Here is a 56,921-nt window from a genome sequence, read left to right as displayed (position 1 = left end):
CGTGGTGCTGGGCTTGCTGGCGGTCATGGTGTCGGCGATTGGCTGGCGCATCATCGATCTGCAGGTGGTCGATCGTGACTTCCTTAAAGGGCAGGGCGATGCCCGCAGTGTTCGACATATCCCTATTCCCGCGCACCGCGGCCTGATCACCGATCGCAATGGCGAGCCGCTGGCGGTGAGCACGCCAGTGACTACCCTGTGGGCCAACGCCAAGGAAATGCAGGTGGCCAAGGATCGTTGGCCGGCGTTGGCCATGGCCCTCGGACAAGACCCCAAGGCGCTGGCCGAGCGTCTCGAAGCCCAGGCCAACAAAGAATTCATCTATCTGGTTCGGGGGCTCACTCCGGAGCAGGGGCAGGCGGTGCTCGACCTGAAGGTGCCAGGTGTCTATGGCATCGAGGAGTTCCGCCGTTTCTATCCCGCCGGCGAAGTGACTGCGCACATGGTGGGCTTCACCGACATTGACGATCGTGGACGTGAAGGCGTCGAACTGGCCTATGACGAATGGCTCGCTGGTGTGCCTGGCAAGCGTCAGGTGATCAAGGACCGGCGCGGCAGACTGATCAAGGATGTCCAGGTCACCAAGAACGCCAAGGCCGGCAAGCCCTTGGCGTTGTCGATTGACCTGCGCCTGCAGTATCTGGCCAACCGTGAGTTGCGCAATGCCATCGTCGAGAACGGTGCGAAGGCCGGCAGCCTAGTGATCATGGACGTGAAGACGGGCGAGATCCTCGCCATGGTCAACCAGCCGACCTATAACCCGAACAACCGTCGCAACCTGCAGCCGGCAATGATGCGCAATCGCGCGATGATCGACGTGTTCGAGCCCGGCTCGACCATGAAGGCGATCTCCATGAGCGCGGCCCTGGAAACCGGTCGCTGGAAGCCCAGCGATACCGTCGAGGTTTATCCGGGCACCCTGCAGTTGGGCAAGTACACCATTCGTGACGTATCCAAGACCGAAGGACCTGTACTCGACCTGACCGGGATTCTGATCAATTCCAGTAACGTGGGCATGAGCAAGATCGCCTTCGACATTGGCGGTGAGACGATTTTCCGCCTGGCGCAGAAAATCGGTCTGGGTCAGGACACTGGGCTGGGCTTCCCGGGTGAGCGCGTCGGCAACCTGCCCAATTACCGGGAGTGGCGCAAGGCCGAGACCGCGACTTTGTCCTACGGCTACGGTATTTCCGTGACGGCGATCCAGTTGGTCCATGCGTTCTCCGCATTGGCCAACAATGGGCGTATTGCTCCCTTGACTCTGATCAAATCCGACAAGGCGCCGCAAACCACCCAGGTGATTCCGGAAAACGTCGCCAAAACCATGCAGGGCATGCTGCAGCAGGTGATCGAGGCGCCGCGCGGCGTGTTCCGTGCCCAGGTCCCGGCTTACCACGTGGCTGGCAAGAGTGGTACTGCGCGCAAGACGTCGGTGGGCACCAAGGGCTACGCCGAGAACTCCTACCGTTCGCTGTTTGCCGGCTTTGGCCCGATGAGCGATCCGCGCTACGCCATCGTGGTGGTGATCGACGAACCGAGCAAGGCCGGCTACTTCGGTGGCCTGGTATCGGCACCGGTGTTCAGCAAAGTGATGTCCGGCACCCTGCGTTTGATGAACATCACTCCGGATAACCTGCCGACTACACAACAGGCCAACGCGGCTCCTGTCACCCCAGTACGAGCCAATGGAGGGCGTGGCTAATGTCTCTTAGCCTGAACAAGATTTTTGCCCACGCCGGTCGCGACCTGCTGATCCGTGAGCTGACCCTGGACAGCCGCAGCGTTCGCGCTGGCGATCTGTTCCTGGCCGTACCCGGCGCCAAGTTCGATGGCCGAGCGCACATTGCCGATGCGTTGCAGCGCGGCGCTGCTGCTGTGGCCTATGAGGTGGAAGGGGCAACCGTTTTGCCGCTGACCGATGTACCGCTGATTCCGGTCAAAGGCCTGGCAGCCCAATTGTCTGACATTGCCGGACGTTTCTACGGTGATCCGAGCCGCCAGTTGAACCTGGTGGGCGTGACCGGTACCAACGGCAAGACCAGTGTCACCCAGTTGGTGGCTCAGGCGCTGGACCTGCTGGGTCAGCGTTGCGGTCTGGTGGGCACCTTGGGTACAGGCTTCTATGGCGCGCTGGAAAGTGGTTTGCACACCACGCCCAATCCTATCGCCGTGCAGGCAACGCTGGCTGATCTGAAAAATGCCGGTGCCAAGGCCGTGGCGATGGAAGTCTCGTCCCATGGTCTGGACCAGGGGCGGGTGGCGGCCCTGGCATTCGATGTGGCGGTGCTGACCAATCTGTCCCGTGACCATCTGGACTATCACGGAACCATGGAGGCCTATGGCGCAGCCAAGGCCAAGCTGTTCAATTGGACCGACCTGCGTTGCCGGGTGATCAATCTCGACGACGAGTTCGGCCGGCAACTGGCAGCGGACAAGCATGACTCGCGGCTGATCACCTACAGCCTGGAAGATTCCTCGGCCTACCTGTATTGCCGCGAAGCCTTGTTCGACGACGACGGCGTGCGTGCCACCCTGGTAACCCCGCAGGGCGAACATCACTTGCGCAGCGCGCTGCTCGGGCGTTTCAACCTGAGCAACGTCCTGGCTGCAGTGGGCGCTTTGCTGGGCCTGGAGTATGCCCTGGATGAAATCCTCGCCGTACTGCCCAAGCTGGAAGGCCCCGCCGGACGCATGCAGCGCCTGGGCGGAGGCAACCAACCGCTGGTGGTGGTGGATTACGCCCATACCCCGGATGCCCTGGAAAAAGTACTCATGGCCCTGCGTCCGCACGCCAAGGGGCGCTTGCTGTGCCTGTTCGGCTGTGGGGGCGACCGCGACCGCGGCAAGCGTCCGTTGATGGCCGAAGTGGTCGAGCGCCTGGCCGACGGCGTCCTGGTGACCGATGACAATCCGCGCAGCGAAGACCCGGCGCAGATCTTCGATGACATCCGTGCCGGCTTCAGTGCGGTGGACAAGGTCGACTTTGTCCCCGGTCGCGGCCTGGCCATCGCCCGCCTGATCGCCGCCGCTGCTGCGGATGATGTGGTGGTGCTGGCGGGCAAGGGGCATGAGGATTATCAGGAGATCAAGGGGCAGCGCCATGATTTCTCCGATCTTGCCGAAGCCGACAAGGCCCTGACTGCATGGGAGGTGGCACATGCTTAAAGCCCTGCTGCTCAGTGAGGTCATGGCTCCGCTGGACGCCCGCCTGATCGCGGGCGATGCGCGTTTTAGCGGCGTTAGCATTGATAGCCGGGCCATTCAGGCCGGGCAGTTGTTCGTGGCCCTGACTGGTCCGCGTTTCGACGGCCACGACTACTTGAATGAAGTGGCGGCCAAGGGGGCGGTAGCTGCTTTGGTTGAGCGTGAAGTTCCCGACAGCACCCTGCCGCAGTTGCTGGTCAAGGACACGCGCCTGGCCCTGGGACAACTGGGCGCTCTGAATCGCGGTGCCTTTACCCGGCCGGTGGCAGCGGTGACCGGTTCCAGCGGCAAGACAACGGTCAAGGAAATGCTCGCCAGCATCCTGCGCACTCGCGGTCCGGTGTTGGCGACCCGAGGCAATCTCAATAATGACCTGGGGGCCCCTCTGACCCTGCTGGAGCTGGCTCCTGAGCACAGCGCCGCGGTGATCGAGCTTGGCGCGTCGCGTATTGGCGAGATCGCCTACACCGTGGCCATGACCCGTCCCCATGTGGCAATTATCAACAATGCCGGTACAGCCCACGTTGGTGAGTTCGGCGGGCCGGAGAAGATTGTCGAGGCCAAGGGCGAGATTCTCGAGGGACTTGATAGCGCCGGGATTGCTGTCCTCAATCTGGATGACAAGGCATTCCCGATCTGGAAGGCTCGCGCTGCCGGGCGACCAGTGCTGAGCTTTGCCCTAAACAATAGCGCTGCGGATTTTTATGCCTCTGATATAGGGCGCGATGCTCGAGGCTGCCCGTCCTTCAAGTTGCACAGCCCCAAGGGCGTGGAGACGGTGCAATTGAACCTGTTGGGCACCCACAACGTGGCCAACGCCCTGGCCGCCGCTGCGGCCGCCCATGCCATGGGTGTGTCGCTGTTCGGAATCGCCACCGGCTTGAATGCCGTGCAACCGGTCAAGGGCCGTACCGTCGCCCAGTTGGCCAAGAATGGCATGCGGGTGATCGATGACACTTACAACGCAAACCCCACCTCAATGTGTGCCGCCGTTGATATACTCGCCGGCTTTTCCGGCCGCACCGTCCTGGTGCTCGGAGACATCGGCGAGTTGGGCGAGTGGGCGGAGCAGGGGCACCGCGAAGTAGGTGCATATGCCGCTGGCAAGGTTTCGGCCCTCTACGCCGTAGGCCCGATGATGGCGCATGCCGTCGCTGCCTTTGGCGAGCATGCACGTCACTTCGCCAGCCAGGCTGATCTGATTGCCGCCCTGAACGTCGAGCAAGACCCTAATACCACCATTTTGATCAAGGGATCGCGCAGCGCGGTGATGGAAAACATCGTCGCGGCTTTGTGCGGCTCCAGTACGGAGAAACATTGATGCTGCTGCTGCTAGCGGAGTACCTGCAACAGTTCTACAAAGGCTTCGCGGTCTTTCAGTACCTGACCCTGCGCGGGATCCTCGGGGTACTGACTGCGCTGTCTTTGGCGCTGTGCCTGGGTCCGTGGATGATCCGTACGCTGCAGAACCGCCAGATTGGCCAGGCCGTGCGTAACGACGGCCCGCAGTCCCACCTGTCCAAGTCGGGTACACCGACCATGGGTGGCGCGCTGATCCTTTCCGCGATCGGTATCAGCACCCTGCTCTGGGCCGACCTGCGTAACCACTATGTGTGGGTAGTGCTGGTGGTCACCCTGGCGTTTGGCGCCATCGGTTGGGTGGATGACTACCGCAAGGTGATCGAGAAGAACTCCCGTGGCCTGCCGAGTCGCTGGAAGTATTTCTGGCAATCGGTGTTTGGTCTCGGTGCGGCGATCTTCCTTTATATGACTGCCCAAAGCCCGGTGGAAACCACCCTGCTGATCCCGATGCTCAAGGACGTGAGCATTCCTCTGGGTGTCGGCTTCGTGGTCCTGACCTACTTCGTCATCGTCGGTTCGAGTAACGCGGTCAACCTGACCGACGGCCTCGATGGCCTGGCGATCATGCCGACCGTGATGGTCGGTGGCGCGCTGGGGATCTTCTGTTACCTGTCCGGTAACGTGAAGTTCGCTGAATACCTGCTGATTCCCTATGTGCCGGGTGCGGGGGAGCTGATTGTCTTCTGCGGTGCGTTGATCGGTGCCGGCCTGGGCTTCCTCTGGTTCAACACCTATCCCGCACAAGTCTTCATGGGCGACGTCGGCGCACTGGCGCTGGGCGCGGCCCTGGGCACCATTGCGGTGATCGTCCGTCAGGAAATCGTCCTGTTCATCATGGGCGGCGTGTTCGTCATGGAAACCCTGTCGGTGGTGATCCAGGTCGCTTCCTTCAAATTGACCGGTCGCCGGGTATTTCGCATGGCGCCAATCCACCACCACTTTGAACTCAAGGGCTGGCCCGAGCCACGGGTGATCGTCCGTTTCTGGATCATCACCGTGATTCTCGTGTTGATCGGCCTTGCCACCCTGAAGCTGAGGTAGAACGAGTGTCTCTGATCGCTTCTGACCACTTCCGCATCGTTGTCGGCCTCGGCAAGAGCGGCATGTCCCTGGTTCGCTTCCTGGCGCACCGGGGCGTTGCTTTTGCGGTGGCCGATACGCGGGAAAATCCACCGGAGCTGGCCACGTTGCGTCGTGACTATCCCCAGGTGGAAGTGCGTTGTGGCGAGCTGGATGTCGATTTCCTGTGCCGCGCCGACGAGCTCTACGTGAGCCCCGGTCTGGCCCTGGCGACTCCGGCCCTGCAGGCCGCTGCTGCCCGTGGCGTGAAATTGTCCGGCGACATCGAGCTGTTCGCGCGTAACGCGAAGGCGCCGATCGTTGCCATCAGCGGTTCCAACGCGAAGAGCACCGTGACCACTCTGGTGGGCGAGATGGCCGCCGCCGCGGGCAAACGTGTCGCTGTGGGCGGCAACCTGGGCACCCCGGCCCTGGACCTGCTGAGCGACGACGTCGAGCTGTACGTGATGGAGCTCTCCAGCTTCCAGCTGGAAACCACCGATCAGCTGGGTGCCGAAGTGGCCACTGTGCTGAACATCAGCGAAGACCATATGGACCGCTACAGCGGCCTGCCGGCCTATCACCTGGCCAAGCACCGGATCTTCCGTGGTGCGCGGCAAGTGGTGGTCAATCGTCAGGACGCCCTGACCCGGCCGCTGCTGAGCGAGAATCTGCCGTGCTGGAGCTTCGGCCTGGGCAAGCCGGACTTCAAGGGCTTCGGCCTGCGGGAAGAGAATGGCGAGAAGTACCTGGCCTTCGAATTCCAGAATCTGCTGCCGGTGCGCGAACTGAAGATCCGCGGCGCCCACAACCAGTCCAACGCTCTCGCGGCCCTGGCCCTGGGGCATGCCGTGGGCTTGCCGTTCGACGCCATGCTTTCGGCCCTGCGCACTTTCGCCGGCCTTGAACACCGTTGCCAGTGGGTGCGGGATGTGGATGGCGTGGGTTATTACAACGACTCCAAGGCCACCAACGTCGGCGCCGCATTGGCCGCCATCGAAGGCCTGGGTGCCGACATCGACGGCAAGATCGTGCTGATCGCCGGCGGCGACGGCAAGGGCGCCGAGTTCAAGGACCTGCGTGATCCGGTGGCGGCCAACTGCCGCGCGGTGATCCTGATGGGCCGCGACTCCGACAAGATCGGTGCCGCGATCGGGGATGCCGTGCCGCTGATTCGTGCCGGCTCGCTGGTCGAGGCGGTCGCGCAATGCCGCGCTGTCGCACAGCCTGGCGACGTGGTGCTGTTGTCGCCTGCCTGCGCCAGTTTCGACATGTTCAAGAATTACGAAGACCGTGGTCACCAGTTCGTCCGTGTCGTGGAGGAGCTGGCATGAACTTGAGAAACATCATCAAGCCTTATCCGTCCCCGCTGATCACCGGGCGCGGCATCGACCTTGATTTCCCGATGCTCGCCGGCTGTCTGACCCTGCTGGGCCTGGGGCTGGTGATGATTGCCTCGGCCTCCACCGAAGTGGCGGCGGCGCAGTCGGGCAGTGCCCTGTACTACATGATTCGCCACCTGATCTACATCGTGCTGGGGCTGGGTGCCTGCATCGTCACCATGATGATTCCGATCGCCACCTGGCAGCGCTTGGGCTGGATGATGCTGATCGGGGCCTTCGGTCTGCTGGTGATGGTGATCATTCCGGGGATCGGCCGCGAAGTGAACGGTTCGATGCGCTGGATCGGCTTCAGCTTCTTCAACGTCCAGCCTTCGGAGATTGCCAAGGTATTTGTGGTGATCTACCTCGCCGGCTACCTGGTGCGACGGCAGAAGGAAGTACGGGAAAGCTGGATGGGTTTCTTCAAGCCGTTCATCGTGCTGCTGCCGATGGCCGGGCTGTTGCTGATGGAGCCGGACTTCGGCGCCACTGTGGTCATGATGGGCGCCGCTGCGGCCATGCTGTTCCTCGGCGGTGTCGGGCTGTTCCGCTTTTCCCTGATGGTGGTCCTGGCGGTGGCGGCGGTGGTCCTGCTGATTCAGATGCAGCCCTATCGGATGGCGCGTCTGACCAACTTTGCCGACCCCTGGGCCGACCAGTTCGGCGCCGGTTATCAGTTGTCCCAGGCGCTGATCGCCTTTGGTCGCGGTGAGTGGCTGGGCGTCGGCCTGGGCAACAGCGTGCAGAAACAGTTCTACCTGCCGGAAGCCCACACCGACTTCGTGTTCTCGGTCCTGGCCGAAGAGCTGGGTGCCGTGGGTTCCCTGTGCACGGTGGCGTTGTTCGTGTTCGTCTGTATCCGCGGCATGTACATCGGTCTGTGGGCCGAGAAAGCCAAGCAGTTTTTTGCCGCTTATGTGGCTTATGGCCTGTCGTTCCTGTGGATCGGCCAGTTCCTGATCAATATCGGCGTGAACGTCGGCCTGTTGCCGACCAAGGGTCTGACCCTGCCGTTCCTCAGCTATGGCGGCAGTTCGTTGGTGATCTGCTGCGCCTGTCTTGGCCTGCTGCTGCGCATCGAGTGGGAGAGCAGGACTCACCTGGGCAGCGAAGAGATGGAGTTCAGTGAAAGTGACTTTGCCGAGGAGCCGCTCCATGGGCGCTAACGTGCTGATCATGGCTGGCGGCACCGGTGGCCACGTGTTCCCGGCGCTGGCCTGTGCCCGCGAGTTCCAGGCCCGTGGCTACAGCGTGCACTGGCTGGGTACCCCCCGGGGAATCGAGAACGAGCTGGTTCCGGCTGCGGGCCTGCCGTTGCACCTGATCAACGTCACCGGTTTGCGTGGCAAGGGCAAGCTGTCCCTGCTCAAGGCGCCGTTCGTCCTGATCAAGGCGGTGCTTCAGGCCCGAAGGATTATTCGTCAGCTCAATCCGGTCTGTGTGCTGGGTTTTGGTGGTTATGTGACCGGTCCTGGCGGTGTTGCCGCCAAGTTGTCCGGAGTGCCGGTCATCGTTCACGAACAGAACGCGGTTGCCGGTACCGCCAATCGGCTGCTGGTGCCTTTGGCCGCGCGAGTCTGCGAAGCTTTCCCGGACACCTTCGGGGCGTCCGGCAGCCGCCGCACCACGGGCAATCCGGTTCGCACCGAACTGTTCCTCGAAACACCGCGCGAGGCGCTGGCCGGACGCAAGGCGCGTTTGCTGATTCTGGGCGGAAGCCTGGGGGCAGAGCCGTTGAACAAGTTACTGCCGGAAGCCCTGGCACAGCTCGCCCCCGAGCTGCGTCCGGAGGTCTTCCATCAGGCCGGAAAAAACCACGATGAAGTCACTGCAGAGCGCTATCGCGCCGCCGGCGTCGAAGCGCAGGTGCAGCCCTTTATCAAAGACATGGCCCAAGCCTATGGCTGGGCCGACCTGGTGGTCTGTCGCGCAGGCGCGCTGACCGTCAGCGAACTGGCCGCCGCCGGTCTGCCCTCGATGCTGGTGCCGCTGCCCCATGCGATCGACGATCACCAGACCCGCAACGCCGAATATTTGGCTCGTGAAGGCGCCGCTTTCCTGATGCCGCAAAGAACGACTGGTGCAGCGGACCTTGCCGCTCGCCTGACAGAGGTTTTGATGCAACCAGAACGACTCGACAAGATGGCCCAGGCCGCACGCCGCCTGGCCAAACCCGATGCCACCCTGGATGTGGTGAATATCTGCCTGGAGGTGGCTCATGGTTGAGAACCAGAAAGCCATGCCGCAGCCGGAAATGCGCCGCATCCGCCGTATCCACTTCGTCGGTATCGGCGGCGTGGGCATGTGCGGGATCGCCGAAGTGCTGCTCAACCTGGGTTACCAGGTCTCGGGTTCCGATCTCAAGGCGTCGCCGGTCACCGAGCGCCTGGAATCCTTTGGCGCGCAGATTTTCATCGGACACCGTGCCGAGAACGCCGCGAACGCCGATGTACTGGTGGTTTCCAGCGCTGTGAACACCTCCAACCCGGAAGTCGCCACTGCACTGGAACGACGTATTCCGGTGGTGCCGCGGGCGGAGATGCTTGCTGAACTGATGCGCTACCGTCACGGCGTTGCCGTGGCTGGTACGCACGGCAAGACCACCACCACCAGCCTGCTGGCTTCGGTGTTCGCCGCCGGCGGCCTGGACCCGACGTTCGTCATCGGTGGCCGGCTCAACGCCGCGGGCACCAATGCACAGCTGGGCACCAGCCGTTACCTGATTGCCGAAGCCGACGAAAGCGATGCCAGCTTCCTGCATCTGCAGCCGCTGGTGGCGGTGGTCACCAATATCGACGCCGACCATATGGCGACCTACGACGGTGACTTCAACAAACTGAAGAAAACCTTCGTCGACTTCCTGCACAACCTGCCGTTCTACGGCCTGGCGGTGATGTGCCTGGACGATCCGGTGGTGCGCGATATCCTGCCGCAGGTCAAGCGTCCGACCGTGACCTACGGCTTCAGCGAAGAAGCTGACGTGCGCGCGATCAATGTTCGCCAGCAAGGCATGCAGACCTTTTTCACCGTGCTGCGCCGCGATCGCGAGCCGCTGGATGTCTCGGTGAACATGCCGGGCAACCACAACGTGCTCAATTCCCTGGCGACCATCTGCATCGCCACCGATGAGGGCATCAGCGACGAAGCCATTGTCCAGGGCCTGTCGGGCTTCCAGGGCGTGGGCCGGCGCTTCCAGGTCTACGGCGAGCTGCCGGTGGACGGCGGCAACGTCATGTTGGTGGACGACTACGGTCACCACCCGACCGAGGTCGCCGCGGTGATCAAGGCCGTGCGTGGCGGTTGGCCGGAGCGCCGCCTGGTGATGGTCTACCAGCCGCACCGCTTCAGCCGTACCCGCGATCTGTATGACGATTTCGTGCAGGTGCTGGCCGATGCCAACGTCTTGCTGTTGATGGAGGTCTACCCGGCCGGTGAAGAGCCGATTCCCGGGGCGGACAGTCGCCAGCTGTGCCATAGCATCCGTCAGCGTGGCCAGTTGGATCCGATCTACATCGAGCGTGGCGTCGATCTGGCGCCGTTGGTCAAGCCGCTGCTGCGTGCCGGCGACATTCTGCTGTGTCAGGGCGCCGGTGATATCGGCGGTCTGGCGCCCAAACTGCTCAACAGCCCGTTGTTCGACGGCGCTGTGGCCGCGGGCAAGGGAGTGTCGAAATGACGGCTGCCTACGCCAAGCTGTTCTCCACCGTGGCCCCGGGCGACTTCGGCCGGGTTGCCGTGCTCTATGGCGGCAAGAGCGCCGAGCGCGAAGTTTCGCTGAAGTCCGGCAAGGCCGTGCTTGAAGCCCTGCAGAGCGGCGGCGTGAACGCTTTCGGCATCGACGTCGGCGACGATCTGCTGCAGCGTCTCTTGAGCGAGAAGATCGATCGCGCCTTCATCATTCTTCACGGCCGTGGCGGTGAAGACGGCAGCATGCAAGGTCTGCTGGAGTGCCTGGGCATTCCTTATACCGGCAGTGGCATCCTGGCGTCGGCCCTGGCCATGGACAAGCTGCGCACCAAGCAGGTGTGGCACAGCCTGGGCATTCCGACGCCGCGTCACGCGGTCCTGAGCTCGGAAGCCGACTGTATTTCCGCGGTGGCGGAACTGGGCCTGCCTTTGATCGTCAAACCGGCTCATGAAGGCTCCAGTATCGGTATGGCCAAGGTGACTTCCGCGCCCGAGTTGATCGACGCATGGAAGGCGGCCAGTACCTACGATTCGCAAGTGTTGGTCGAGCAATGGATCCAGGGTCCCGAGTTCACCATCGCGACCCTGCGTGGTCAGGTGCTGCCACCGATCGCCCTGGGCACTCCTCACACGTTTTACGACTACGACGCCAAGTACCTGGCTTCCGATACCCAGTACCGGATTCCATGCGGCCTCGATAGCACCAAGGAACAGGAACTGATGGACCTCACGGCGAAAGCCTGTGAGGCGCTCGGTATTGCCGGTTGGGCACGTGCCGATGTGATGCAGGACGCCCAGGGGCAGTTCTGGTTCCTGGAAGTCAACACCGCTCCCGGGATGACCGATCACAGTCTGGTGCCGATGGCCGCCCGTGCGGCCGGTCTGGATTTCCAGCAGTTGGTCCTGGCCATCCTGGCAGCCAGTCTTGAGGCGAGAGGTTAAGTCCATGCAAGGCGCGTCGCTTCGTCATCAGCAACCCGCACCCGGCCGCAAGCCGGTGCCGCGGGGTGCCAGCCGCATGGTGGCCAAAGAGCCGATGTCGGTGCGCCTGCCGAAAGCCAACTTCGGCTTTCTGAAAAGCCTGTTCTGGCCGGTACTGCTGGTGGCGCTGGGGTTTGGCACCTATGAAGGTGCCCAGCGCTTGCTGCCATACGCCGACCGGCCGATCACCAAGATCGCGGTGCAGGGGGACTTGAGCTACATCAGCCAGCAGGCGGTGCAGCAGCGGATCGCGCCCTATGTCGCGGCGAGCTTCTTCACCATCGACCTGGCGAGCATGCGCACCGAGCTGGAACAGATGCCCTGGATCGCCCACGCCGAAGTTCGTCGGGTGTGGCCGGACCAGGTTGTGATTCGCCTGGAAGAACAATTGCCGGTGGCCCGTTGGGGCGACGAGGCGCTGTTGAACAACCAGGGCCAGGCCTTCACCCCGCGTGAACTGGCGAACTACGAACACTTGCCGCAGTTGTTTGGGCCGCAGCGGGCCCAGCAGCAAGTGATGCAGCAGTATCAGGTGTTGAGCCAGATGCTGCGGCCGCTGGGCTTTTCGATCGCCCGTCTGGAGCTGCGCGAGCGCGGCAGTTGGTTCCTGACCACCGGTGCCGGCAGTGCCGGTCCCGGTATCGAGTTGCTCTTGGGCCGCGATCATCTGGTGGAGAAGATGCGCCGCTTCATTGCCATTTATGAAAAAACGCTGAAAGAACAGATCACGAACATCGCGCGCATCGATCTGCGCTATGCCAACGGCCTGGCCGTGGGCTGGCGCGATCCGGCGGCACCCACGACGGCGCAACCTGCCGTCGCGAAGAATTAAGAAGAGGCAGGACCATGGCAAATGTGCAAAGCGGCAAAATGATCGTCGGCCTGGATATCGGCACCTCCAAGGTGGTGGCGCTGGTGGGCGAAGTCGCGGCCGATGGCTCGCTGGAAATCGTCGGCATCGGCACCCATCCTTCCCGCGGCCTGAAGAAGGGCGTGGTGGTGAATATCGAGTCCACCGTGCAGTCGATCCAGCGCGCGGTGGAAGAGGCGCAACTGATGGCGGGCTGCCGCATCCACTCGGCGTTCGTCGGCGTGGCGGGCAATCACATCCGCAGCCTGAACTCCCACGGCATCGTGGCGATCCGCGACCGTGAAGTCAGCGCAGCGGACCTGGAGCGGGTACTGGATGCGGCACAGGCCGTGGCGATCCCGGCTGACCAGCGGGTCCTGCACACCCTGCCGCAGGATTACGTGATCGATAACCAGGAAGGCGTGCGCGAGCCTTTGGGCATGTCCGGCGTGCGCCTGGAAGCCAAGGTGCACGTGGTGACCTGCGCGGTGAATGCCGCGCAGAACATCGAGAAGTGCGTGCGTCGCTGCGGCCTGGAAATTGACGACATCATCCTCGAACAACTGGCTTCGGCCTATTCGGTACTCACCGACGACGAGAAAGAGCTGGGTGTATGCCTGGTGGACATCGGCGGCGGCACCACCGACATGGCGATCTTCACCGAAGGCGCGATCCGTCACACCGCGGTGATCCCGATTGCCGGCGATCAGGTGACCAACGACATCGCCATGGCCTTGCGCACGCCGACCCAGTACGCCGAAGAGATCAAGATCCGTTACGCCTGCGCCCTGGCCAAGCTGGCTGGCGCCGGCGAGACCATCAAGGTGCCGAGCGTCGGCGATCGTCCGCCGCGCGAGCTGTCGCGCCAGGCCCTGGCCGAAGTGGTCGAGCCGCGTTACGACGAGCTGTTCACCCTGATCCAGGCCGAGCTGCGTCGCAGCGGCTACGAAGACCTGATCCCGGCGGGCATCGTGCTCACCGGCGGCACTTCGAAGATGGAAGGTGCGGTGGAACTGGCCGAGGAAATTTTCCACATGCCGGTTCGCCTGGGCGTGCCCCACAGTGTCAAGGGCCTGTCCGACGTGGTGCGCAACCCGATCTATTCCACCGGTGTCGGCTTGCTGCTGTACGGACTGCAGAAACAGTCCGACGGCATCTCGTTCTCCGGCATCGGCAGCCGCGACAGCTACAGCAGCGACGAGCCCAAGGCCGCGTTGCTGGATCGCATCAAGAGCTGGGTCCAGGGCAACTTCTAAAGATTTACCGCAACACCGTTTCAAAGCAGTAGGCAGTAGGCGAAAAACTAGAGAAATGAAAGGAGAGGGAAAATGTTCGAACTCGTAGACAACATCCCGCAGAGTCCGGTAATCAAGGTTATCGGTGTTGGCGGTGGCGGCGGCAACGCGGTCAATCACATGGTCAAGAGCAACATCGAAGGCGTCGAGTTCATCTGCGCCAACACTGATGCTCAAGCGCTGAAAAACATCGGCGCGCGGACCATCCTGCAACTGGGTACCGGCGTGACCAAGGGCCTGGGTGCTGGCGCCAATCCGGAAGTCGGCCGTCAAGCCGCTCTGGAAGACCGCGAGCGTATCGCCGAAGTACTGGCGGGCACCAACATGGTGTTCATCACCACCGGCATGGGCGGCGGTACCGGTACCGGTGCAGCGCCAATCATTGCTGAAGTGGCCAAGGAAATGGGCATCCTCACCGTCGCGGTGGTGACCCGTCCGTTCCCGTTCGAAGGCCGCAAGCGCATGCAGATCGCCGATGAGGGCATCCGCGCGCTGAGCGAAAGCGTCGACTCGTTGATCACCATTCCCAACGAGAAGTTGCTGACCATCCTCGGCAAGGACGCCAGCCTGCTGTCGGCTTTCGCCAAGGCTGACGACGTGTTGGCCGGTGCCGTTCGCGGTATCTCCGACATCATCAAGCGTCCGGGCATGATCAACGTCGACTTCGCCGACGTACGCACCGTGATGAGCGAAATGGGCATGGCGATGATGGGCACTGGCTGCGCCAGCGGTCCTAACCGTGCACGTGAAGCCACTGAAGCGGCGATCCGCAACCCGCTGCTGGAAGACGTGAACCTGGAAGGTGCACGCGGCATCCTGGTGAACATCACCGCAGGTCCCGACCTGTCCCTGGGTGAGTACTCCGACGTGGGTAGCATCATCGAAGCCTTCGCTTCCGAACACGCCATGGTCAAGGTCGGTACCGTTATCGATCCGGACATGCGTGACGAGCTGCATGTAACCGTAGTGGCCACCGGCCTGGGCGCGAAAATCGAGAAGCCTGTGAAGGTCATCGACAACACCGTTCAGACTTCCATGTCCGCGCAGTCGCAACCGGCTCCTGCTCGTCAGGAACTGCCGTCGGTGAACTACCGTGACCTGGATCGTCCGACCGTCATGCGCAATCAGGCGCAGTCGAACGCGGCGACCGCGGCGAAGCTGAATCCGCAAGATGATCTGGATTACCTGGACATCCCGGCATTCCTGCGTCGTCAGGCCGATTGATGGAATGTATCAGGGGTATTAGGGTGATTGGTGTTCAGCAAAGGCATGGTCTGCTATTATCGCCAGCCTTTGTTGATACCAGTTCGCAATTTGCGCTGAAGCGGCCCAAGCCATGATTAAACAACGCACCCTGAAGAATATTATCCGTGCCACAGGTGTAGGCCTGCATTCCGGGGAGAAGGTTTACCTGACCCTCAAGCCTGCGCCTGTCGACACCGGCATTGTGTTTTGTCGTGCCGACCTGGACCCTGTGGTGCAGATTCCTGCTCGCGCGGAAAATGTTGGCGAAACCACGATGTCGACCACTCTGGTCAACGGTGACGTCAAAGTGGACACGGTGGAGCACTTGCTCTCGGCCATGGCTGGCCTGGGCATCGATAACGCCTACGTCGAGCTCTCCGCGTCCGAAGTCCCGATCATGGATGGCAGTGCCGGACCCTTCGTATTCCTGATTCAATCTGCTGGCCTCGAAGAACAGGACGCAGCTAAAAAGTTCATCCGCATCCTTCGTGAAGTGACCGTGGAAGACGGCGACAAGCGCGCCACTTTCGTGCCTTTCGATGGTTTTAAAGTGAGCTTCGAGATCGATTTCGATCACCCGGTTTTCCGTGACCGCACCCAGAGTGCAAGCGTGGACTTCTCCAGCACTTCGTTTGTAAAAGAAGTCAGCCGCGCCCGTACCTTTGGTTTCATGAGTGATATCGAGTACCTGCGCAAGCACAACCTCGCACTCGGCGGCAGCGTGGAAAACGCCATTGTGGTCGATTCGGATGGCGTACTGAATGAAGACGGCCTTCGTTACGAAGACGAATTCGTCAAGCACAAGATCCTGGATGCAATTGGTGACCTCTACCTGCTGGGCAATAGCCTGATAGGCGAGTTCAAAGGCTTCAAGTCGGGCCACGCACTGAACAACCAGCTACTGCGCAAGTTGATTGAGCAGAAAGATGCCTGGGAAGTCGTGACCTTCGAAGACGCCAGTACTGCACCGATCTCTTACATGCGTCCGGTCGCGGCCGTGTAAGTACTCTCTCTTTCCTTTTGTTTTTGAAGGCCATCCCCCCGGATGGCCTTTTTTTATGCCCAAGGTTTCAGGCGCTGCGCGGGTAGCCGCTGTAGGACATGTTGGAAACCACCCGATTGCGACCGCTGGATTTGGCCTGATACAGCGCCTTGTCGGCGTCGCTTACCCATTGTTCCAGAGCGATCTCGGCATGGCCTGACCAGGTATTGATGCCAATGCTCACGGTCAGTGGCGTGGCCTGCGCGCTGACGGCCGGCAAGGCGGCGATGCTGGCGCGGATCTTCTCCGCCAGGACGGCGGCACCAGCGCTGTCGGTCCCCGGCAGGACAACTGCAAATTCCTCGCCGCCATAGCGCGCCGCCAGGTCCGACGGCCGCCCGGCGCATGCGTCGATGCACTGCGCCACCGCACGCAGGGCCTGGTCCCCCAGCGGATGGCCGAAGCGGTCGTTGAAGGATTTGAAGTGATCGACGTCGATCATCAACAGCGACAACGGCAGATGGGTGCGTCGGGCCCGGGCCCATTCGTTGCTCAGCACCTGGTCCAGGGTCCGGCGATTGGCCACGCCGGTGAGGGCATCGACGGCTGCCAGGCGTGCCAGCTCCTGCTCGGCGTTCTGTCGGCGCCGCAGTTCGCGACACAGTTGCCAGGTCAACCAGAACAGAGCGATGCACAGCCCCCCAGTGGCACCGCTGATCAGCAGCGCGGTACGTTGCCAGGCCGCGAAGACCTCATCGATGGACAGCGCGACAATCACAATCAGCGGCAGATCGCCCACCTGGGAAAAGGTGTACAGCCGTTGCCTCTGATCAACACTGGAAACGCTTCTGAAGCTGCCATTGCCTTCGCGCAGGATGCGCAAGAAGTTGGGACGGTTGCTGAAGTTCTTGCCAATCAGGTCATCCGCCAGGGGCGGCTGTTGGGCCAGCAGCACCCCATCGCGGCTGATCAGGTTGATCGAGCCGTTGCGACCGATATCCAGATTCTTGAACAGCTCATTGAAGTAGCTCAGGCGCATGGCCGCCTCGGCTACCCCAATGAACTGGCCATGCTCATCGCTGAGCCGCCGGCTGAAGCTGATCCGCCAATCGTGATCGGTGGTGCGCGCGCGGAACGGCGGACTGATCATCATGCCCGGGTCCGGATTGTCGAGGTGCGATCGAAAGTACTCGCGATCGGCGTAGTTACCTGTGCGCGGCACGACCGAGGCCGAGTCGGCCAGCACGTTGCCGTGCCTGTCCAGCAGCAGGATGTCGCCCTTGTAGGGCGCGGCGGTGGCCCGGTCGAACAGTGCCAGATGACGGATGGACGCCGAAATGCCCTTGAGGTCGTCGCGTTGCGTGGCGTTGATCAGGCCCTTGAGGGACAGGTCGTAGAGCTCGACGTTGCGCAACACATCGGCATCGATCAGTTGCACGATGTTGTTCGCGGCACGGGTCGCTGCCTGCTCGGCAGCCGCGTGTTCGCGGATCAACAGGTAGGTGACGATGCTGAGAATGGCCACGACGATCAGCGAACTGGCCAGGACCACCAGGCGTTCCGTCTTTGACGCGATTTTCCCTGTGCGAGGGGGCGCACTGCTCACGCTCATGATTTTGATTTCTGCTACGTCGACAGGTGTCAGTCTAGTGTGGACGTGGGTTACAGAAATCGGTCACGCCGTCGCGCCTGTATAAATCCCGGATACAAAAAAGGCCAGCAAAACATGCCGGCCTTTTTGACTGAAGCGCCTTAGAAGACGTTGATCGGGTAGTCGACGATCACTCGGTATTCATCGGTGTCGTTATCCAGCGCGCCATAGCCGTTGCCGCCACGGTTGGTCGCCCATTGCAGGCGTACGGCGAGGTCCTTGGCGCTGCCGCCCTGGACCACGTACTTGAGGTCCAGATCGCGCTCCCAGTGCTTGGCGTTCTTGCCGTCGGCGCTGTACCAGGAGGCATAGCCACGGCTGTCCGGATCGACCTTGGTCAGGTCCAGTTCACCGCGGGAGTAGGACAGCGACGAAGTCAGGCCCGGCAGGCCGAGGCCGGCAAAGTCGTACGCATACTTGAGCTTCCACGACCGCTCGTTGGGACCGTTGAAGTCCGAATACTGCTGGGAGTTGTCCAGGTAGATGCTGTCACCCTGGGCGATGTAGTCGAACGGGGTGTTGCCGTTGACCCGCTGGTAGGCGGCCGTGACGCTGTGACTGCCCACGCCGACGGTGAAGTGCAGGCTGTAGGTGTTGTTGTCGATGTGGCCCAGCAGGGCCTGGCCGGTGTCCTGGGTGTGATAGACGTGCAGGCCAGGGTTGAGGCTGACCAGGTCGTTGACCGCGTAGGTGTAGTCCAGGTCGTAGTAGTACTGGTTCCAGATGTCCTTGAGTTCGGAGGCGTAGAGGCTGCTGGTCAGCCCCGGCACGCCGCTCCAGGCCACCCCGGCCCAGTTCAGGTGCCGGCTCTCGTCACCATCGCGCAGGCTGCCGTAGGAGCTGCCGATGCGTTTGTGTCCGCTCTGGTTGTAGGGTTTGGTGAAGCTGGCCTGGCCACCCTCGATCATCCAGCCGTCGAAGCTACGGTTGGTCAGGCTGATGCCGCGGAAGGTCTGCGGCAGCATGCGGCTCATGCCCCCGGCGATCACCGGGTTGTTGAGGAACAGGTCGCCGGCCTTGAGCTCGGTGTCGAAGGCACGCATCTTCAAGGTGGCCCCGGCGCTGGAGAACGACCCCGGCGCCTTGTGCTGGCCACCGTCGCTGACGGGCAGGATGCTCGAGTTGCTGGTGCCGCCACCGCCGTCCAGCTTGAGACCGAGCATGGCATTGGCATCCAGGCCGAAGCCCAGGGTGCCCTGGGTATAGCCGGACTCGAAGACACCGAGCAAACCCTGGCCCCATTCGATGTTGTCATCCGCCTGCTGCTGCCGGTTGCGGTTCATGTAGTAGTTGCGCGCGTTGAGCTTGAGGCTCGATCCGGCGACAAAGCCTTCGCTCTTGCTCTCTTCGCCGGCCTGGGCCGAGGCGGGGATCGTTGCAGCGATTGCAATGAATAGTGGACTGGCTTTCAGTGAGATCCTGAACAACGTGTAGCTCCTTTGGTGGATGAACTGGGTTTCTTATTGTGAAATCGCGAGTTGCTTGCCCCAGGCTCGACGCCTGTGGCGCGGGTTCTTGCGTGGCAAAAAAAAGCCGCTGAAGTCAGCGGCTTTAAGACAACTTGCTCCGGGGTTGAAAGCAGAGAAGTTGTCGAGGGAATCGAGTCGGTATCGCGGCTCAGCTGTCTTTTCGAGCGTCGCTCTGTTTTTGCTCAGCTGTGACTTTCTGGGCTTGCTGACTGTTTTGCTGCTGGGCGGCCTGGGCGATCTGGGCTTGTTCGAATGCGGCGGCGCGTGCGGCATTTCTGGCCACGAATCCCTGGGATTCCTCGGCCATGGCCATTGGCGCCACGAACAGAGAGGACAAAACAAAGGCGCTGGCGATACCCATACTGTTGGACATTTCTGAAGACCTTCTTGCAGAGCAAGTTCAATTCGGTGCGACAAAAATATAACCAGTGGGCGGCAGGAAAAAGAGCCGAACAGGATAAGGACTGTTACCAAAAAAACAACAGTGGACGCGAACTTGTCGGCCCTGGCTGGCCAGCCAGGGCGTCATTGCGATGGGCGTGCGCTTCGTCGACGCCTGCGCCGGCAAGCCGGCTCCCACAGAACCCGAGAGCCCGAGAACCCGCGAGTCAGAGAGGCAGATACAGGCCAAAGGTATTGATGCCCCGGTCGCTGCGCACGAACACGTCGCCGCCGTGCATCAGGGCGATGGCCTTGACGATGGCCAGCCCCAGGCCATGATTGGCGCCGCTGTTGCTGCGCGAGGCGTCGACCCGGTAGAAGCGCTCGAACAACCTGGGCAGGTGTTCACTGGCAATGCTCTGCCCCGGATTGCTCACGGCGATCGTCACCTGATGTTCCTGCACCTCGATCCGCACCCGGATCACTTCGCCCGCCGCCGTGTGCTGCACGGCATTGCTCAGCAGGTTGATCAGGGCCCGGCGCAGGTGGGCAATTTCGATGTGCACCTGGGCATCGCCCTGGACCTCGACCCGGACCTGGGCGTCTTCGAGGATGAAATCCAGGTAGTCCAGGGTGGTGGCCACTTCCGCCGCCAGGGAGGTACTGGTGAGCTTGGTGGCCTTGCTGCCCTGGTCGGCGCTGGCCAGGAACAGCATATCGTTGACGATGGAGCGCAGCCGTTCCAGTTCTTCAAGGTTGGATTGCAGCACCTCGAAGTAATGCTCCGCCGAGCGGCCACGGGTCAGGGCCACCTGGGTCTGACCGATCAGGTTGGTCAGTGGCGAGCGCAGTTCATGGGCCACGTCGGCGTTGAACGACTCCAGGCGCGAGTAGGCCTGCTCGACCCGTTCCAGGGTGGAGTTGAAGGAGTTGACGAACTGGCTCAGCTCCGGTGGCAGGGGCGAGAGTTGCAGGCGCCCGGACAGCCGTGGCGGTGCCAGCCGCTGGGCCTCCTGGGACAGCTTGATCAGCGGCTTGAGGCCGATCCGCGCCACCCAGTAACCCAGGGCCGAGGCCAGCACGACGCCGACGATGGCCAGGCCGATCAGCGCCATCAGCAACTGGTGCTGGGTCTGGTGAACGGTGTCGGTCTCGATGGCGATCAGAAAGCGCAGGGGCGGGCGTTGTTCCTTGGCCGGCAACTGGCTGACCAGCACCTTCAACGGATAGGGATGGTCGCTCAGGTTCAGGTCGCGCATCCCCAACGGGCCTTCGGCGAATGCACGGATCTGCGGGTCCGGGTTGCCGTATTCATAACCGGGGTCGGCGCTCACCGCCCAGAAGCGGATGCGCCTGTCTTCCTCGCTGAGCAGCTTGAGCTTGGCGTTGATCTTGGCCCAGTGTTCCGGATTGCCGTAGCGGTTCAGGGCCGACTCCAGCACGCTGTAGCGCGCGTCCAGCTCGGCCTCCGGCAGCAGGCCCAGGCCCTTGTCCACCTGTTGATAAAGGGCGCCGCCAATCAGCAGGAAGATCAGCAGGGCCACCAGGGTGAACAGCCCGCTCAGGCGCAGGGCGATTGAGTTACTCGCCACTGCGGTTCTCCAGCACATAACCCATGCCGCGGATGGTGTGTAGCAGCTTGTGCTCGAAAGGTCCGTCGAGCTTGGCCCGCAGGCGCTTGATCGCCACTTCGACGACATTGGCGTCGCTGTCGAAATTGATGTCCCAGACCATCTCGGCAATCGAGGTCTTGGACAGGATCTCGCCCTGGCGCCGGGCCAGCACGCTGAGCAGGGAGAACTCCTTGGCGGTCAGGTCCAGACGGCTGCCGCCGCGGCTGGCCTTGCGGCTGATGAGATCGATCCACAGGTCGGCGATGCTGATCTGTACCGGCTCGTGACCACCGCTGCGGCGGGTCAGGGCCTGCAGGCGGGCCACCAGTTCAAGGAAGGAAAAGGGCTTGCCCAGGTAATCGTCGGCGCCATCGCGCAAGCCGCGGATCCGGTCCTCGACGCGCTCGCGGGCGGTGAGCATGATCACCGGGGTCTGCTTGCGCGCGCGCAGGGCCCGCAGCACGCCAAAACCGTCCAGGCCGGGGAGCATGACATCCAGCACGATCACGGCGTAGTCGCTTTCCAGCGCCAGGTGCAGCCCCTCGATGCCATCCCGGGCCAGGTCAACGGTGTAACCCTGCTCGGTCAGCCCGCGATGCAGATAGTCCGCGGTTTTTTCTTCGTCTTCGATAATCAGAACGCGCATGACCCGCCTCAGGTGTTGGTGGCTGGCGAAAGAGCCGGCTGGGGCCGGTGGAACAGCCGCTCGAGCCACAAGTATATGACCGGCGTGGTGAACAGCGTCAGCGCCTGGCTCACCAGCAGGCCGCCGACCACGGCGATACCCAGGGGCTGGCGCAGCTCGGCGCCGGTGCCGTAGCCGAGCATCAGGGGCAGGGCGCCGAGCAAGGCGGCCAGGGTGGTCATGATGATCGGCCGGAACCGGGTGATGCAGGCCTGGTAGATCGCCTCCTCAGGAGGCAGGCCGCCGTTGCGCTGGGCTTCCAGGGCGAAGTCGATCATCAGGATGCCGTTCTTCTTGACGATGCCGATCAGCAGCACCAGGCCGATCAGCGCCATGATGGAAAAGTCCTGGCCACAGAGCCAGAGCATCAGCAAGGCGCCGAGCCCCGCCGAGGGCAGGGTGGAAATGATCGTCAGCGGATGCACGAAGCTTTCGTACAGCACCCCGAGAATGATGTACACGGCCACCAGCGCGGCGAGGATCAGGTACGGCTGGCTGGCCAGGGAGCTCTGGAAGGCCTGGGCCGCGCCCTGGAAGTTGCCGCTGATGGCCGCCGGCATGCCGATCTCGTTCTTGGCCTGTTCCAGCAGGATCACCGCGTCCCCCAGGGCGACGCCGGGGGCCAGGTTGAACGACAGGTTGGCGGCCGGGAACATGCCGTCGTGAGCGATCGACAGCGGGCCGATGCTGGGCGCATCGAAACGCGCCAGGGCCGACAGCGGTACCATCTCCCCGGTCAACGGCGAGCGCAGGTAGAAGTAATTGAGACTCTCGGCCTTGCCCCGTTGCTGGGTGTCGAGTTCGAGGATCACGTTGTACTGGTTGATCTCGGTCTGGAACTCGTTGATCTGACGTTGGCCGAAGGCGTCGTACAGCGCCTGGTCGACATCGCTGGCGGTCAGGCCGAAGCGCGCGGCGGCGGTCCTGTCGATGTTGATATGGGTGATGCTGCCGCCCAGTTGCAGGTCGTTGGAGATGTCGCGGAACGCCGGGTTGCTGCGCAGTTTCTCGGTCAGGCGCTGGGTCCAGGTGGTCAGGGTCGGGCCGTCGTTGCTTTTCAGCACGTACTGGTACTGGGCGCGGCTGGGGCCCGAACTGAGGTTGATGTCCTGACCGGCTCGCAGGTAAAGGACGATACCGGGCACCTTCATCAGTTGCGGACGGATGCGGTCGATAAAGGCGCTGGCCGAGACATCCCGCTCGCTGCGCTTTTTCAGCGAGATCCAGAAGCGGCCGTTGGCGATGGTCTGGTTGCTGCCAGAGACGCCCACCGAATGGGAGAAGGCTTGCACCGCCGGGTCGGCGGCGACGATCTCGGCCAGCGCCTGGTGTTTCTTCACCATGTCCGGGTAGGAAATGTCCGCGGCGGCCTCGGTGGTTCCGAGCACGAAGCCGGTGTCCTGCACCGGGAAGAAGCCCTTGGGAATCAGGATGTAGCCGGCAATGGCCATGCTCAGGGTCAGGGCGAAAATCCCCAGCATCAGTTTCTGCCGGGCCAGGGCCCGGCGCAGGGCGCGCTCGTAGAGGGCCAGCAGACGCTCGCCGAAGCCCGGCTTGGCGTGGGCCGGGTGCACCGGGGCCCGCATGAACAGGGCGGCCAGGGTGGGCGCCAGGGTCAGCGACACCAGCACCGAAATCATGATGGTGGACGTCGCGGTCAGGGCGAACTCCTTGAACAGCCGGCCGACTACGCCGCCCATGAACAGCAGGGGAATGAACGCCGCCACCAGGGAGAAGCTGATGGACACCACGGTGAAGCCGATCTCGCCGCCCCCCTTGATCGCCGCCTCGCGCATGCCGTCGCCGGCTTCCAGATGGCGGTGGATGTTCTCCACCACCACGATGGCGTCGTCGACCACGAAGCCCACGGCGATGACGATGGCCACCAGGGTCAGGTTGTTCAGGCTGAAGCCCAGCACATACATCAGGGCGAAGCTGGCAGTCAGCGATACCCCCAGCACCGCGGAGACGATCAGGGTCGCCGACCACTGGCGCAGGAACAGCGCCATCACCGCCACCACCAGCAACACCGCGATCAGCAGGGTGATCTCCACCTCGTGCAGCGAGGCGCGGATGGTCTGGGTGCGGTCCACCAGCACCTTGACCTGCACCGAGGCCGGCAGCATCGCCTCCAGGCCCGGCAGGGCGGCCTGGATGCGATCCACGGTATCGACGATATTGGCCCCCGGCTGGCGCGAGATCACCAGGTTGACCCCCGGCTGATCGCCGGACCAGGCCTGGACGTAGGCGTCTTCCGGGCCGCTGACCACCCGGGCCACGTCCTGCAGTTGCACCGGTGCGCCGTTCTTGTAGGAAACGATCAACTGACCGTACTCCTGGGGATCGAACAGCTGGTCGTTGGTGGACAGGGTGGAGATGCTCGACTCGCCGTACAACGCGCCCTTGGCCAGGTTGAGGCTGGTCTGCTGGATCGCCAGACGGATGTCGGCCAGGGTCAGGCCGATGGCCGCCAGCTTGTCCGCCGCGGCCTGGATGCGGATCGCCGGACGTTGCTGGCCGGTGATGTTGATCTGGCCGACGCCGTCGATCTGGCTGATTTGCCGCGCCAGCAGGGTTTCCGCGTAGTCGCTGAGCTCGGTGCCGGGCATCTGCGTCGAGCTGATGCTGAGGATCAGCACCGGGCTGTCGGCCGGGTTGACCTTCCTCCAGGTGGGCAGGGTGGGCATGTCCTTGGGCAGCTTGCCAGCGGCGGTGTTGATCGCCGCCTGCACTTCCTGGGCGGCGGTGTCGATGCTCTTGTTCAGGGTGAACTGCAGGGTCAGCAGAGACGAGCCCAGGGCACTGCTGGAGGTCATCTGGGTCATGCCGGGGATGGCACTGAACTGCACTTCCAGGGGCGTGGCCACCGAGGACGCCATGGTGTCCGGGCTGGCCCCGGGCAGGGCCGCGGAAACCTGGATGGTGGGGAACTCGGCTTCCGGCAGCGGCGCCACGGGCAGGCGCGGAAAGGCAACCGCCCCCAGCAGCACCAGGGCAAAGGTCAGCAGCACGGTGGCAACCGGATGGTCGACGCACCAGGCGGACAGGGAACCGTGCCCCTTCATGGCTTGGGCTCCCGGGCCGGCGCCGGCGGCGGGGCATTCAGCACCTGGACCTGGGAGCCGGGCTTGAGTCGCGACTGGCCGTCACTGACCAGCACATCCCCGGCCTGGACCCCGGAAATGATGTTCAGCTCGCTGTCCTGGTACAGCACCTGTACCGGCACGCTTTCCACCTGCTGGCCCTTGATCCGGAACACGAAGTGCTGGTCCAGGCCGCGCTGGACCACGGTGGGCGGCACGGTCAGCGCACCCCGGTCCAGCGCGGTCTGGATCTTCACGGTCACCAGTTGACCGGGCCAGAGCTTTTGCTGGGCGTTGTCGAATTCCGCCTTGGCGCGGATGGTGCCGGTGCCGGTGTTGATCTGGTTGTCGATCAGGCTCAGATGGCCATTGCCCAGCAGGGTGCCGGCGTTGTTGCTGTCGGTGCCCAGGTAAGCCTGGACCGCCGCCGGGTCCTGGGCGCGAACCAGTTGCTGCAGGGTCGGCAGCATCTGCTGGGGCAGGGAGAACTCTACGGCGATGGGGTCGATCTGGGTCACCGAGAACAGGCCTTGCGCGTCGCTCACCCGCAGGAAGTTGCCTTCGTCCACGGTGCGAATGCCCACCCGGCCCGTGACGGGCGAGCGGATCTGGGTGTAGGACAGTTGGACCTGCGCGGCATCGATGGCGGCCTGATTGCCCTGGGCCGTGGCGTTGAGCTGATTGACCAGGGCCGCTTGCTGGTCGTAGGTCTGTTTCGAGACGCCGTCATCCACCGACAGCAGCTTGTAGCGCTTGAGGTTGACCTGCGCCACCTGCAACTGGGCCTGGTTCTGTGCCAGCTGGGCCTTGGCCTGATCCAGGCTGGCGCGGATCGAGCGGTCATCGAGGGTGGCCAGCAGGTCCCCGGCCTTGACCTGTTGTCCCTCCCTGACCAGCAATCGGGTGAGGATGCCATCCACCTGGGGACGGATGATCACGCTGTGCAGCGACAACACCGTACCGATGCCGCTGACGTAGCGCGGCACATCCTGCTGGAGCACCTGCACCGCTCGCACCGGAATGGCCGTGGGCGCAGCCAGCCTGGCGGTCGCCGGCTTGTTGAAAAACCAGGCCGCGCCAGCGATGAGGCCCACCAGCAGCGCTGCGGTCACGACGGTTTTCTTGGCAATGGGCATAGAGGTAGAACGCCGGGGGCAATGGTGTCGAAAGGCTGGCCATGATCTGTTGACAGTTATAGTCCGGCAACCCGGTCAGCACCGTGACCGCCAGCTGTCAGCGCTGTCAGAAAAGTACAGCCCGACCGCCGTGCCCCAGGTCAAAGATCGCGGGCGCGCAGGTATACTGCCGGCCACTGCGGCCCGTTCCCTGGCGCGGATTATCTTTCTCCCCTGGAGCTTCCATGACTTGCCCTGCACAACCTGCTGCGGATGACGGCCTGAACGTCGATCCCGCGGCCGCCCCGGCCACTCCTGAAACCGAGGCCAAGGCGGCGATTCCGGCGTTCAAGTTTCCTTTCAAGCCGTCCGAGTTCGCGCCGGCCAAGAATGCCCAGCAGCCCTGGTACAAGAACGGTGCCAGCAACGGCCACACCAAGACCCCCGGCGCAGCGCCGCCCGGCACCCGTCGCTCCATGGGCAAACGTTGAGATCGCCGACAATCGCAGACATTGCCCTTATTTGCGCTTTTTAATCGCAGTGATGGCTAATTGCTTTAAACCTGAGCTGGATCAGTATTTGTGGCATCAGTGCGCTTAGAGTCAGCAGCCCTGCCGACTCCACCTAACAAATACGAGCGCGCTTCCCATGAAGATCAACCTGCCGGTTACTGGGCGAAACGTGGACTTTGCCCCTGATGCGAACATCCTTTCGACCACCGATCTGACCAGCGCGATCACCTACGCCAATCCTGATTTCATCAAGATCAGCGGCTACACCCGTGAGGAACTGCTGGGGTCGCCGCATAACCTGCTGCGTCACCCGGACATGCCCCCGGCGGCCTTCGGCCATATGTGGCGCACGCTCAAGCGCGGCCGCTCGTGGATGGGCATGGTCAAGAACCGTTGCAAGAACGGTGACCACTACTGGGTCAGCGCCTACGTCACCCCGGTGACGCGTGACGGTCAGGCGGTGGAATACCAATCGGTGCGCACCAAGCCCAGCCCGCAACAGATCGCCGCCGCGGAGCGGGCCTATGCCCGACTCAGGGAGGGCGGGCCTTCATGGTGGAGCCTGCTGCCGGTCATGAGCCTGCGCTTGCGCCTGTGGGCCGCCATCAGCGCCGGTTTTATCGGCAGCTTCGGGGTTTCAGCGTGGCTGCTGCCCGAGTCCTGGATGCTCCAGGGCACGGTGATGGCCATGGGCTGGTGCCTGAGTCTGCTGGCGGTCGGTGTGCAAATGCGCCCGCTGGACCGCCTGGCCGAGCGCGCCCGGCAGATCGGCGACAACCCACTGAGCCAGGGTATCTACACCGGTCGTGCGGACGAATTCGGACGTATCGAGTTCGCCCTGCAGATGCTCGAAGCCCAGGTAGGAGCCGTGGTGGGGCGGATTGGCGATGCCTCCCAGCGCCTGGCCGGGCATGCCGCGGAGCTGGTGGAGCATCTGCACAGCAGCCATAACAGCACCCTGGAACAGCAGGCGGAAACCGATCAGGTGGCCGCGGCCATTCACCAGATGGCCGCCAGCGTGGCCGAGGTCGCCACCCATGCCCAGCAGGCCTCGGTGGCGGCGGATCAGGCGGAAAGCGAAACCCGCGAGGGGCATCAACTGGTGGGCGAAAGCCGCAGCGCGGTGTTGCGCCTGGCCAGCGAGCTGGAGCGGGCCACCGAGGTCATCCATCAACTGGAAGGCCACAGCTCGGATATTTCCGGGGTGCTGGAGGTGATTCGCAGCATTGCCGAACAGACCAACCTGCTGGCCCTGAATGCGGCCATCGAGGCGGCGCGGGCCGGCGAGCAGGGACGCGGCTTTGCCGTGGTGGCCGATGAGGTGCGTGGGCTGGCCCAGCGGACCCAGGACTCCACCAACGAGATCCAGCGCATGATCAGCACCCTGCAAAATGCGGCGCGCCATGCGGTGGAGGCCATGCAGCACAGCAGTGCCCATGTGGAAAGCAGCGTCGATCAGGCCCAGCGCGCGGCGGTGGCCCTGGACGGCATCAGCCAGCGGGTCAACCAGATTACCGAGATGAGCCTGCAGATTGCAGCGGCAGTGGAAGAGCAGAGCGCGGTCAGCGAGGACATCAACCGCAACATCATGGGCATTCGCAATGCCTGCGAGGTCACGGTCAGCGCCGGCCAGCTCAGCCACGTCAATTCAGGTGATGTGGCCGGGCTGGCGGGGGACCTGCGCCAGCTGGCCCAGGAGTTCTGGCATAAGCGTGGATAGGCTGCCGCGCTGGGCGGCGGCCAGCCGGCGCCGGTGGCTCAGGCGGCGCGCAGGGAGATGAAGGCGTAGTCCACGCCGGCAGTGCTGACCACCTGGGCCCCGGCGGCCAGGACCTGGCTGGCGATGTCGTCGCCGGACAGGTGAAAGCGCCACGGCTGGCTCGCGGTCCGCGGGGGAGCGGCGCGGACCTGGTCGATGGCGGCGGCCAGGGCGTTCATGTCGGGCAGATAGGCAGTGAAACCGTCGCCCTTGAGGGCCGTGGTGCGAATGCCCAGCAGGGCGCAGATGGCTTCCTTGGTGTGGATATCGTCGCGGTCGGCCTGGCGCGAGCGCGCGATCAGTTCCGCCAGCTCCTGGTCCACCAGTTCACCCCCGAGGATCAGTTGCGGGCCCTGTTCCCATGAATGCGGCGGGCAGTCCTTGGCCAGCGGATTGAGCGGAATGTGTGGATTGATTTCCATCGGATAGATGCGACACACCAGCGGTCGCCGCTCATAGATGCGACAGCGCGACTCTTCGTCAAGATTCCGGCAGGGGCCGACATTGTAGGCGGCAAAGGTGATCGCCACGTAGGCTTCGGTACTGCCACTGGTGATCCGGCAGGAACGGCGTTGGGCGTGTTCGCGCTGTTGCGCCGGCAGCCCCAGGCCATTGCCGAGAAAGGCCTCCACCAGAACGATCACCTGACCGCCGTCAGCCGCCCAGGCCCGGGCTTCCGTGAGGGTCAGGGGCACGTGGTGATCGGTGCAGCACTTGCCGCAACCAACGCAGGAAAACTGGGTGTTCATGGATCGGGGAACCCTTCTGGGGCGATGGGGATCGCGTCGAAAAAAAACACGTCGACGCGGCTGGAGCAGGGGCCAAGCAAGTTGCACGCCACCCGCCGCGGCTGGCGGGGTGGGGCGGTCGCTGCTCAGGAGCCCCGGGGCACCCGTTCGCGACGCAGGATCTGCATGCCGGCGCTTTCATACAAACGACGGGCTCGCCGGTTGTCTTCCAGAACCCGGAGATCGACAAAGCCTTCCCGGCGTTCGGCGAACATCACGAAGGCCTGCTCCAGGAGGGCCCTTCCCACCCCCTGGCCACGGGCGCGGGGATGCACCACCAGATCCTTGATGTAGGCGCTGGTCCAGCATTGGGCGACGCCGATCAGGCCGTCGGCATCACGGGCCAGCAGACAGAGTTGCGGATCGTATTCGGCATCGCTTTCGAAGCACTGGCGCCAGCGGTCCAGCGTCGGCACGCTGCCGCCGCCATCCTGGTAGCCCAGGTGCATCAGCTGATGCACCTGGGCGGCCAGCTCGGGCTGGTAGTGCAGCAGGGTGACGCCGGGCGGCCACTGCGGGGCGGCCTGCGCACGGGTGAGATCGCGGCGCAGCAGCAGGCAGTGGATTTCGCTCATGGTTCAGGCCGCCTGGCTGGCGATGGTTTTGGCGGCGTCGATCAGGCAGCGGGTCAGTTCCGGCGAAGAGAACTTGGTGAGTACCGCATTGGCCCCGGCCTGACGCGCTTTTTCACTGTTCATGGCGCTGTCCAGGGAGGTGTGCAGCAGCACGTAGAGGTGAGCGAAGTCCGGGGTTTCCCGCAGGGTCCGGGTCAGGGCGTAGCCGTCCATTTCCGACATCTCGATGTCCGAGACGATCAGGTTGATCTCGTTGGCCGTGCCCTGCAGTTCCAGCAGGCAGTCGATGGCTTCCTTGGCACTGCGGGCGGTGTGGCATTGCAGGCCGAGGTTGCGCAGGGTGTGCACCGATTGCTGCAGCGCCACCTGACTGTCGTCCACCACCAGAATCCGCGCGTTGCCCAGGGCTTCGGCGTCTTCCATGCTCAGTTCGGTGGGCGCCATCTCGATCTGCGCCGGGGCAATGCCGTGGATCACCTTCTCGATGTCCAGCACCTGCACCAGGGTGCCGTCCACCTGGGTCACGCCGGTGATGTAGGACTTGATACCGCCGGAGCCAAAGGGTGGCGGGCGGATATCAGTGGTCAGGCAATGCACGATCTTGCTCACGGCCTGCACGTGCAGACCCTGCTTGGAGCGGCTGACGTCGGTGACGATCAGGCAGCCGCTGTCCGGGTCGGCCAGGGGGCGTTCGCCAATGGCCCGGCTGAGGTCGATCACCGACAGCGAGTTGCCGCGCAGGGTGGCGATGCCTTTCACATGGGGGTGGGACTCTGGCAGCTTGGTCAGCGGCGGGCAGGGAATGATTTCACTGACTTTAAGCAGGTTGATTGCCATCAGCTTGCCGCTGCGCAAGGTAAACAGCAGAAGCGAAAGCGAATCTGCGCGGGCTTTGTTGGAGGACATAAAAACCTTCTCTGAAAAAGTTGGCGTGTGGCTCGACCCACGGAGCACCATTGATAACGGGTTATCGACGTGTTCAGGGCAGGCTTTAGCGGTGTTCCTGCTTTCCGTCGGCGCTGCTGCCTTCGCCGGTCAGCCGGCGAAGGCAGCGGGGCGTGGCGTTCTGCAGATGCTGGCGTTTAGCGCAGGCCCAGGCGTTTGGCCAGACGGCTGAGGTTGGCTCTGTCCAAGCCTAGCTCACGGGCGGCACTGGCCCAGTTGTGCTGGTGCCGTTCCAGGCAGGCGTTGATCAGTTGGCGTTGATAGTGCTCGGTGGCCTGGCGCAGGTCGCCTTCGAGGGGCGCTGGCGCCAGGCTTTCCAGGGCCGGGGCGAGGACGCCGGGCGCCTTTTCGCCGAGCCCGGGCAGGTCGAGGTCGGCAGCATCCAGGCTGAGAATCTTCGGGCGTTCGCGGCAGTTGCCCAGGGCCTTGAGGGCGCTGCGGCCGATCAGGTGCTCCAGCTCGCGAACGTTGCCCGGCCAGTTGTAGCCCAGCAGCGCCTGCTGCGCGTCGGCACTGAGCCGCAGGCTGCCCAGGCCCATGCGCGAACGGTTCTGCTCCAGGAAGTAGCCGCTGAGCAGCAGCACATCGCGACCCCGGTCGCGCAGGGCTGGCACTCGCAGCGGGTAGACGCTGAGGCGGTGGTAGAAGTCGGCACGGTAGCGCCCGCTGCGCACTTCTTCGGCCAGGTCGCGGTTGGTGGCGGCGATCAGGCGCACGTCCACCTGATGCTCCTTGTCCGAACCCAGGCGCTGCAACTGTCCGCTTTGCAAGACCCGCAGCAGTTTGGCCTGGACCGAGAGCGACAGTTCGCCCACCTCATCGAGAAACAGCGTGCCGCCATTGGCCAGCTCGAATTTGCCCCGCCGATCCTGGGTGGCTCCGGTGAAGGCGCCGCGCACATGGCCGAACAGTTCGCTTTCCACCAGGGTGTCGGGCAGGGCCGCGCAGTTGAGGCTGATGATCGGCTGTTCGGCCCGGGGCGAGGCGGCGTGAATGGCCTGGGCCACCAACTCCTTGCCGACGCCGGTTTCACCAGTGATCAGCACCGTCAGGTCGCTGCCACCCACCAGGCTGATTTCTTCCAGCAGGCGCTTGTGGGCCTTGCTCTGGCCGATCATCTCGCGGTGCTGTCCGCTGGCCTGGCGATAGACTTCGGCCCGTTGATGCTCGTTTTCGGCCCGCAGAGCCAGGCGTTCGATGCGCTCGGCGGCACTGACCGTGGCCGCGGCGAGGCTGGCGAAGGCTTGCAGGGCGTCCAGTTCGATGGGCTCGAAGCGCTGCGGGTCCAGGGCATCGAGGGTCAGCAGGCCCCAGGGGCGCTCATCGACGAACAGCGGGCAGCCCATGCAGTCATGGACTTCCAGGTGGTCGTCAAGACCTTCCACCAGGCCGTCATAGGGATCGGGCAGCTCACTGTCGCTGGCAAAGCGGGTCGGGCCCGGGCTGGCGAGCAGGGCGGCAAAGCGTGGGTGCTCGCTGACCTTGAAGCGGCGGCCCAGGGTATCGGTGCTCAAGCCGTCCACCGCCAGCGGCACCAGCCATTCGCCATCCAGGCGCAGCAGCGCCGCGGCATCGCAGGGCAGCAGGGCGCGCAAGGCTTCCAGCAGGCGGCGGTAGCGTTCGCCCTCGGGCAGTTCCCGGGACAGGTCGGTCACCAGGGGGAGCAGGGTCGTGAGCAGGGATTTTGCGGTCATAATGACTCCGTCTAGTCTTAATGACTATAAATGTATCAGTGTCTTTATGACTAACTTAATTTTAAATCATTGATTTATAACGATTTTAATCTTGGCATGAAAACTGACTGGATAAGGGAAACCTGCAAGCAGTCATAAAGTCCAGGAGTTGTCCTTATGCTAAGCGTCCAAGATCGCACCCTCATCAAAGCCACCGTGCCCCTGCTGGAGAGCGGTGGTGAAGCGCTGATCACCCACTTCTACCGGATGATGCTGTCCGAGTACCCCCAGGTACGTCCGCTGTTCAACCAGGCGCACCAGGCCAGCGGCGACCAGCCCCGTGCCCTGGCCAACGGGGTACTGATGTATGCCCGGCATATCGACCAGTTGGATCAACTGGGGGATCTGGTGGCCAAGATCATCAACAAGCATGTGGCCCTGCAGATCCTGCCGGAGCACTACCCCATCGTGGGGGCCTGTCTGTTGCGGGCCATTTCCGAGGTGCTGGGCAGCGAGATTGCCACCCCTGAAGTGATCGATGCCTGGGGCGCGGCCTACAACCAGTTGGCGGATATCCTGATCGGTGCCGAGGCGGCGATCTACGACCAGAAGGCCCAGGCTCCGGGTGGCTGGCGTGGCGCGCGGGCATTCGAGCTGGTGCAGAAGGTGCAGGAGAGCGCGGAAATCACCTCGTTGTATTTCGCGCCGCTGGATCAGGGGCCGATCCTCGCCGCCGAGCCGGGTCAGTACATCGGCTTGCAGCTGTTCATCGACGGTCAGGAGGTGCGGCGCAACTACTCGCTGTCGGCACTTTCCAACCAGGGGCAGTACCGCATCAGCGTCAAGCGCGAACCCGGGGGAGTGGCCTCCAACTACCTGCATGACCAATGCCCGGTGGGCACCCGCATCATGCTGTTCCCGCCTGCCGGCGAGTTCACCCTGGCGGCAAGCACCAAGCCGCTGGTCCTGATCAGTGGCGGCGTGGGCATCACCCCGACCCTGCCGATGCTGGAGGCGGCGCTGGCCACGGAGCGTCCGGTGCATTTCATCCACTGCGCGCGCAACGGCCAGGTGCATGCGTTCCGTCACTGGGTCGACGAACTGGCCCAGCGTTATCCACAGCTCAAGCGCTTCTACTGCTATGCCGAGGACGACGGTGTCAGCCCGGCGGCAGACCAACTGGGGCTGCTGACCCGGGAGCAGTTGGCCGACTGGTTGCCGCAGGAGCGAGATCTGGATGCCTACTTCCTCGGGCCCAAGGGATTCATGGCGGCCATCAAGCGCCACCTCAAGGCCCTGGGCATTCCCGAGCAACAGAGCCGGTATGAGTTCTTCGGCCCGGCGGCGGCCCTGGAATAACCCGGCCGGCTCCTGCGCAACCCGGCCCCGCAACGGGGCCGGGTTGTTAATCCTTGCTTAACCTGCCTGTCGTTAATTCCCCTCGATGGCGGGATGGCGCTGCCATCCCGGCCTTTTCGTTCGTGTGTCCCCCTGGCCCGTAAACCTTGGGTGTTGCCTTCGATGCAGTGCATTCAAAGGTCATGATCAGCGTGTAGACTTCCGGGCACCCGATGGCAATCAGATCAACTTCGCAATTCAACCCGCGGGCTGGCGTGACAAGCACGGCTACGCCGGTTGAGCAGACAACAGAAAAAGGAATAGGGATGAGTGACGACAGACTGCGTTTAGGGCGTGAACGGCGCTTCCTGGTGCTGCTGGGGATTATCTGCCTGGCGCTGATCGGCGGGGCCCTGTACATGCAGGTGGTGCTGGGCGAGGCGCCTTGCCCGCTGTGTATCCTGCAGCGCTATGCCTTGCTGCTGATCGCTCTGTTCGCCTTCATCGGGGCGGCCCTGAGCTCGCGACGTGGGGTGACCGTGATGGAGACCCTGGTGGTCATCAGTGCCATCGCCGGTGCCGGGGTGGCCGGGCACCATGTGTACACCCAGTTCTACCCGGCGGTGAGCTGCGGCATCGATGTGCTGCAGCCCTTTGTCGACAGCCTGCCGCTGGCGAGCATCTTTCCCCTGGTCTTCCAGGTCGACGGTTTCTGCTCCACGCCGTATCCGCCGATCCTTGGCCTGTCCCTGGCGCAATGGGCGCTGCTGGCGTTCGTGCTGACGGTGATCCTGGTGCCCCTGGGCGTCGTTCGCAATCGCAAGAAAACCTACTGATTCACCCGGAAAAGCCCCGGTCCCTCAACAGGGGCCGGGGCTTTTTCATGTCGTTCATCCGGCTGTTGAAAAGTCCGTGATTTGCGGCAAGTGAGGGGGCGGTAAAAGTGCGACATGTTGTCACACTGTAGCGGTCGCACAGGGGCGGAGGGAGGCTGGCAACAGACTGCATATCGGGTAATCGGTTCCCCTGAAGTCTGTCACTTTGTGTAAATCCCCAGGCTGGGTTAAATCCATAGCCTGCTATCTATACATCTCTTCACAAAGCCCGTTTTACAAGGGTTGAAGCCCTATCCAAGGCGGCTTTCAGCCGCTCGTTCGGCCTGTTGAAAGGGGGCGCTGGAAGTCCCTTTTGGGGCTTTTTGTTGAGAATAAAAATCGATATCATTCTGATCCTCCGCAATAATCGTGAGGGATTGTTGCGCCGGGGGATAAAAATTATTTCGGGATAAGACATGGTTTATAAAACGCGACATATCTACAATCGCCCGCACTGAATTTCCGACGCTGCTCATCCCTGAGCACACGAGGACGGTCGAGGGGCGGATTGAGCGCTCCGTGCGACTGCGGGTGTCGGCGCCTTCCAAACTTCCGCACCAAATGGAATTGGTCTGTAACAAGGCCTTTGACCACGAGATCGAATAAGAACCACTGCTAGCCCGGGATGTGTCGTTGAGCGTTTAACGCAACGGGCAGGCCCTTATTCAATTGAAGAAAAATGCCAACCCTTGGCAGGGTGAAGTGTTGGCGATCAAAACCCAACTGCATTGCGCAAGCTGCTTTAGAGGTCGTGAGATGAGTAAAAACAGGTACCCCAGATTACTAGGCTTATTGCCGCTGCTCGGCATGTTAATGCTGGGAGGCTGCAAATGGACCTTGCTTGATCCCAAAGGTCAGGTTGGTCTGGATGAACGAAACCTGATCATCACGGCCACCATCCTGATGCTGCTGGTGGTTGTGCCGGTCATCATCATGACCTTCGCCTTCGCCTGGAAATACCGCGCCTCGAACAAGGACGCGACCTACGCGCCCAAGTGGTCCCACTCCACCAAGATCGAGATCGCGGTGTGGCTGGTTCCGGTGCTGATCATCATTGCCCTGGGTTATGTCACCTACAAGTCGACCCACGCCCTGGACCCGTACCGTCCGCTGGAGTCCGACGCCAAGCCTGTGACCATCGAAGTGGTCGCCATGGACTGGAAGTGGCTGTTCATCTACCCCGACCAGGGCATCGCCACCGTCAACAAGATCGTGTTCCCGGCCCATACCCCGGTGAACTTCCGCGTCACCTCCGACACCGTGATGAACTCGTTCTTCATCCCGGGCCTGGGCGGCCAGATCTACGCAATGGCGGGCATGACCACCAAGCTGCACCTGATTGCCAACCAGAACACCGAACTTGAAGGGATCTCCGCCAACTACAGCGGCGCGGGTTTCACCGGCATGAAGTTCAAAGCGATCGCTACCAGTCAGGAAGATTTCGACGCCTGGGTAAACGAAGTCAAAAAGGCACCTAAACAGCTGGACACCGCTGAATACGAAGCCCTTTCCAAGCCGAGCCAGAACAATCCTGTCGAGCTCTACTCCGCCTACGCGCCGAACCTGTTCCAGACCGTCATCGACAAGTATGAAGGCATGAAACCGGGCAAGCCGCTCAAGCACGAGAAGAAAGAAAAGGAAGTGGCCGCAACCGAAGGGATGGACGTGAGTTCGCATTCAGCTGCCGGGGCAGAGGAGTAAACGATGTTTGGTAAATTAAGTCTGGAAGCGATACCGTTCCACGAGCCGATCGTCATGGTGACCGTTGCCATGATCCTGCTCGGTGGTGTGGCGCTGTTCGCGGCAATCACCTACTTCAAGAAGTGGACCTACCTGTGGACCGAGTGGCTGACGTCCGTCGACCACAAGAAAATCGGTGTGATGTACATCATCGTCGCCATGGTCATGCTCCTGCGTGGCTTCGCCGACGCCATCATGATGCGTACCCAGCTGGCCATGGCCACCGAGGGTTCGCCTGGCTACCTGCCACCTGAACACTATGACCAGATCTTCACCGCCCACGGTGTGATCATGATCATCTTCATGGCGATGCCATTCTTCACCGGCCTGATGAACCTTGTCGTGCCGCTGCAGATCGGCGCGCGTGACGTGGCCTATCCGTTCCTCAACTCCCTGAGCTTCTGGCTGCTGGTATCGGGCGTGGTGCTGATCAACCTGTCCCTGGGCGTCGGCGAATTCGCCAAGACCGGCTGGGTTGCCTATCCGCCGCTGTCGGGCCTGCAATACAGCCCGGGCGTGGGTGTGGACTACTACATCTGGGCGCTGCAGCTATCGGGTCTGGGGACAACGCTGACGGGGGTCAACTTCCTGGCCACCGTGCTGAAAATGCGTACCCCTGGCATGAAGATGATGGACATGCCGATCTTCACCTGGACCTGCACCTGGGCCAACGTGCTGATCGTGGCTTCGTTCCCGATCCTCACCGCCACCCTGGCACTGCTGACGCTTGACCGTTACATGGATTTCCACATTTTCACCAATGAACTTGGTGGCAATCCAATGATGTACGTGAACCTGTTCTGGGCCTGGGGTCACCCCGAGGTGTACATCCTGATCCTGCCGGCGTTCGGTATCTTCTCCGAAGTGATCTCGACCTTCTCGGGCAAGCGCCTGTTCGGTCACCACTCGATGATCTACGCTTCCGGCGCGATCTCGATCCTGGGCTTCATGGTTTGGCTGCACCACTTCTTCACCATGGGTTCGGGTGCCAGCGTCAACGCCTTCTTCGGCCTGGCCACCATGCTGATCTCGATCCCGACCGGGGTGAAGCTGTTCAACTGGCTGTTCACCATCTACCACGGCCGTCTGCGTATCACCAGCCAGGTTCTGTGGACCCTGGGCTTCATGGTGACCTTCGCCATTGGCGGCATGACCGGCGTACTGCTGGCCATCCCGGGTGCGGACTTCGTCCTGCACAACAGCCTGTTCGTGATCGCTCACTTCCACAACGTGATCATCGGCGGCGCGGTGTTCGGCTACATCGCCGGCTTCAGCTTCTACTTCCCGAAAGCCTTCGGCTTCAAGCTGCATGAAGGTTGGGGCAAGGCTGCCTTCTGGTTCTGGATCTCGGGCTTCTTCGTCGCCTTCATGCCGCTCTACGCACTGGGCTTCATGGGCATGACCCGTCGTCTGAACGCCACCACCAACCCTGAGTGGGTGCCATACCTGTACGTGGCCATGGTGGGTGCACTGATGATCGCCGTGGGCATCGCCTGCCAGCTGATCCAGCTGTACGTCAGCGTGCGTGACCGCAAGCAGAACATGTGCGTTTCCGGCGACCCATGGAACGCCCACACCCTGGAATGGTCGACCTCGTCGCCACCTCCGTTCTACAACTTCGCGGTACTGCCCAAAGCCGAAGGCATCGACCCGTTCACCGAAGCCAAGGAAGACGGCACTGCCTACGCGCAGCCAAGCCGCTACCAGCCGATCCACATGCCCAACAACACCGCTACCGGTGTGGTCATGGGGGCCCTGCTGACCGTGTTCGGTTTCGCCATGATCTGGCACATCTGGTGGCTGGCCATCGCAAGCCTGGCCGGCACCGTGATCTATTTCGCGATCCACGCTGCCCGTGATGATCAAGGCTACATGGTGCCGGTCGAGACGATCGAGCGCATCGAAGCCGAACAGCACAAGCGTCTGGTATCGGAGAACAAGATCCCGGCTACCCGTGTTGAAACCTCGTTGGAACAGGCTTAATCCATGTCGAACTTAGTGACCAATGCTGGACACGCCCATGTCGATGACCATGGGCACGATGACCATCACCACGACTCGGGCGAGATGACCGTATTCGGTTTCTGGCTCTACCTGATGACCGACTGCATTCTGTTTGCGTCGATCTTCGCGGTATACGCGGTACTGGTTAACAACGTAGCGGGTGGCCCGTCGGGCCACGACATCTTCGAACTGCCTTACGTACTGGGCGAAACCGCTCTGCTGCTGTTCAGTTCGATCACCTACGGCTTCGCCATGCTGGCGTTCTTCCGGGGCAACAAGAAGCAGGTGCTGGGCTGGCTGGCCATGACCTTCCTGTTCGGCCTGGGCTTCATCGGCATGGAGATCAACGAGTTCCACCTGCTGATCTCCGAAGGCTACGGCCCTAGCCGTTCCGGCTTCCTGTCCGGGTTCTTCACCCTGGTCGGCACCCACGGTCTGCACGTGACCAGCGGTCTGATCTGGATGGCGATCATGATGTACCAGGTGCAGAAAAACGGCCTGACGGCGACCAACAAGACCCGTCTGAGCTGCCTGAGCCTGTTCTGGCACTTCCTGGACGTGGTGTGGATCTGCGTATTCACCGTTGTTTACCTGATGGGGACTATGTAAATGGCCAACGCACACTCCCACGACGAAGCCGGTCACGGCAGCGTCAAGTCCTACGCCATCGGCTTCATCCTGTCGGTCATCCTGACACTGATCCCGTTCGGCCTGGTGATGTACCCGTCGCTGCCTAAAGACGTGACCCTGTGGATCGTCCTGGCATTCGCCGTGATCCAGGTGCTGGTGCACCTGGTGTACTTCCTGCACCTGGACCGTTCCGCGGCACAGCGCAACAACGTGGTGGCGTTCATCTTCGCCGCGCTGGTCATTGTTCTGCTGGTTGGTCTGTCGTTGTGGATCATGTTCAGCATCCACACCGTCATGATGGCCAAGTGAGGTAAACCCGATGTCGCTCAAGCACTTTATCCAAATCACCAAACCGGGGATCATTTTCGGTAACGTGCTTTCTGTGGCAGGCGGGTTTTTCCTGGCCTCGAAAGGGCATGTCGATCTGGCCATTTTCCTGGCCGCCATGATCGGCACCTCGCTGGTGGTAGCGTCCGGTTGCGTGTTCAACAACTGCATCGACCGAGACATCGACCTGAAGATGGAGCGCACCAAGAACCGCGTGCTGGTCCAGGGCCTGATCTCCCTGGAAGTGGCCCTGGTCTATGCCTCCCTCCTCGGGATCGCCGGCGTCGCCCTGCTGTACTACGTGGCCAACCCGTTGGCCGCGTTGTTCGCGGTAATCGGCTTTGTCATCTACGTCGGCCTCTACAGCCTGTACCTCAAGCGCAAGTCGGTTCACGGCACGCTGGTGGGCAGTCTGTCCGGGGCCATGCCGCCGGTGATCGGTTATGTGGCCGTGAGCAACAGCTTCGACATGGCCGCGCTGACCCTGCTGGTGATGTTCAGCCTGTGGCAGATGCCGCATTCCTACGCCATCGCGATCTTCCGCTTCAACGATTACCTGGCCGCATCGATTCCGGTGCTGCCGGTGAAGCGCGGCATTCGCGTGGCCAAGAAGCACATCCTGCTCTACATCCTGGCGTTCCTGGTGGCGACCCTGATGCTGACCTTCAGCGGTTACGCCGGCATGAGCTACCTGGCGGTAGCGGCGGCGATGGGCATGTACTGGCTGTACATGGCCTGGACCGGCTACAAGGCGGTGGATGACACCGTGTGGGCGCGCAAGCTGTTCGTGTTCTCGATCTTCACCATCACCGCGCTGAGCGTGATGATGTCGGTGGATTTCAAGGCCCCGACCGAGCTGTTGCTGACCTACGCGCACTAAGCTGTCCAGGCCACAGAAAAGCCCCGCCTTCGTAAGAAGTGCGGGGCTTTTTTTATCCGCTGGCGCGACGGTCACATCATTTAAAGCTTTTCGGTCCGAAGGCTCCGCCTGGCCGGGTAAAATGCGCCGCTCGTGGATGAACCTGAGTGGATGCAATGCAAAGCCGTATTGAAATGAACGACAGCCAGGAGCGTTACGGCGCGGTCAGTCGTGGGTTGCACTGGGCCATGGCGCTGGCCTTTGCCTGGATCTATTGCTCGACCGCCGCCCATTACCTGCTGGAGGATTCGGCACTGGACAAGTTCCTCTGGCCGACCCACAAGCAAGTCGGGCTGCTATTGATGGGGCTGTTGCTGGTGCGGCTGTTCTGGAGCCTGCTGAACCGGCATCGTCGGCCGCCGAGCCTGAACCTGGCCGCGCGCCTGGGGCATGGGCTGCTGTATGCCGGGATGTTCGCCATTCCGTTTCTCGGGCTGCTGCGCCAGTACGGCTCCGGGCGAGCGTTTTCCGCCTTCGGGCTGCCGGTGATGAGCGGCTTCGAAGGGCCGAAGATCCAGTGGATGACCGACCTGGGCAACAGCTTCCATAGCCTCCTGGGCTGGACCTTGCTGGTACTGATCGTCGGTCATGTGGCCGCGGTGATCCTGCACTGCGTCAAAGGCCAGGGGCATATCCTGCGGCGCATGGCCGGTAGCACGACCTCGGCTTGAGGTATCGTCGGAGCAGAGAAAACCCCGTCTTCGAGAGAAGGGCGGGGTTTTTTATTTAGAACCTATTGATGGGACATCTGGATGATATTCAGTGCCAGATCATTTTGTCTGGTTGCTGCTCATGTATCTCTTGAACAGTGATCTTGCGCCGTAAGCGGGCAAGATATTGAAGAGTGCAAAAAACACTTTTATCGCAATCTGAAAAAAGATCATGTTGAGAATGTCGCTGTTTTTCATCAATCCATAGAAGGCGATATAGCAAAACAGGAAGCTGTCGATAATGACCGCGAAGAAGGTGCTGAGGAATATTCGCAAGAACAAAAATCTGGAATTTGTCAGCTCTTTTATCTTGCACAGCAAGTATGAGTTTATGTTTTCAGAAACAAGGAATGAAACAGAGGAGGCTACCAGTACGGATGACACCTGAATGATCACGTCATTGTAGGGCGTTTCAAGCTTCCAGCCTGGCATACCTGGCAGGAAGGTCGAGCCGTAGAGCAGGATGAAAACCGTGGATGTGCTAGCGAATGCAAAGAAAATGGCTCTTCTGGCTAACCGGAGTCCAAAGTTTTCGTTTAACAAGTCGACGATCAAAAAAGTAATGGAGTAAAGGAAGGTACCAGGAGTAATGATGATGTCCAGCGACTCCAGATAAATGGGTTTTGTCGCTGCAATACTGGTGAATATATAAAATGTGACGAGCAACAAGTTCAGGATTATATAAATCATCCATGAGTTCTCATGGCGATCGTTCAGGTCGTATGCGGTCAGCGTGTCTCCCTGGGAATAGAGCTTTCGATACAGATTCTTGATTTCCGTTTTGTTCAGGTTATCCATTATTTCACTGTTCAGTACCTCTCTTAGCTTGATTCTGATGACCTTGCCTGTAGCAATGATCATGATTACGGCAAGTTTTTTATTGTTCTCGAAACCCAGAAGTTTGTATTTGCTGTTTTCGATTTCGCTTTCATGGACAGTCATTGAACCGCTCCTCAATGATATCGCCCACTACAATCATGCGATCTGAGTCGGGACAAACATCATTCAAGATGAGCAGCCTGCCTGTCAGTTTGTCGTAAGCCAGTTTTTCTTTGTCGTCGGTCGAGGAGCCCTTTTGTACGATCAACAGATCGCCGGGTTCATTCATTCCGTTGATTTCGTTCTCCAGCAGCACCGCTATCAGGTTGTAGGAAGTGCCGAAGTAGTAAGTCAATGGATAGAGCGTCGCCAGTTCCCCAATGCGTTTGTCCATGTTGGCCATCAGCAGGCTCTCCTTGATGATCGGAACGGCCGCCGGGTTCATGTTTCCTTGAGGGGAGATGCTGCTCTCGATGATCTCCTTTTCTTCAAAGTCGACAGTCTCTATTTCTTCGTAGGAGACGCCAAAAAAGTCAGAGATTTTTCGAATGGTGGACTGCTGTACGTTGGTGACCTTGCCTTCCAGAATGTTGTAAATGGTCGTTCTGGTCAGCCCGCTGGCGTTGCACAAAGACAGTTGTGTCTCACCACGGCTTTTTATCAAGTACTTGATGTTGCTTTTTAAATGCTCGGTTCTTTCTCTTTTATGCATCAGATACTCACCACTTCCTTTTGGCCGTAACCCATTGAATCTTTGCAAGTTATAGAGCCGTATCAGGCATTCAGTCGCCCGACGCCGAGACGAGATCGGCCAGATCAATGCGGTAGATGTATGTCGGATTTTTCGAAGTCTGTACCAACCTATGCTCCTTTAGCCGGACTGCCTCCATCCTGGGGGCTTTCGCAGTCGGTTTCTTGAGTGATCCTGCCTTCGGCAGGAGTTGGATCAGCGTCACCGAGGAAAAATTGTCGCATGCGCCGGCCATGACAATACAGTCCCGCAGGCTTGGCGTCATGGCTCTCGACCATGAAGGTACTCGCTAGCGCAAGGCTGAGGCTGCCCTTCCTCGATAAGAAAAGCATCATTTAATTTGGAAAATGTTTAATTCTTTGATTAATTTTGTTGCGGCTTATAGAGTCTGACGCCGAGGCTTGGATAAGCCCGATGCAGACAAACGAACGTGATACCCAGGAAGCGTGCTGTCGTTCGTGGCGCGCAACACACAAGGAAGGGACACAGAAGAATGGCAGCTGACACTGAACCACTCAGGACCCAGGCCGACCTGCTGCGACGCGGTCTGGCCGATCTGCGCGCTGAAGACACGGAGCTGGCAAGCATCCTGGACGCGGAAGTCACGCGCCAACACCGCACACTGTCTTTGGTTTCATCTTCCTGCGCGGCCGGCCCCCGGAGCTTGGCGGCATCAGCCTCGGCGCTGGTCAACGTCACGGTCGAGGGCGCTCCCGGCCGGCGTCATTATAGTGGGTGTGAAAACGTTGATCGGGTTGAGGCTCTGGCGATCCGACGCGCTCGGGAGCTGTTCTCTGCCCAATACGCGTGCGTGCAATCACACTCGGCCTCGAATGCCATTTACCAGGTGCTGACGGCGCTGGCCGAGCCTGGGGATACGATCCTGGGCATGGCCCTCGAACAGGGTGGGCACCTTGCACATGGCCGAGTGGAAGCCTTCACGGAGGCCAACTACAAGGCTGTTCGCTACGGCACCACATCCCAGGGGGAGATCGATTACGCAGAAGTGCGCCAACTGGCGATGGCCCATCGTCCGCGGATCATCATTTGCGGGGCGACGGCCCATTCTCGGGTCGTGGACTTCCAGCGCTTTCGTGCCATTGCCGATGAGGCCGGGGCCATCGTGCTTGCCGATATTTCCCATATCGCCGGGCTGGTGGCCACAGGGCGCCATCCGAGCCCGATCGATGCCGCGCACGTCACAATCACCTGCACCCACAAGCAGCTCGCCGGCCCGCGTGGAGGTCTGATTCTCTCCGGTCGTGATGCAGACACCAAAGTGCCTGGACTGAGGTCGAGTTTTCGCCGGGTTCTCGAACAAGCGGTTTCCCCCGGTATGCAAGGCGCGCCTGCCGTCAACGTGATTGCCGCCAAGGCTGCCGCGTTGGGCTATGCGATGTCCCCGCTGTTTGATGCCTACATGGGGCGGATTCGCGCCACGGCAGATGAAATGGCTTGCGCGTTCATGGAGCGGGACTACGAGGTCGTGGGGGGAGGAACGGAAAATCACACGATCTTGCTGCGCTTGCGTGGCGGCATCAGCGGCTCCATCGCCGAATCGGCGCTGGAGAAGTGTGGAATCATCGTCAGCAAAAAACGCGGTCCGAGGGAAAACCGATCATCATTTGCAGCCAATGGCTTGTGTATCGGCACAGGCTCCATCGCCCAGCGCCACGTGGACGCCCAAGGGTGTCGCCAGATCGTCGACCTGGTGTGCCGGATACTCGATCAGGTGCAGCCCCACGGCGAGCAGAAATACACCCTGGAGCCCGGATTGCAGGAGCAGTTCCGACAACAGACCGAAGCGTTGTGCGCGATGTACCCGATCCGTGAGTACGGGGATCGCTGAAAACAAAAAGCCCCGACTTCACACGCAAGTACGGGGCTTTTTCTCGGCGCTCAGGTCGGGCTGACGCCTTCGCGAGCAAGCTCGCTCCTACAGGGTCGGGTTACAGCTGCTGTTGCGCGCTGTAGCCTTCGAATGCGGTCTGCTGCTGGATCGCGGTGATGATGTTCTTGCGGGTCGCTTGCTGCTCGTTGCCGTCCTTGTCGAGGAACATCTCGCTTTCCAGTTCGGCCTCGTCGCCTTCGCCGACAAAGCTGAAGCCGAGGAACTCGAAGGCTTCACGGTCGACGTTGGCCTTGGAGCGCGGGCGCATCGGCAGGGTGACGCTGATGCCGTCCTTGCTGATGGCGAACACTTCCATTTCCTTCTTCGGCCGCGCCTTGCTCTTGCCGCCGCTGGGGTTGCTGATGGCCTGGTGCGTCTGGTTCAGCACTTTCAGGGCCAGGCCGTAGACCAGTTCCTGGAAGTCCGGGTCGTCCTTGTAGCTGGAGAGAATCCGGCTGATGGGGAATTTCTTGCTCAGGTCTTCCAGGGCAGCCAGGTCGGCGGCCTCGGCGTCTTTGAGTTGCTTGAGCTGGCCCATGAGTTCATAGGCGGTGTCGTCGTCAAAGCGGTCGTGGGCCTGGCGAATCGCAGCACGCAGTTCGCGAATCTGGTCACTTTCTTTCGAGGTGTGGAAGGCGTCGAGCACCATCTCGCTGATGGTCTTGGCCTGGGACACGTGTTGTGAAAGATGAATGGCGTTTTCGTACTCGGCCTTGTTGGACAGGGCGATTACGGATTCTTCGGTGTTGGAATCAGGCATTGAACATCCACTACTTGGTTTAACAGGTTTGAGGCGCGAAAGGCCCAGGGGGATTTTCGGGGGCGCCTAATCTATTGGACCCGGACCCTAATGTCACGGACCAAGCGACCCGCTCAACAGGACCGTCCCTACAGACCGGTTTGCACGGCGAAGATTCCCCAGTGCTCCAAGGGCATGGCCGCACCGCTTTCAGGCGTTGAGCCGCAGTTGCCGGAAGTTGCGGAACAGCTTGAGTGCTCGCCCGCAGAACAGACCAACGGTAAAGCCTGCAGCGGCGCCACTGATAGCGAGCATCTGCACGCTGGCGGCCTGTTCGGGGTGCACGGCGGTTTGATAGCCGATCCAATACTTCACCGCGAAGAACAGCAGCGAGATGGCGAGGATCTTCACGGTGCCAGGCACCAGGATCGCCTCGCCGCCGGACTCCAGTAGCACGCCGGCGCTGGAGAACAACAGCATCGCCAGCAGGCTGCCGAGTGCGGCACCACCGGCCCAGGCGCCCAGCGCCAGCAATGGGTGATCGCCAAGGTTCACCGACCACAGCGACCAGACCAGCAGGATCACCGGTGTCAACAGCAGCGAACGACGGCTCTCGCGAGTGATGGCGAGGGCACGCAGACCGTAGTAGCAGACCAGGGCGAAGACCGCGTACACCCACAGGGGCGTGCCTTGGAGGATATCGAGCATCTGTAGCGTCCTTGCTTCAGCGGAAAATGAGCGATCCATGGTGCGCTTTGTACCCGCCGACGTGAAGCCTTCGCCCTTGGCACAGCTCACCGCAGCCGCTTGCGGCTGAAAACGTGCCGCTTGAAGCTCAGTGCACCTGCGTATCGCTGACCCCAGCCTCCAGTTCCTGGCGCAGATCGCTGCCCCGACGGGCGATGAACACCAGTTGCGCGGCATGCTCGGTGGGCTGCCCTGTGGCCAGGGTGAACTGGCTGCGGTTGCCCACATGCTGCAACCAATAGGGTTGTTCATTGCCTTCCAGGCGCACCAGGCCCTTGAGGCGCAGCAGGTCGGCGGGCAGGCGCGCCAGCCAGTCGCGCAGGGCCTTGGGCTGCAGCGGCCGCGAGCTTTTCCACACCCAGCTTTCGAACAGTTCGTCGTGGGCCTGGGGCAGGGCCTTGAACAGCACTTCGGTGGAACGCACCGGCGGCGCCAGCAGCAGCTCGGGTGGCAGTTCGGCCTGCACCGTTTCGAATACCGGGGCGCGGCCGCCGAGGCTGGCGCGGATGCTTTGCAACTGCTCGGGGCTCACCAGGTCGGCCTTGTTCAGCAGCACCCAGTCGGCACAGGCCACCTGGGCCCGGGACAGCCGGGCCATTTCCCCCTCCAGGTCCTGGTAGCCGCTGGCGTCCACCAGGGTGATCACCGCGTCCAGGTGCAGGCGGTTGCGCAGTTGCGGGTAGCCGATGGTCTGCACGATACGCTGCGGGTCGGAGACGCCACTGCACTCGATGACGATCCGTTCCAGGGCCGGGCGCAGCTTGGACAGGCTCACCAGTTGCGCCAGCAGGTCCTCCTGCACGGTGCAGCAGATGCAGCCGTTCTGCAGGCTGTACACCGCGTCGGTGACCTCGGCAATGATCGCCGCATCGATGTTCAGCTCGCCGAAGTCGTTGACGATCACCGCCAATCGGCCGCTGTCGGCGCGCTGCACCATGCGGTTGAGCAGGGTGGTCTTGCCGGCGCCGAGAAAGCCTGCAACCACGGTCACCGGAATGCTCGGGGTGCTGTTCATTGTTCCTTGCCCTCGATCACCGGTGGCAGGCCTTCCCACACCGCCTGCAACGGCGTGTCGCTGAAGATGCCCTGGCGGTCGTAGACCAGTTGCCCTTCGACGAAGGTCAGTTGCACCTGGGTGTGGTGGATGTAGTTGCGCGCGTCCTGGGCGAACAGGTTGCGGTCAAGGACGATCAGGTCCGCCGACTTGCCCACCTGCAGGCTGCCGGTCAGGTGTTCCAGGCCCATGGCGTGGGCGCCGTTGAGGGTCGCCACTTGCAGCGCCTGCTCCAGGCTGATGGGGTCGCCGAAGGTGTCGGGTTCCTGGTTCCACGGGTTCTGCCGGGTGACCATGGTTTCCAGGGCCAGCCACGGGTCGATCGAGGCCACCGGCCAGTCGGTGCCGAACACCGCGATACCGCCGGCCGCCAGCACGCCCTTGAAGTCATAGATGCGCTTGAGACGCTCCTGGCCGTAGCCGGAGCGGGCACCGCTGGCGAACGGCGTCGGGTACCAGGCCGCCGGGGAGAACTCGGCGATCACGTCCAGGCTCTGGAAGCGCTTGAGGTTGCCCGGGTGCAGCAAGGTGCTGTGGGCGCATTGGTGGCGGATGCCGCTGTTGCCGTTGCGCCGCCGGGCTTCGGCCACGGCGTCGAGGAACACGTCGGAGGCGCCGTCGCCGGTGCAGTGGGCGATCACCCGCAGGCCGCGCTTGTCCATGTCCACCACCATGTCGGTGATGTGTTCCGGGGTCAGGTTGAGCTTGCCGCGCCAGCTCGATTCTTCCGGCCAGGGGGTCAGCAGGTAGGACGACTTGGGCTCCACGGTGCCGTCGAAGTGGAACTTCACCGCGTTGGCGCTCAGGCGGGCGCTGCGATAGAAGTGCCGCTCGCCACTGAGCAGCTCCCAGCGCCGGCGCACCGGGAAGATATCGTCCTGCCAACTGATGGCGGCTTCCACCCGTAGGGTCAGCTCGCCGGCGTCGTCCAGTTCCTTGAGGGCCTGCAGACGGTTCTCGCAGACGTGCACGTACTTGGTGGCGGTGACCCCGCGCGAGGTCTGGAAGTGCACGCCATCGCGGTAGGCGCGGCGCAGTACCGGGACGGGCGTCGGCGGCATGGCGGCGTGGATCAGGGCGTAGGCGCCGTCGATCAGCAGGCCGTTGGGCTCGCCGCTCAGCTCGTCGCGCTCCAGGTAGCCGTTGCGCGGGTCGCTGGTGTGGCGGTCGATACCGGCCAGTTCCAGGGCCTTGGAGTTGACCATCATGGTGCCCCACATGCGGTCCAGCAGGGCCACCGGGCGATCCGGCATGACGCTGTCGAGCCACTCGCGGCCCGGGGTCAGGCCGGCTTCGCGGAAGGTGTAGCGGACCCAGTACTGGCCGTAGATCCAGCCGTCGCCAGGGTGGCTGTCGGCGTAGGCGTGGATCGCCGCCGCCAGTTGCTCGGGAGTCGGATCTTCGATGCCCACGTCCAGGTCGTCGGCGTAGCGCGGCGCCAGGGCCAGGTCCGGGTGGGTGTGCATGTCGTGCAGGCCGGGCATGCAGAAGGCCCCGTCCAGGTCGTGCTGTCGGGTGTTGGGCCCGATCAGCGAAGCCAGGGAGGCGAGGCTGCCCACCGCGATCAGCTTGCCCTGGCGGATGGCCACGGCATCGGCCCAGGGTTGGGCCGGGTCGAGGGTGTACATCCGGCCGTTGTGCAGCACCAGTTCGGCGTATTGATCGACGGCGCTATGGGTGGAGTTGAATTGGTCGGAAGCGGTCACGGGGTCAACCTCTCAAGCAGGGGGCCCTTCAAAGGTGGGCGGAAAAATGGGCGACAAGCTCAAATGCATTCTTGTTGTGCGGGCTACTGTGGCGAGGGCGCTTGCTCCCGCTGGGTGGCGTAGCCACCCCACTGGCCGTGACCGCGATGGCCAGGCCTTTACGACTGCTTCGCAGCCGAACGGGAGCAAGCTCCCTCACCACTATCGGGTTGTTGTCTAGCGTTGTGCGCCCAGGGTTTCGACAAAGCCGGCGATGCGCTGGCAGGCGTCCTTGAGCACCTCGTCGGCGACGGTGAAGGAGATCCGCACGAAGCCCTCGGCGCTGGCGCCAAAGGCCTGGGCGTCGAGCACCGAGACCCCGGTGGCGCGGAACAGCTGCCAGGCGAAATCCATGCTCGACAGCCCGGTGCGGCGCACATCCACCAGCATGAACATCCCGGCCTCGGGCTCGCGGCAATCGAGCAGGTGCACCGACTTGAGCCCGGCCACCACCAGGTCGCGGCGCCGGCGATAGACCTCGCGGGCGCTGCCGATCACTTCTTCATCCAGCTCCAGGGCCTTGAGCGCGGCTTCCTGGATAAACCCGGGCAGGCCGTAGAGCATGCACAGCAGCAGGTTGTCCAGGTGCCCGACCAGGGCCGGCGGGGCGATCACCCAGCCCACGCGCCAGCCGGTCATGGCGTGGGTTTTCGACAGGCTGTTGAGGATCACCGTGCGCTCGGCCATGCCTGGCATCGAAGCGATGCTCAGGTGGTCGCGGTCGTAGGTCAGTTGCCCGTAGACCTCGTCGGAGATCACCCACAGGTCGTGCTTGCGTGCCACTTCGGCCACGGCTTCCAGCTCTTCGCGGCTGTAGACGTTGCCGGTGGGGTTGCACGGGGTGGCCAGGGCGATGCCCCGGGTCTTGTCGGTCAGCGCCGCTTCCAGGGCCGCGGCGGTCAGGCGGAAGCCGTTGGCCGCCGGCTGCTGCACACAGGCGATCTTGGCCCCCGAGGCGTGGATGCAGGCCTCGTAGGTCAGGTACATGGGTTCCGGCACCAGCACTTCGTCGCCACTGCTGAACAGGCACAGCGAGGTGGCGAACAGGCCGTTCTGCGCCCCGGCCACCAGGGCCACGTTGTCGGCGCTGACCTCGATCCCCAGCAGGCGTCGCTGCTTGGCGGCAATCGCTTCGCGCAGGGCCGGGCGACCCAGGACGTGGGTGTAATGGGTGTCGCCTTGTTCCAGGGCGGCGCTGGCGGCGGCGCTGATACGTGCATCGGTGGCGAAGTCCGGATCACCGACGCTGAGGACGATCACGTCCTCGCCGCGGCCCCGGGCCTCGATGGCCGCGTAGTGGATGTCCCAGGCGCTGACGGATTCGCCGCTGATGCGCTGAACGAAAGGTGAATAACGCATGTTGTGCTCCTCACGGGCTCGGTTGCCCGCGCAATGAATGGGTTCAGGCCTGACGCTGTGGCCGCTGAGTCTGCGAGGCGTTGCCCAGGCGTGCGCACAGGTGTTCGATGACAAAGGCCAGGACGATGTAGATCAGCGCCACCGCCAGCAGCGGTTCGTAGACCTTCAGGGTCTGGGCCCGCACCAGGTTGGCGGCGCCGAGCAGGTCGGTGACCGCCACGGTGGAGGCCAATGCGGTGGCCTTGAGCAGCAGCACGCATTCCCCCACCAGGGTCGGGCGTACCAGCTCCAGGGCCCGGGGCAGCCACACCCGGCGCAGGGTCAGCCAGTAGCCCATGCCATAGGCGCGGGCGGCTTCCAGCTCGCCCCGGGGCACGGCCCGCAGGCCACCGCGCAGCACTTCGCCGACATAGGCGCCGACACTCAGGGTCAGGGCCAGGGCCACGTACCAGAAGCCTTCGCGCAGGTAGGGCCAGAGAAAGCTGCCGCGGATCGGCGGGTAGGCGGCGAACAGGCTGCCGACCCCGTAGTAGAGGATGTAGATCTGCACCAGCAGCGGCGTGCCGCGGAACACACTGATGTAGAACTGCATGGGCGCACGCAGCAACGGATTGCGCGACACCCGGCCCAGGCCCACCACCACCGCCAGGGCAAAGCCGCAGACCCCGCTCAGCAGCAGGAGCTTGAGGGTGATGCCCAGGCCGCGCAGCAGTTCGGCGGAAAAACCGTTGATCCAGGAAAAGTCCATCCGAGTCTCCTAGTGCTGGGGCAGCCAGCGATTGGTGCGACGCTCGAGCACCCGGAACAGGCTGCCGGACACCAGGGTGATGACGAAATAGAAAGCCGCGACCGCCAGGTAGAACACCAGGTAGTGCTTGGTGGAACCGGCCGCCTGTTTGCCGACTGAAAGCAGTTCGCTGTAGCCGACGATGCTGATCAGCGCGCTGTCCTTGACCAGTACCAGCCACAGGTTCGACAGCCCGGCCATGGCGTAGGGCAGCATGCTCGGCAGCAAGATGCGCCGCACCAGCAGCCAGCGCTCGATGCCGTAGGCCCGCGCCGCTTCGATCTGGCCGTGGGGAATGGCCTGGATCGCGCCGCGGATGATCTCCGCCGAATAGGCGCCCTGGACAATCCCCAGCACCAGTACCGCGGCAATGAAGCCGTTGACCGTGACACTTGGCCGGTCCATGGCGGCCATGGCCATGTTCAACAGGTCAGTGCCGGCGTAGTACAGCAGCAGGATCAGCAGCAGCTCGGGCATGGCCCGGTACAGGGTGGTGTAGATGTTGGCCAGCTTCACCAGCCAGCGCGGGCCCTTGAGCTTGATCATCGCCACCAGCAGGCCGATGCCCAGGCCGAGGACGAAGGCCCCGGCGGAAATCTGCAAGGACACCAGCGCGCCCTGGGCCAGGGCGCCGAGCCAGCCGTCGGCGACGAACAGTTGGGAAAGGTCGGACAGAGAAATCATGACGTATCCAGTCAACGCCGGCGGCCCGCGCGAGCGGGCGCGCCGGACGGCTTAGTTGGCAGAGATGTCGACGCTGAAGTAGCGGCTGCGGATCTTGTCGTAGGTGCCGTCGGCCTTGAGCGAGGCCAGGGCGGTGTTGATCCGCTGTTGCAGGGCGCTGTCGCCCTTGCGCAGGCCGACGCCGATGCCGGAACCGAACAGCGGGTCTTTGGGTGCCAGGCCCTTGTCCGCCAGGCCGGCCCCGGCGGTGGTCTTGAGGATCGGTTCGATGGTCAGGGCGTCGGCCAGCATCACGTCGATCCGCCCGCTCTGCAGGTCGGCGATCATGTCGTCCTGGGTGGTGTAGTAGCGCAGGGTCGAGGTCTTGCCGTAGTAGGTTTTGGCGAAGGTAGCGTTGGAGGTCGAACCCTGCACGCCGATCAGCTTGCCCTTGAGGCCCTCGGGGGTGGTGACCAGTTCCAGGCTCTGGTCGGCGACCCACATGGCCGGGGTCTGGTAGTAGGGCGCGGAGAAATCGATGACCTTCTCGCGCTCCTCGGTGATGCTCAGGGAGTTGAGAATGGCGTCGATCTGGCTCGATTGCAGGGCCGGAATCAAACCGTCCCAGGCCACTTCCTTGAGCGGACACTGGGCCTGCATGCGTTCGCACAGGGCCTTGATCAGCTCCGGTTCGAAGCCGCTCCAGTCGCCGTTGCCGCTTTTCATCGAGAACGGCGGGTAAGGTTCCAGGGCGATGCCGAAGACGATCTTGTCGGCGGCCACCGCGTGGCTGGCCAATGCGCTGAACAGGCAACCGGTGGCGAGCACCTTGAGCAGGTTTTTCATGGCTTTACCCTTTATCGAAGTTGTTGTTTTCAAGGATTGAAGCGGGACGTCAGACGCGGTTTTCCTGGGCCATGACGAATTGCCGGCAGCGTTCGCTGACCGGGTTGAGGAACACTTGTTGCGGCGGGCCTTCCTCTTCCACCAGCCCCTGGTGAAGGAACATCACCTTGCTCGACACATCCCGGGCGAAGGCCATTTCGTGGGTCACCAGGATCATGGTGCGGCCTTCCTCGGCGATGCCCTGGATGACCTTGAGCACTTCGCCCACCAGTTCCGGGTCCAGGGCCGAGGTCGGTTCGTCCATCAGCAGTACCTGGGGGCGCATGGCCAGGGCCCGGGCGATGGCCACCCGTTGTTGCTGGCCGCCGGAGAGAAAGGACGGGAAGGCGTCGCGCTTGTTGGCCAGGCCGACTTTTTCCAGCAGGTGCTCGGCGTGGGCGATGGCGTCCTTGCGGTCTTCGCCGAGGACATACACTGGCGCCTCGATGACGTTTTCCAGCACGCTGCGATGGGGCCACAGGTTGAAGCTCTGGAACACCATGCTCAATTGCGTGCGCAAGCGTGCCACCTGGGCCGGGTCGGCCACCTGGGGGTTGCCGGCGCGATCGGTCTTCAGGCGCACTTCTTCGCCATTGATGCGCAGGCTGCCGCTGCAGGGGATTTCCAACAGGTTGATGCAGCGCAGCAGGGTGCTTTTGCCCGAGCCGCTGGAGCCGATCAGCGACACCACTTCACCTTCATTGGCGCGCAGGGCAATGCCCTTGAGCACGTGGTGATCGGCGTAGCTCTTGTGCAGATCATCGATCGCCACCACGGGATTGACGGAGTTGGGCTGCGATTGCAAGGGTCGACCCTCTTGTTATTGTGCGATGGCCGGGCAGTACCCGGCACAGGGTAGGGCTGGAGAATTAGCCATCGATGGCCTGGGGTCAATCGAGCATTTTTAGCCCGATTCGGTAATTTTTTTCAGCAGTCGGGGATTTTTTCGGCGACGGGCAAGGCTATTGCCGGATCGCGATTACGGCTATGGTGCTGGCACTCGTTTTTTGCAGTCGAGGCCTGATCGGTATGCGTTATCCCTCCATGACCGCTCTGCGCGCGCTGGACGCGGTGGCCCGCCTGGGCAGTGTCGCCGAAGCCGCCAATGAGCTGAACCTGACCCCCAGCGCCATCAGCCACCAGATCAAGAGCCTGGAGCAGACCCTGGGGTTTGCCCTGACCGAGCGCCAGGGCCGCAGCATTCGCATCACCTACCAGGGCGAGCGCTATGCCCGGGACATTCACCTGCTGCTGGCCAATATCCTCGAGGCCGGCCAGCGCTCCGACGGCCAGCAGGTCAGCGGGCGACTGTGCATCAGCAGCCCGCCGGGGTTCGCCACCTATTGGCTGTGCACCCATATCGCCGAGTTCCAGGCGCTGTATCCCCAAGTCGAATTGCAGCTGGTTTCTCCCCGCACCCCGGGCGACACCAGCGACAGCAGCGTCGATCTGTTCGTCGCCTATGGCATGGGCGACTGGCCCAACCAGCATGTGCAGAAGATCGTCTCCCTGCGCTATTTCCCGGTGTGCAGCCCGAGCCTGGTCAATGCCATGGGCGGTTTGAAAACCCTCGACAGCCTGGATCACGCCCTGCTGCTGCACATGATCGACTACTCCGACTGGCGGGTCTGGCTGGCGGCGGCCGGGGCGCCGAATGTCGATGTGCGCCGGGGCATCGTGTTTGCCGACGCGCACTTCGTGCAGTCGGCCTGCATCGCCGGCCAGGGCATCGCCATGGGCGACAACCTGATCAGCGGCGAGGCCCTGGCCAGGGGGCAGTTGGTGCAACCCTTCGGCACCGAGATCGAATCCAACCGCGGCTACTACCTGGTGGCCGACCTGCTCAAGGCCGAGCGCCCGGTGGTGCTGGCCTTCAGCGAATGGGTCAAATCCCAGCTGCAGGGCATCACCCGCCTGCACCCGGAACCCCGGCGCAATGGCAAAGCGTGAATTTTATTGAGCAATCGCGGCGATTTTTTTCGATTGTTGCCCCTTGGGTGCAGCGACTAATGTCCCTCGACATCAGCCGGGCGCAGGGTGTCGTCCGGACGCATAAGAACAAGAGGAGTAGTCGATGACCACCTGTGCCCAGTCCCTGGTTCGTTTGCTGGAAGGTTATGGCGTGGACACGGTGTTCGGGATTCCCGGCGTGCACACCGTCGAGCTGTATCGCGGCCTGCACGGCAGCCGCCTGCGCCATGTCAGCCCGCGGCACGAACAGGGCGCCGGGTTCATGGCCGACGGCTATGCCCGGGCCAGCGGCAAGCCGGGAGTGTGCTTCATCATCACTGGTCCGGGGATGACCAACATCCTCACCGCCATGGGCCAGGCCTACGCCGATTCGGTGCCGATGCTGGTGATTTCCACGGTCAACCGTCGCGAGCACCTGCGCCTGGGCCATGGCCACCTGCATGAGCTGCCGGACCAGCGGGCGATGGTGGCCGGGGTCTGTGCCTTCAGTCATACCCTGCAATCGCCTGCGGAACTGCCGGAGCTCCTGGCCCGTGCCTTTGCCGTGTTCAAGTGCGCGCGGCCACGGCCGGTGCACATCGAGATTCCCCTGGATGTGCTGGACATGCCCGCCACCGACCTCAACCTCATGCCCCGCAGCCTGCCCGGTGCACCGGCGCCTGCCGGGGCTTCGATCGAGGCGGCCGCGACCTTGCTCAACAGTGCCCACCGGCCGCTGATCCTGGCCGGCGGCGGCGCCCGCGGTTGCGCCGAGGTCCTGCGGCAATTGGCCGAACGCCTGCAAGCGCCGGTGGCCCTGACCACCAACGCCCGCGGCTTGCTGCCCTGTGGCCATCCGTTGCTGCTCGACGGCGTGCAGTCATCGGCCCATGGCCGGGCCCTGATCGATGAGGCCGACGTGGTGCTTGCCGTGGGCACCGAACTGGGGGAAACCGACTACGACTTCTTCGGCCTCGGGCCCCTGCGCTTCAAGGGTTCGCTGATCCGCCTGGACATCGACCCGATGCAGGTCATGGGCGTGCAACGGGCCCATGTCGGCCTGGTGGGCGATGCCCTGGAAGGCTTGCAAGCCTTGCTTGGCAAAGTGGCGCCACCCAGCGCTCGCGGTCGTTGGGCGCTGGACAGCGTGCAGCGCGTGAACCAGGCCGAACGCACCAGCTGGACGCCCAAGCAACAAGGCTTGCAGGGCTTGCTCGACCTGCTGCGCGACACCCTGGGCAGCCCGATCCTGGTGGGCGACTCGACCCAACCGGTGTACCAGGGCGCCTGCGGCTACCAGGCACCGGCCCCGGCCAGCTGGTTCAACGCCGGCAGCGGTTACGGCACCCTGGGCTACGGCCTGCCGGCAGCCATGGGCGCCAAGCTGGCACAGCCCGAGCGTCCGGTGGTGGCGTTGGTGGGGGACGGCGGCCTGCAGTTCGCCAGCAGCGAGCTGATCGCCGCCAAGGAAGCGCAGATCGGGGTGATCCTGCTGGTGTGGAACAACCAGTGCTACGGCGAGATCCGCGACTACATGCAGGCCCGGGACATCGCGCCGCTGGGGGTGGACATCCTCACCCCGAACTTCGAGGCCATGGCCCAAAGCTTCCACGTGGCGCACCATCGCGCCGACACGCCAGGGCAGCTGCAGGACTTGCTGCAGAGCCTCAAGGACACTCGGCAGCCGGTGATGATCGAGGTCGACGCCCGGGCCTACCTGGCCCTGGACTGATCCGCCGGCCGGTTCGGCACTCGGGCCGACAAGGAGCGGGCCTTCAAGGGACAAGCTGGGTTACATTGGCCGCGCTCGCCAGGACGCACCTTGTCACTTGAGGATTCAGGGATGAACTGCATTTTCTGCCAGATCGTCGCCGGCACCCTGCCGGCGGCCGTGGTTTACCGCGATGAACACTGCATGGCCTTCATGGACGTGCATCCGCTGGGGCGGGGCCATGTGCTGCTGATTCCCCAGTCTCATGTGGAAAAGCTCGATCAATTGCCCGGTTTTGTCCGTCAGCATCTGTATCAGGTGTTCGACGGCCTGCTGGCGGCGCAGCGGCGTGCCGGCTACGGCGTCGAAGGCACTCACCTGCTGGTCAATGATGGTCGGGCCACCAACCAGCACATTGCCCATGCCCACCTGCACCTGATCCCGCGGACACGCGGCGATGCCCTGGGGTTTGCCGGGCGCCTGCTGCTGCATTTCACTGGGGTGTTCGGGCGCCGCGCGAAACTGGACGTCCTGCAGCAGCAGGCCGCCGGCATCGCCGAACAGGTGCGCGTGCCCTGGGTCAGTGAAACACCGGTGGGCAACCGCTGATATGGACCGCCATCGCGCGCTGGCCCTTGAATATGCGGAGGCCCAATACCTGCGGGCGCGGGTTCAGGGGCTGGCGAATCTGCCGGGCAACCCCTATCGGGCCAGCCTGTTGGGCGAGCCGGAGTGTGGCGCCTTCGTGGTCGCCGGCAATCCCAGTCCGATGATGAACCGGGTGCATGGCGACTGCGGGCAACAGGCGCGCAGCCTTGTCGATCTGTTACAGACTTGCGCGGCCTACGCCCCGGCGATCGCCTTGATCGCTGAGTCAGCCAAGGTGGCGAACACCCTGGAGCTTGAGGGGCAGCCGTTGCAGCGTCTCAAGGGTTGGACCCACGGGCAGCTGTTCGCCTCGGTGGACCCGCGTGTCGCGCC

General features: G+C 62.7%; 50 protein-coding genes and 1 pseudogene (2 of these 51 cut by a window edge). 29 read left to right on the top strand and 22 right to left on the bottom strand.

The genetic code is table 11. The features are described 5' to 3' along the window. The 13 genes from POS17_RS24875 to lpxC all read left to right on the top strand — a co-directional run. Positions 1–1,702: the 3' portion of a peptidoglycan D,D-transpeptidase FtsI family protein gene (locus POS17_RS24875; protein ID WP_016966658.1), read on the top strand. 38 nt of this gene lie to the left of the window's left edge; 1,702 of the gene's 1,740 nt are visible here — the last part of the coding sequence; its start codon lies off the left edge, out of view; the stop codon is at positions 1,700–1,702. Then, positions 1,702–3,165, top strand: coding sequence for a UDP-N-acetylmuramoyl-L-alanyl-D-glutamate--2,6-diaminopimelate ligase (locus POS17_RS24870; protein ID WP_060840967.1), 1,464 nt, complete (start codon positions 1,702–1,704; stop codon positions 3,163–3,165). Before POS17_RS24875 ends, POS17_RS24870 begins: the two co-directional genes overlap by 1 nt. Then, positions 3,158–4,525, top strand: a complete 1,368-nt coding sequence (locus POS17_RS24865; protein WP_060840966.1) for a UDP-N-acetylmuramoyl-tripeptide--D-alanyl-D-alanine ligase — start codon at positions 3,158–3,160, stop codon at positions 4,523–4,525. The genes POS17_RS24870 and POS17_RS24865 overlap by 8 nt, the downstream gene beginning before the upstream one ends. After that, positions 4,525–5,607: a phospho-N-acetylmuramoyl-pentapeptide-transferase gene (gene mraY / locus POS17_RS24860; RefSeq protein ID WP_016966661.1), complete on the top strand. Its 1,083-nt coding sequence runs from the start codon at positions 4,525–4,527 to the stop codon at positions 5,605–5,607. The genes POS17_RS24865 and mraY overlap by 1 nt, the downstream gene beginning before the upstream one ends. Before the next feature lie 5 nt (positions 5,608–5,612). Next, a complete protein-coding gene (gene murD / locus POS17_RS24855) occupies positions 5,613–6,959 on the top strand; it encodes a UDP-N-acetylmuramoyl-L-alanine--D-glutamate ligase (RefSeq protein ID WP_060840965.1) in 1,347 nt (448 codons plus the stop codon). Continuing rightward, positions 6,956–8,173 carry a putative lipid II flippase FtsW gene (ftsW, locus tag POS17_RS24850; protein WP_016966663.1) on the top strand — a complete coding sequence of 406 codons (1,218 nt, stop codon included), beginning with the start codon at positions 6,956–6,958 and terminating at the stop codon, positions 8,171–8,173. Before murD ends, ftsW begins: the two co-directional genes overlap by 4 nt. Beyond that, positions 8,163–9,233, top strand: coding sequence for an undecaprenyldiphospho-muramoylpentapeptide beta-N-acetylglucosaminyltransferase (gene murG / locus POS17_RS24845; RefSeq protein WP_060840964.1), 1,071 nt, complete (start codon positions 8,163–8,165; stop codon positions 9,231–9,233). The genes ftsW and murG overlap by 11 nt, the downstream gene beginning before the upstream one ends. Continuing rightward, complete coding sequence (gene murC / locus POS17_RS24840) at positions 9,226–10,683, top strand: UDP-N-acetylmuramate--L-alanine ligase (RefSeq protein ID WP_060840963.1); 1,458 nt, start codon at positions 9,226–9,228, stop codon at positions 10,681–10,683. The genes murG and murC overlap by 8 nt, the downstream gene beginning before the upstream one ends. Continuing rightward, the gene (locus tag POS17_RS24835; protein ID WP_060840962.1) at positions 10,680–11,636 is read left to right on the top strand and encodes a D-alanine--D-alanine ligase; all 957 of its coding nucleotides are present in this window, start codon (positions 10,680–10,682) and stop codon (positions 11,634–11,636) included. Before murC ends, POS17_RS24835 begins: the two co-directional genes overlap by 4 nt. 4 nt (positions 11,637–11,640) lie before the next feature. Beyond that, a complete protein-coding gene (locus tag POS17_RS24830) occupies positions 11,641–12,507 on the top strand; it encodes a cell division protein FtsQ/DivIB (RefSeq protein ID WP_016966667.1) in 867 nt (288 codons plus the stop codon). A gap of 14 nt (positions 12,508–12,521) precedes the next feature. Then, positions 12,522–13,781 (top strand): cell division protein FtsA, encoded by a 1,260-nt coding sequence (gene ftsA, locus POS17_RS24825; protein WP_060840961.1) that lies wholly within the window; start codon positions 12,522–12,524, stop codon positions 13,779–13,781. A gap of 72 nt (positions 13,782–13,853) precedes the next feature. Further along, positions 13,854–15,044 carry a cell division protein FtsZ gene (ftsZ, locus tag POS17_RS24820; protein ID WP_060840960.1) on the top strand — a complete coding sequence of 397 codons (1,191 nt, stop codon included), beginning with the start codon at positions 13,854–13,856 and terminating at the stop codon, positions 15,042–15,044. Between the two features lie 112 nt (positions 15,045–15,156). Beyond that, positions 15,157–16,068 carry a UDP-3-O-acyl-N-acetylglucosamine deacetylase gene (gene lpxC / locus POS17_RS24815; protein WP_011063304.1) on the top strand — a complete coding sequence of 304 codons (912 nt, stop codon included), beginning with the start codon at positions 15,157–15,159 and terminating at the stop codon, positions 16,066–16,068. Positions 16,069–16,135: 67 nt separating this feature from the next. On the opposite strand, the gene POS17_RS24810 is transcribed toward lpxC, so the two are convergent. The 7 genes from POS17_RS24810 to POS17_RS24780 form a co-directional block, all read right to left on the bottom strand. Beyond that, positions 16,136–17,659, bottom strand: a complete 1,524-nt coding sequence (locus tag POS17_RS24810) for a sensor domain-containing diguanylate cyclase (protein ID WP_060840959.1) — start codon at positions 17,657–17,659, stop codon at positions 16,136–16,138. Positions 17,660–17,799: 140 nt separating this feature from the next. Beyond that, positions 17,800–19,125, bottom strand: a complete 1,326-nt coding sequence (locus POS17_RS24805; protein ID WP_060840958.1) for an OprD family porin — start codon at positions 19,123–19,125, stop codon at positions 17,800–17,802. A gap of 190 nt (positions 19,126–19,315) precedes the next feature. Next, positions 19,316–19,540, bottom strand: a complete 225-nt coding sequence (locus tag POS17_RS24800; RefSeq protein WP_060840957.1) for a hypothetical protein — start codon at positions 19,538–19,540, stop codon at positions 19,316–19,318. Between the two features lie 235 nt (positions 19,541–19,775). Continuing rightward, positions 19,776–21,140, bottom strand: coding sequence for a heavy metal sensor histidine kinase (locus POS17_RS24795; protein ID WP_060840956.1), 1,365 nt, complete (start codon positions 21,138–21,140; stop codon positions 19,776–19,778). Next, positions 21,130–21,807, bottom strand: a complete 678-nt coding sequence (locus tag POS17_RS24790) for a heavy metal response regulator transcription factor (protein WP_060840955.1) — start codon at positions 21,805–21,807, stop codon at positions 21,130–21,132. Before POS17_RS24790 ends, POS17_RS24795 begins: the two co-directional genes overlap by 11 nt. Positions 21,808–21,815: 8 nt before the next feature. After that, a complete protein-coding gene (locus tag POS17_RS24785) occupies positions 21,816–24,911 on the bottom strand; it encodes a multidrug efflux RND transporter permease subunit (RefSeq protein WP_060840954.1) in 3,096 nt (1,031 codons plus the stop codon). Next, positions 24,908–26,065, bottom strand: a complete 1,158-nt coding sequence (locus tag POS17_RS24780) for an efflux RND transporter periplasmic adaptor subunit (protein ID WP_060840953.1) — start codon at positions 26,063–26,065, stop codon at positions 24,908–24,910. The genes POS17_RS24785 and POS17_RS24780 overlap by 4 nt, the downstream gene beginning before the upstream one ends. Positions 26,066–26,289: 224 nt before the next feature. On the opposite strand from POS17_RS24780, the gene POS17_RS24775 reads away from it, so the two are divergent. From POS17_RS24775 to POS17_RS24770, 3 genes and pseudogenes are all read left to right on the top strand, one after another. Further along, positions 26,290–26,535, top strand: coding sequence for a hypothetical protein (locus POS17_RS24775; protein ID WP_060840952.1), 246 nt, complete (start codon positions 26,290–26,292; stop codon positions 26,533–26,535). A gap of 157 nt (positions 26,536–26,692) precedes the next feature. Continuing rightward, a pseudogene (locus POS17_RS32835) lies at positions 26,693–26,974 on the top strand (PAS domain-containing protein); the annotation flags it as partial. 246 nt (positions 26,975–27,220) lie between these two features. Next, the gene (locus tag POS17_RS24770; RefSeq protein ID WP_375136262.1) at positions 27,221–28,276 is read left to right on the top strand and encodes a methyl-accepting chemotaxis protein; all 1,056 of its coding nucleotides are present in this window, start codon (positions 27,221–27,223) and stop codon (positions 28,274–28,276) included. Between the two features lie 38 nt (positions 28,277–28,314). On the opposite strand, the gene POS17_RS24765 is transcribed toward POS17_RS24770, so the two are convergent. The 4 genes from POS17_RS24765 to norR all read right to left on the bottom strand — a co-directional run bounded on the left by POS17_RS24765 (position 28,315) and on the right by norR (position 32,317). Beyond that, on the bottom strand, positions 28,315–29,064 hold the full coding sequence (locus POS17_RS24765) for a YkgJ family cysteine cluster protein (RefSeq protein ID WP_060840950.1): 750 nt from the start codon (positions 29,062–29,064) through the stop codon (positions 28,315–28,317). A gap of 125 nt (positions 29,065–29,189) precedes the next feature. After that, positions 29,190–29,678 carry a GNAT family N-acetyltransferase gene (locus POS17_RS24760; protein WP_060840949.1) on the bottom strand — a complete coding sequence of 163 codons (489 nt, stop codon included), beginning with the start codon at positions 29,676–29,678 and terminating at the stop codon, positions 29,190–29,192. Between the two features lie 3 nt (positions 29,679–29,681). Continuing rightward, complete coding sequence (locus POS17_RS24755) at positions 29,682–30,584, bottom strand: chemotaxis protein CheV (RefSeq protein ID WP_060840948.1); 903 nt, start codon at positions 30,582–30,584, stop codon at positions 29,682–29,684. Positions 30,585–30,760: 176 nt separating this feature from the next. Then, the gene (gene norR / locus POS17_RS24750; protein WP_060840947.1) at positions 30,761–32,317 is read right to left on the bottom strand and encodes a nitric oxide reductase transcriptional regulator NorR; all 1,557 of its coding nucleotides are present in this window, start codon (positions 32,315–32,317) and stop codon (positions 30,761–30,763) included. Between the two features lie 156 nt (positions 32,318–32,473). Here norR and hmpA point away from each other — a divergent pair, with 156 nt between their 5' ends. From hmpA to POS17_RS24710, 8 genes are all read left to right on the top strand, one after another. Next, complete coding sequence (hmpA, locus tag POS17_RS24745) at positions 32,474–33,655, top strand: NO-inducible flavohemoprotein (RefSeq protein ID WP_060840946.1); 1,182 nt, start codon at positions 32,474–32,476, stop codon at positions 33,653–33,655. Positions 33,656–33,960: 305 nt separating this feature from the next. Beyond that, the gene (locus POS17_RS24740) at positions 33,961–34,470 is read left to right on the top strand and encodes a disulfide bond formation protein B (RefSeq protein WP_060840945.1); all 510 of its coding nucleotides are present in this window, start codon (positions 33,961–33,963) and stop codon (positions 34,468–34,470) included. A 795-nt stretch (positions 34,471–35,265) separates the two neighbouring features. Next, positions 35,266–36,210 (top strand): ubiquinol oxidase subunit II, encoded by a 945-nt coding sequence (gene cyoA / locus POS17_RS24735; RefSeq protein ID WP_060840944.1) that lies wholly within the window; start codon positions 35,266–35,268, stop codon positions 36,208–36,210. Between the two features lie 3 nt (positions 36,211–36,213). Next, complete coding sequence (gene cyoB / locus POS17_RS24730; RefSeq protein WP_060840943.1) at positions 36,214–38,232, top strand: cytochrome o ubiquinol oxidase subunit I; 2,019 nt, start codon at positions 36,214–36,216, stop codon at positions 38,230–38,232. A gap of 3 nt (positions 38,233–38,235) precedes the next feature. Further along, positions 38,236–38,862, top strand: coding sequence for a cytochrome o ubiquinol oxidase subunit III (locus POS17_RS24725; RefSeq protein WP_011063285.1), 627 nt, complete (start codon positions 38,236–38,238; stop codon positions 38,860–38,862). Continuing rightward, positions 38,863–39,192, top strand: a complete 330-nt coding sequence (cyoD, locus tag POS17_RS24720; RefSeq protein ID WP_060840942.1) for a cytochrome o ubiquinol oxidase subunit IV — start codon at positions 38,863–38,865, stop codon at positions 39,190–39,192. Positions 39,193–39,202: 10 nt separating this feature from the next. After that, on the top strand, positions 39,203–40,090 hold the full coding sequence (cyoE, locus tag POS17_RS24715) for a heme o synthase (RefSeq protein WP_060840941.1): 888 nt from the start codon (positions 39,203–39,205) through the stop codon (positions 40,088–40,090). Between the two features lie 155 nt (positions 40,091–40,245). Beyond that, complete coding sequence (locus POS17_RS24710; RefSeq protein WP_060840940.1) at positions 40,246–40,800, top strand: cytochrome b; 555 nt, start codon at positions 40,246–40,248, stop codon at positions 40,798–40,800. Between the two features lie 99 nt (positions 40,801–40,899). Here the strand turns inward: POS17_RS24710 and POS17_RS24705 are convergent, their stop codons facing one another. Further along, positions 40,900–41,781 carry a queuosine precursor transporter gene (locus POS17_RS24705; RefSeq protein ID WP_060840939.1) on the bottom strand — a complete coding sequence of 294 codons (882 nt, stop codon included), beginning with the start codon at positions 41,779–41,781 and terminating at the stop codon, positions 40,900–40,902. Further along, positions 41,768–42,370: a helix-turn-helix transcriptional regulator gene (locus tag POS17_RS24700; RefSeq protein ID WP_060840938.1), complete on the bottom strand. Its 603-nt coding sequence runs from the start codon at positions 42,368–42,370 to the stop codon at positions 41,768–41,770. The genes POS17_RS24705 and POS17_RS24700 overlap by 14 nt, the downstream gene beginning before the upstream one ends. A gap of 532 nt (positions 42,371–42,902) precedes the next feature. Between POS17_RS24700 and glyA the strand changes: the two genes are divergently transcribed. Continuing rightward, positions 42,903–44,258, top strand: coding sequence for a serine hydroxymethyltransferase (gene glyA, locus POS17_RS24690; RefSeq protein ID WP_060840936.1), 1,356 nt, complete (start codon positions 42,903–42,905; stop codon positions 44,256–44,258). 100 nt (positions 44,259–44,358) lie between these two features. Here glyA and POS17_RS24685 read toward each other — a convergent pair whose 3' ends face one another. The 9 genes from POS17_RS24685 to POS17_RS24645 all read right to left on the bottom strand — a co-directional run bounded on the left by POS17_RS24685 (position 44,359) and on the right by POS17_RS24645 (position 53,084). Then, the gene (locus POS17_RS24685; RefSeq protein ID WP_060840935.1) at positions 44,359–45,060 is read right to left on the bottom strand and encodes a hypothetical protein; all 702 of its coding nucleotides are present in this window, start codon (positions 45,058–45,060) and stop codon (positions 44,359–44,361) included. A 189-nt stretch (positions 45,061–45,249) separates the two neighbouring features. Next, complete coding sequence (locus tag POS17_RS24680; protein WP_060840934.1) at positions 45,250–45,747, bottom strand: DUF6622 family protein; 498 nt, start codon at positions 45,745–45,747, stop codon at positions 45,250–45,252. 127 nt (positions 45,748–45,874) lie between these two features. After that, positions 45,875–46,801, bottom strand: coding sequence for a CobW family GTP-binding protein (locus POS17_RS24675; RefSeq protein ID WP_060840933.1), 927 nt, complete (start codon positions 46,799–46,801; stop codon positions 45,875–45,877). After that, positions 46,798–48,546, bottom strand: coding sequence for an amidohydrolase (locus POS17_RS24670; RefSeq protein WP_060840932.1), 1,749 nt, complete (start codon positions 48,544–48,546; stop codon positions 46,798–46,800). The genes POS17_RS24675 and POS17_RS24670 overlap by 4 nt, the downstream gene beginning before the upstream one ends. Positions 48,547–48,762: 216 nt before the next feature. After that, positions 48,763–49,944, bottom strand: a complete 1,182-nt coding sequence (locus POS17_RS24665; RefSeq protein WP_060840931.1) for a pyridoxal phosphate-dependent aminotransferase — start codon at positions 49,942–49,944, stop codon at positions 48,763–48,765. Positions 49,945–49,987: 43 nt separating this feature from the next. After that, positions 49,988–50,692: an ABC transporter permease gene (locus tag POS17_RS24660; RefSeq protein ID WP_060840930.1), complete on the bottom strand. Its 705-nt coding sequence runs from the start codon at positions 50,690–50,692 to the stop codon at positions 49,988–49,990. Between the two features lie 9 nt (positions 50,693–50,701). Continuing rightward, a complete protein-coding gene (locus tag POS17_RS24655; protein WP_060840929.1) occupies positions 50,702–51,415 on the bottom strand; it encodes an ABC transporter permease in 714 nt (237 codons plus the stop codon). A 51-nt stretch (positions 51,416–51,466) separates the two neighbouring features. Beyond that, complete coding sequence (locus POS17_RS24650) at positions 51,467–52,240, bottom strand: transporter substrate-binding domain-containing protein (RefSeq protein ID WP_060840928.1); 774 nt, start codon at positions 52,238–52,240, stop codon at positions 51,467–51,469. A 49-nt stretch (positions 52,241–52,289) separates the two neighbouring features. Continuing rightward, on the bottom strand, positions 52,290–53,084 hold the full coding sequence (locus POS17_RS24645; RefSeq protein WP_016966681.1) for an ABC transporter ATP-binding protein: 795 nt from the start codon (positions 53,082–53,084) through the stop codon (positions 52,290–52,292). 224 nt (positions 53,085–53,308) lie between these two features. Between POS17_RS24645 and POS17_RS24640 the strand changes: the two genes are divergently transcribed. The 4 genes from POS17_RS24640 to POS17_RS24625 form a co-directional block, all read left to right on the top strand. Then, positions 53,309–54,229, top strand: coding sequence for a LysR substrate-binding domain-containing protein (locus tag POS17_RS24640; RefSeq protein ID WP_060842013.1), 921 nt, complete (start codon positions 53,309–53,311; stop codon positions 54,227–54,229). 124 nt (positions 54,230–54,353) lie between these two features. Continuing rightward, positions 54,354–55,961 (top strand): 5-guanidino-2-oxopentanoate decarboxylase, encoded by a 1,608-nt coding sequence (locus POS17_RS24635; RefSeq protein ID WP_060840927.1) that lies wholly within the window; start codon positions 54,354–54,356, stop codon positions 55,959–55,961. 111 nt (positions 55,962–56,072) lie between these two features. Then, a complete protein-coding gene (locus POS17_RS24630; RefSeq protein ID WP_060840926.1) occupies positions 56,073–56,549 on the top strand; it encodes an HIT family protein in 477 nt (158 codons plus the stop codon). A 1-nt stretch (position 56,550) separates the two neighbouring features. Continuing rightward, on the top strand, positions 56,551–56,921 hold the 5' portion of the coding sequence (locus tag POS17_RS24625; protein ID WP_060840925.1) for a GNAT family N-acetyltransferase. Its footprint extends 427 nt past the window's final position; only the first 371 of its 798 coding nucleotides appear in the window; the start codon lies at positions 56,551–56,553; its stop codon lies off the right edge, out of view.

Source organism: Pseudomonas sp. Os17 (genome assembly GCF_001547895.1).
GTDB lineage: Bacteria > Pseudomonadota > Gammaproteobacteria > Pseudomonadales > Pseudomonadaceae > Aquipseudomonas.
This window is presented reverse-complemented; position numbering and strand designations above follow the sequence as displayed.

Bases quoted from the DNA above. Each gene is read 5' to 3' on its own strand.
- POS17_RS24665 (WP_060840931.1), bottom strand. From the start codon at position 49,944: ATGCGTTATTCACCTTTCGTTCAGCGCATCAGCGGCGAATCCGTCAGC.
- cyoE (WP_060840941.1), top strand. From the start codon at position 39,203: ATGTCGCTCAAGCACTTTATCCAAATCACCAAACCGGGGATCATTTTC.
- mraY (WP_016966661.1), top strand. From the start codon at position 4,525: ATGCTGCTGCTGCTAGCGGAGTACCTGCAACAGTTCTACAAAGGCTTC.
- POS17_RS24700 (WP_060840938.1), bottom strand. From the start codon at position 42,370: ATGCATAAAAGAGAAAGAACCGAGCATTTAAAAAGCAACATCAAGTAC.
- POS17_RS24725 (WP_011063285.1), top strand. From the start codon at position 38,236: ATGTCGAACTTAGTGACCAATGCTGGACACGCCCATGTCGATGACCAT.
- POS17_RS24775 (WP_060840952.1), top strand. From the start codon at position 26,290: ATGACTTGCCCTGCACAACCTGCTGCGGATGACGGCCTGAACGTCGAT.
- POS17_RS24835 (WP_060840962.1), top strand. From the start codon at position 10,680: ATGACGGCTGCCTACGCCAAGCTGTTCTCCACCGTGGCCCCGGGCGAC.
- POS17_RS24810 (WP_060840959.1), bottom strand. From the start codon at position 17,659: ATGAGCGTGAGCAGTGCGCCCCCTCGCACAGGGAAAATCGCGTCAAAG.
- POS17_RS24870 (WP_060840967.1), top strand. From the start codon at position 1,702: ATGTCTCTTAGCCTGAACAAGATTTTTGCCCACGCCGGTCGCGACCTG.
- POS17_RS24680 (WP_060840934.1), bottom strand. From the start codon at position 45,747: ATGCTCGATATCCTCCAAGGCACGCCCCTGTGGGTGTACGCGGTCTTC.
- POS17_RS24685 (WP_060840935.1), bottom strand. From the start codon at position 45,060: ATGCCTGATTCCAACACCGAAGAATCCGTAATCGCCCTGTCCAACAAG.
- POS17_RS24790 (WP_060840955.1), bottom strand. From the start codon at position 21,807: ATGCGCGTTCTGATTATCGAAGACGAAGAAAAAACCGCGGACTATCTG.
- POS17_RS24630 (WP_060840926.1), top strand. From the start codon at position 56,073: ATGAACTGCATTTTCTGCCAGATCGTCGCCGGCACCCTGCCGGCGGCC.
- POS17_RS24765 (WP_060840950.1), bottom strand. From the start codon at position 29,064: ATGAACACCCAGTTTTCCTGCGTTGGTTGCGGCAAGTGCTGCACCGAT.
- ftsW (WP_016966663.1), top strand. From the start codon at position 6,956: ATGAACTTGAGAAACATCATCAAGCCTTATCCGTCCCCGCTGATCACC.
- POS17_RS24785 (WP_060840954.1), bottom strand. From the start codon at position 24,911: ATGAAGGGGCACGGTTCCCTGTCCGCCTGGTGCGTCGACCATCCGGTT.
- POS17_RS24635 (WP_060840927.1), top strand. From the start codon at position 54,354: ATGACCACCTGTGCCCAGTCCCTGGTTCGTTTGCTGGAAGGTTATGGC.
- POS17_RS24770 (WP_375136262.1), top strand. From the start codon at position 27,221: ATGCTCCAGGGCACGGTGATGGCCATGGGCTGGTGCCTGAGTCTGCTG.
- ftsA (WP_060840961.1), top strand. From the start codon at position 12,522: ATGGCAAATGTGCAAAGCGGCAAAATGATCGTCGGCCTGGATATCGGC.
- POS17_RS24760 (WP_060840949.1), bottom strand. From the start codon at position 29,678: ATGAGCGAAATCCACTGCCTGCTGCTGCGCCGCGATCTCACCCGTGCG.
- POS17_RS24800 (WP_060840957.1), bottom strand. From the start codon at position 19,540: ATGTCCAACAGTATGGGTATCGCCAGCGCCTTTGTTTTGTCCTCTCTG.
- POS17_RS24780 (WP_060840953.1), bottom strand. From the start codon at position 26,065: ATGCCCATTGCCAAGAAAACCGTCGTGACCGCAGCGCTGCTGGTGGGC.
- murG (WP_060840964.1), top strand. From the start codon at position 8,163: ATGGGCGCTAACGTGCTGATCATGGCTGGCGGCACCGGTGGCCACGTG.
- murC (WP_060840963.1), top strand. From the start codon at position 9,226: ATGGTTGAGAACCAGAAAGCCATGCCGCAGCCGGAAATGCGCCGCATC.
- POS17_RS24640 (WP_060842013.1), top strand. From the start codon at position 53,309: ATGCGTTATCCCTCCATGACCGCTCTGCGCGCGCTGGACGCGGTGGCC.
- glyA (WP_060840936.1), top strand. From the start codon at position 42,903: ATGGCAGCTGACACTGAACCACTCAGGACCCAGGCCGACCTGCTGCGA.
- cyoB (WP_060840943.1), top strand. From the start codon at position 36,214: ATGTTTGGTAAATTAAGTCTGGAAGCGATACCGTTCCACGAGCCGATC.
- hmpA (WP_060840946.1), top strand. From the start codon at position 32,474: ATGCTAAGCGTCCAAGATCGCACCCTCATCAAAGCCACCGTGCCCCTG.
- POS17_RS24740 (WP_060840945.1), top strand. From the start codon at position 33,961: ATGAGTGACGACAGACTGCGTTTAGGGCGTGAACGGCGCTTCCTGGTG.
- POS17_RS24830 (WP_016966667.1), top strand. From the start codon at position 11,641: ATGCAAGGCGCGTCGCTTCGTCATCAGCAACCCGCACCCGGCCGCAAG.
- POS17_RS24650 (WP_060840928.1), bottom strand. From the start codon at position 52,240: ATGAAAAACCTGCTCAAGGTGCTCGCCACCGGTTGCCTGTTCAGCGCA.
- POS17_RS24705 (WP_060840939.1), bottom strand. From the start codon at position 41,781: ATGACTGTCCATGAAAGCGAAATCGAAAACAGCAAATACAAACTTCTG.
- norR (WP_060840947.1), bottom strand. From the start codon at position 32,317: ATGACCGCAAAATCCCTGCTCACGACCCTGCTCCCCCTGGTGACCGAC.
- ftsZ (WP_060840960.1), top strand. From the start codon at position 13,854: ATGTTCGAACTCGTAGACAACATCCCGCAGAGTCCGGTAATCAAGGTT.
- lpxC (WP_011063304.1), top strand. From the start codon at position 15,157: ATGATTAAACAACGCACCCTGAAGAATATTATCCGTGCCACAGGTGTA.
- POS17_RS24660 (WP_060840930.1), bottom strand. From the start codon at position 50,692: ATGGACTTTTCCTGGATCAACGGTTTTTCCGCCGAACTGCTGCGCGGC.
- POS17_RS24865 (WP_060840966.1), top strand. From the start codon at position 3,158: ATGCTTAAAGCCCTGCTGCTCAGTGAGGTCATGGCTCCGCTGGACGCC.
- cyoA (WP_060840944.1), top strand. From the start codon at position 35,266: ATGAGTAAAAACAGGTACCCCAGATTACTAGGCTTATTGCCGCTGCTC.
- POS17_RS24675 (WP_060840933.1), bottom strand. From the start codon at position 46,801: ATGAACAGCACCCCGAGCATTCCGGTGACCGTGGTTGCAGGCTTTCTC.
- cyoD (WP_060840942.1), top strand. From the start codon at position 38,863: ATGGCCAACGCACACTCCCACGACGAAGCCGGTCACGGCAGCGTCAAG.
- POS17_RS24755 (WP_060840948.1), bottom strand. From the start codon at position 30,584: ATGTCCTCCAACAAAGCCCGCGCAGATTCGCTTTCGCTTCTGCTGTTT.
- POS17_RS24655 (WP_060840929.1), bottom strand. From the start codon at position 51,415: ATGATTTCTCTGTCCGACCTTTCCCAACTGTTCGTCGCCGACGGCTGG.
- POS17_RS24710 (WP_060840940.1), top strand. From the start codon at position 40,246: ATGCAAAGCCGTATTGAAATGAACGACAGCCAGGAGCGTTACGGCGCG.